Annotated in this window: 49 protein-coding genes and 13 pseudogenes (2 of these 62 running past the window's edge); 42 read left to right on the plus strand and 20 right to left on the minus strand. The window is 60.3% G+C overall.

From position 1 onward, the window contains the following. Window positions 1-871, minus strand: the 5' portion of a protein-coding gene (locus XH91_RS35325) for an MFS transporter (protein WP_232995657.1). Its footprint begins 698 nt before the window's first position; 871 of the gene's 1,569 nt are visible here — the first part of the coding sequence; it begins with the start codon at window positions 869-871; the stop codon falls past the left edge of the window. A gap of 1,119 nt (window positions 872-1,990) precedes the next feature. Here XH91_RS35325 and XH91_RS35335 point away from each other — a divergent pair. Further along, a complete protein-coding gene (locus tag XH91_RS35335) occupies window positions 1,991-2,311 on the plus strand; it encodes a DUF736 domain-containing protein (protein WP_128929802.1) in 321 nt (106 codons plus the stop codon). Between the two features lie 247 nt (window positions 2,312-2,558). Here the strand turns inward: XH91_RS35335 and XH91_RS35340 are convergent, their stop codons facing one another. Both XH91_RS35340 and XH91_RS35345 read right to left on the minus strand, forming a co-directional pair. Further along, entirely contained in the window at window positions 2,559-2,840 is a 282-nt protein-coding gene (locus XH91_RS35340) for a helix-turn-helix domain-containing protein (protein WP_128955107.1), read from the minus strand. Between the two features lie 267 nt (window positions 2,841-3,107). Beyond that, on the minus strand, window positions 3,108-3,356 hold the full coding sequence (locus XH91_RS35345; RefSeq protein WP_128929805.1) for a helix-turn-helix domain-containing protein: 249 nt from the start codon (window positions 3,354-3,356) through the stop codon (window positions 3,108-3,110). A 143-nt stretch (window positions 3,357-3,499) separates the two neighbouring features. Here XH91_RS35345 and XH91_RS35350 point away from each other — a divergent pair, with 143 nt between their 5' ends. The 22 genes from XH91_RS35350 (at window position 3,500) to XH91_RS35455 (ending at window position 23,084) form a co-directional block, all read left to right on the plus strand. Further along, window positions 3,500-3,772: a DUF2285 domain-containing protein gene (locus tag XH91_RS35350; RefSeq protein ID WP_128929806.1), complete on the plus strand. Its 273-nt coding sequence runs from the start codon at window positions 3,500-3,502 to the stop codon at window positions 3,770-3,772. A 165-nt stretch (window positions 3,773-3,937) separates the two neighbouring features. Beyond that, complete coding sequence (locus XH91_RS35355; RefSeq protein ID WP_128929807.1) at window positions 3,938-4,132, plus strand: transcriptional regulator domain-containing protein; 195 nt, start codon at window positions 3,938-3,940, stop codon at window positions 4,130-4,132. A gap of 169 nt (window positions 4,133-4,301) precedes the next feature. Beyond that, window positions 4,302-4,712 carry a DUF2285 domain-containing protein gene (locus XH91_RS35360; RefSeq protein ID WP_237867056.1) on the plus strand — a complete coding sequence of 137 codons (411 nt, stop codon included), beginning with the start codon at window positions 4,302-4,304 and terminating at the stop codon, window positions 4,710-4,712. 131 nt (window positions 4,713-4,843) lie between these two features. Continuing rightward, the gene (locus XH91_RS35365; protein WP_128929809.1) at window positions 4,844-5,125 is read left to right on the plus strand and encodes a helix-turn-helix transcriptional regulator; all 282 of its coding nucleotides are present in this window, start codon (window positions 4,844-4,846) and stop codon (window positions 5,123-5,125) included. A 23-nt stretch (window positions 5,126-5,148) separates the two neighbouring features. Then, window positions 5,149-6,030: a replication initiator protein A gene (locus XH91_RS35370; protein ID WP_128930181.1), complete on the plus strand. Its 882-nt coding sequence runs from the start codon at window positions 5,149-5,151 to the stop codon at window positions 6,028-6,030. Window positions 6,031-6,316: 286 nt separating this feature from the next. Next, window positions 6,317-6,781 carry a DUF2840 domain-containing protein gene (locus tag XH91_RS35375; protein WP_128929810.1) on the plus strand — a complete coding sequence of 155 codons (465 nt, stop codon included), beginning with the start codon at window positions 6,317-6,319 and terminating at the stop codon, window positions 6,779-6,781. Beyond that, a complete protein-coding gene (locus tag XH91_RS35380) occupies window positions 6,778-7,290 on the plus strand; it encodes a S26 family signal peptidase (protein WP_128929811.1) in 513 nt (170 codons plus the stop codon). The genes XH91_RS35375 and XH91_RS35380 overlap by 4 nt, the downstream gene beginning before the upstream one ends. Beyond that, window positions 7,290-8,189, plus strand: coding sequence for a lytic transglycosylase domain-containing protein (locus XH91_RS35385; RefSeq protein WP_232995621.1), 900 nt, complete (start codon window positions 7,290-7,292; stop codon window positions 8,187-8,189). The genes XH91_RS35380 and XH91_RS35385 overlap by 1 nt, the downstream gene beginning before the upstream one ends. Before the next feature lie 624 nt (window positions 8,190-8,813). Next, the gene (locus tag XH91_RS35390; RefSeq protein ID WP_128929812.1) at window positions 8,814-10,571 is read left to right on the plus strand and encodes a relaxase/mobilization nuclease domain-containing protein; all 1,758 of its coding nucleotides are present in this window, start codon (window positions 8,814-8,816) and stop codon (window positions 10,569-10,571) included. Between the two features lie 43 nt (window positions 10,572-10,614). Next, a complete protein-coding gene (locus XH91_RS35395) occupies window positions 10,615-12,597 on the plus strand; it encodes a conjugal transfer protein TraG (protein WP_128955108.1) in 1,983 nt (660 codons plus the stop codon). A 7-nt stretch (window positions 12,598-12,604) separates the two neighbouring features. Next, entirely contained in the window at window positions 12,605-13,033 is a 429-nt protein-coding gene (locus XH91_RS35400) for a ribbon-helix-helix domain-containing protein (protein WP_128929814.1), read from the plus strand. A gap of 201 nt (window positions 13,034-13,234) precedes the next feature. Then, window positions 13,235-14,155: a P-type conjugative transfer ATPase TrbB gene (trbB, locus tag XH91_RS35405; protein ID WP_128930183.1), complete on the plus strand. Its 921-nt coding sequence runs from the start codon at window positions 13,235-13,237 to the stop codon at window positions 14,153-14,155. A gap of 47 nt (window positions 14,156-14,202) precedes the next feature. Beyond that, a complete protein-coding gene (locus XH91_RS35410; protein ID WP_232995658.1) occupies window positions 14,203-14,472 on the plus strand; it encodes a TrbC/VirB2 family type IV secretion system protein in 270 nt (89 codons plus the stop codon). Then, the gene (locus XH91_RS35415) at window positions 14,472-14,735 is read left to right on the plus strand and encodes a VirB3 family type IV secretion system protein (RefSeq protein WP_128929816.1); all 264 of its coding nucleotides are present in this window, start codon (window positions 14,472-14,474) and stop codon (window positions 14,733-14,735) included. Before XH91_RS35410 ends, XH91_RS35415 begins: the two co-directional genes overlap by 1 nt. An 11-nt stretch (window positions 14,736-14,746) precedes the next feature. Further along, window positions 14,747-17,188: a conjugal transfer protein TrbE gene (gene trbE, locus XH91_RS35420; RefSeq protein WP_128929817.1), complete on the plus strand. Its 2,442-nt coding sequence runs from the start codon at window positions 14,747-14,749 to the stop codon at window positions 17,186-17,188. Then, window positions 17,185-17,916 (plus strand): P-type conjugative transfer protein TrbJ, encoded by a 732-nt coding sequence (trbJ, locus tag XH91_RS35425; protein ID WP_128929818.1) that lies wholly within the window; start codon window positions 17,185-17,187, stop codon window positions 17,914-17,916. Before trbE ends, trbJ begins: the two co-directional genes overlap by 4 nt. Beyond that, complete coding sequence (trbK-alt, locus tag XH91_RS40225) at window positions 17,916-18,290, plus strand: putative entry exclusion protein TrbK-alt (RefSeq protein WP_128955109.1); 375 nt, start codon at window positions 17,916-17,918, stop codon at window positions 18,288-18,290. The genes trbJ and trbK-alt overlap by 1 nt, the downstream gene beginning before the upstream one ends. Beyond that, on the plus strand, window positions 18,287-19,516 hold the full coding sequence (trbL, locus tag XH91_RS35435; protein ID WP_128929820.1) for a P-type conjugative transfer protein TrbL: 1,230 nt from the start codon (window positions 18,287-18,289) through the stop codon (window positions 19,514-19,516). The genes trbK-alt and trbL overlap by 4 nt, the downstream gene beginning before the upstream one ends. Window positions 19,517-19,974: 458 nt before the next feature. Beyond that, window positions 19,975-20,658, plus strand: a complete 684-nt coding sequence (gene trbF / locus XH91_RS35440; protein WP_128929821.1) for a conjugal transfer protein TrbF — start codon at window positions 19,975-19,977, stop codon at window positions 20,656-20,658. 32 nt (window positions 20,659-20,690) lie between these two features. Then, a complete protein-coding gene (trbG, locus tag XH91_RS35445; protein ID WP_128929822.1) occupies window positions 20,691-21,638 on the plus strand; it encodes a P-type conjugative transfer protein TrbG in 948 nt (315 codons plus the stop codon). Beyond that, a complete protein-coding gene (locus XH91_RS35450) occupies window positions 21,635-22,843 on the plus strand; it encodes a TraB/TrbI/VirB10 family type IV secretion system protein (RefSeq protein WP_128929823.1) in 1,209 nt (402 codons plus the stop codon). The genes trbG and XH91_RS35450 overlap by 4 nt, the downstream gene beginning before the upstream one ends. A 4-nt stretch (window positions 22,844-22,847) precedes the next feature. After that, the gene (locus XH91_RS35455; RefSeq protein WP_128929824.1) at window positions 22,848-23,084 is read left to right on the plus strand and encodes a DUF2274 domain-containing protein; all 237 of its coding nucleotides are present in this window, start codon (window positions 22,848-22,850) and stop codon (window positions 23,082-23,084) included. Here the strand turns inward: XH91_RS35455 and XH91_RS35460 are convergent. The 3 genes from XH91_RS35460 to XH91_RS35470 form a co-directional block, all read right to left on the minus strand. After that, window positions 23,054-24,019 carry a LysR family transcriptional regulator gene (locus XH91_RS35460; protein WP_128929825.1) on the minus strand — a complete coding sequence of 322 codons (966 nt, stop codon included), beginning with the start codon at window positions 24,017-24,019 and terminating at the stop codon, window positions 23,054-23,056. The genes XH91_RS35455 and XH91_RS35460 overlap by 31 nt on opposite strands. A 59-nt stretch (window positions 24,020-24,078) precedes the next feature. Next, the gene (locus XH91_RS35465) at window positions 24,079-24,711 is read right to left on the minus strand and encodes an acyl-homoserine-lactone synthase (protein ID WP_128929826.1); all 633 of its coding nucleotides are present in this window, start codon (window positions 24,709-24,711) and stop codon (window positions 24,079-24,081) included. 81 nt (window positions 24,712-24,792) lie between these two features. Then, a complete protein-coding gene (locus tag XH91_RS35470; RefSeq protein WP_128929827.1) occupies window positions 24,793-25,524 on the minus strand; it encodes a LuxR family transcriptional regulator in 732 nt (243 codons plus the stop codon). A 576-nt stretch (window positions 25,525-26,100) separates the two neighbouring features. On the opposite strand from XH91_RS35470, the gene XH91_RS35475 reads away from it, so the two are divergent. From XH91_RS35475 to XH91_RS35505, 7 genes and pseudogenes are all read left to right on the plus strand, one after another. Next, entirely contained in the window at window positions 26,101-27,516 is a 1,416-nt protein-coding gene (locus tag XH91_RS35475) for an amidase (RefSeq protein ID WP_128955110.1), read from the plus strand. Then, window positions 27,513-28,421 carry a 3-hydroxyacyl-CoA dehydrogenase NAD-binding domain-containing protein gene (locus XH91_RS35480; RefSeq protein WP_128929829.1) on the plus strand — a complete coding sequence of 303 codons (909 nt, stop codon included), beginning with the start codon at window positions 27,513-27,515 and terminating at the stop codon, window positions 28,419-28,421. Before XH91_RS35475 ends, XH91_RS35480 begins: the two co-directional genes overlap by 4 nt. Window positions 28,422-28,678: 257 nt before the next feature. Then, window positions 28,679-28,813: pseudogene (locus XH91_RS35485) on the plus strand (transposase); the annotation flags it as partial. Window positions 28,814-28,972: 159 nt separating this feature from the next. Then, a pseudogene (gene istA, locus XH91_RS35490) lies at window positions 28,973-30,434 on the plus strand (IS21 family transposase). 11 nt (window positions 30,435-30,445) lie between these two features. Beyond that, window positions 30,446-30,947, plus strand: a pseudogene (locus XH91_RS35495) (ATP-binding protein); the annotation flags it as partial. Window positions 30,948-31,029: 82 nt separating this feature from the next. After that, a pseudogene (locus tag XH91_RS35500) lies at window positions 31,030-32,053 on the plus strand (IS110 family RNA-guided transposase). A gap of 265 nt (window positions 32,054-32,318) precedes the next feature. After that, window positions 32,319-32,459: pseudogene (locus XH91_RS35505) on the plus strand (ATP-binding protein); the annotation flags it as partial. 6 nt (window positions 32,460-32,465) lie between these two features. On the opposite strand, the gene XH91_RS35510 reads toward XH91_RS35505, so the two are convergent. Together XH91_RS35510 and XH91_RS35515 are read right to left on the minus strand one after the other, a co-directional pair. Then, window positions 32,466-32,825, minus strand: coding sequence for a hypothetical protein (locus XH91_RS35510; protein ID WP_128929830.1), 360 nt, complete (start codon window positions 32,823-32,825; stop codon window positions 32,466-32,468). A 49-nt stretch (window positions 32,826-32,874) separates the two neighbouring features. Continuing rightward, a complete protein-coding gene (locus XH91_RS35515) occupies window positions 32,875-33,261 on the minus strand; it encodes a recombinase family protein (protein WP_128929831.1) in 387 nt (128 codons plus the stop codon). Window positions 33,262-33,771: 510 nt separating this feature from the next. Here XH91_RS35515 and XH91_RS35525 point away from each other — a divergent pair. Next, window positions 33,772-33,891, plus strand: a pseudogene (locus XH91_RS35525) (ATP-binding protein); the annotation flags it as partial. A gap of 328 nt (window positions 33,892-34,219) precedes the next feature. On the opposite strand, the gene XH91_RS35530 reads toward XH91_RS35525, so the two are convergent. From XH91_RS35530 to XH91_RS35540, 3 genes are read right to left on the minus strand one after another with little or no spacing between them, the layout of a single operon-like run. Next, window positions 34,220-34,459, minus strand: a complete 240-nt coding sequence (locus XH91_RS35530; protein ID WP_128929832.1) for a hypothetical protein — start codon at window positions 34,457-34,459, stop codon at window positions 34,220-34,222. Then, window positions 34,456-35,649: an IS91 family transposase gene (locus XH91_RS35535; RefSeq protein WP_128929833.1), complete on the minus strand. Its 1,194-nt coding sequence runs from the start codon at window positions 35,647-35,649 to the stop codon at window positions 34,456-34,458. The genes XH91_RS35530 and XH91_RS35535 overlap by 4 nt, the downstream gene beginning before the upstream one ends. Window positions 35,650-35,658: 9 nt before the next feature. After that, window positions 35,659-36,519, minus strand: a complete 861-nt coding sequence (locus XH91_RS35540) for a tyrosine-type recombinase/integrase (protein WP_164935788.1) — start codon at window positions 36,517-36,519, stop codon at window positions 35,659-35,661. 517 nt (window positions 36,520-37,036) lie between these two features. Here XH91_RS35540 and XH91_RS35545 point away from each other — a divergent pair. Next, a pseudogene (locus XH91_RS35545) lies at window positions 37,037-38,403 on the plus strand (IS110 family RNA-guided transposase). After that, a pseudogene (locus XH91_RS35550) lies at window positions 38,404-39,030 on the plus strand (IS3 family transposase); the annotation flags it as partial. A gap of 40 nt (window positions 39,031-39,070) precedes the next feature. Here XH91_RS35550 and XH91_RS35555 read toward each other — a convergent pair. Further along, window positions 39,071-40,430: pseudogene (locus XH91_RS35555) on the minus strand (IS30 family transposase). A 42-nt stretch (window positions 40,431-40,472) separates the two neighbouring features. Here XH91_RS35555 and XH91_RS35560 point away from each other — a divergent pair. Then, window positions 40,473-40,757, plus strand: a pseudogene (locus XH91_RS35560) (integrase core domain-containing protein); the annotation flags it as partial. Between the two features lie 302 nt (window positions 40,758-41,059). Here XH91_RS35560 and XH91_RS35565 read toward each other — a convergent pair. Continuing rightward, a pseudogene (locus tag XH91_RS35565) lies at window positions 41,060-42,159 on the minus strand (ISNCY family transposase); the annotation flags it as partial. Window positions 42,160-42,234: 75 nt separating this feature from the next. On the opposite strand from XH91_RS35565, the gene istA (XH91_RS35570) reads away from it, so the two are divergent. Then, a complete protein-coding gene (istA, locus tag XH91_RS35570) occupies window positions 42,235-43,533 on the plus strand; it encodes an IS21 family transposase (protein WP_164934316.1) in 1,299 nt (432 codons plus the stop codon). Further along, on the plus strand, window positions 43,533-44,330 hold the full coding sequence (gene istB / locus XH91_RS35575; RefSeq protein ID WP_128929835.1) for an IS21-like element helper ATPase IstB: 798 nt from the start codon (window positions 43,533-43,535) through the stop codon (window positions 44,328-44,330). Before istA (XH91_RS35570) ends, istB begins: the two co-directional genes overlap by 1 nt. 129 nt (window positions 44,331-44,459) lie before the next feature. Here istB and XH91_RS35580 read toward each other — a convergent pair. Both XH91_RS35580 and XH91_RS35585 read right to left on the minus strand, forming a co-directional pair. Continuing rightward, window positions 44,460-44,885, minus strand: a pseudogene (locus XH91_RS35580) (ISNCY family transposase); the annotation flags it as partial. 184 nt (window positions 44,886-45,069) lie between these two features. After that, window positions 45,070-45,891, minus strand: coding sequence for an enoyl-CoA hydratase/isomerase family protein (locus XH91_RS35585; protein ID WP_128929836.1), 822 nt, complete (start codon window positions 45,889-45,891; stop codon window positions 45,070-45,072). Between the two features lie 200 nt (window positions 45,892-46,091). Between XH91_RS35585 and XH91_RS35590 the strand changes: the two genes are divergently transcribed. From XH91_RS35590 to XH91_RS35610, 5 genes are all read left to right on the plus strand, one after another. Further along, window positions 46,092-47,630: an AMP-binding protein gene (locus tag XH91_RS35590; RefSeq protein WP_128955112.1), complete on the plus strand. Its 1,539-nt coding sequence runs from the start codon at window positions 46,092-46,094 to the stop codon at window positions 47,628-47,630. A 33-nt stretch (window positions 47,631-47,663) separates the two neighbouring features. Continuing rightward, window positions 47,664-49,052 carry an amidase gene (locus XH91_RS35595; protein ID WP_128955113.1) on the plus strand — a complete coding sequence of 463 codons (1,389 nt, stop codon included), beginning with the start codon at window positions 47,664-47,666 and terminating at the stop codon, window positions 49,050-49,052. Window positions 49,053-49,351: 299 nt separating this feature from the next. After that, entirely contained in the window at window positions 49,352-50,026 is a 675-nt protein-coding gene (locus XH91_RS35600) for a GntR family transcriptional regulator (protein WP_128929839.1), read from the plus strand. A gap of 877 nt (window positions 50,027-50,903) precedes the next feature. Continuing rightward, entirely contained in the window at window positions 50,904-51,521 is a 618-nt protein-coding gene (locus tag XH91_RS35605) for a cysteine hydrolase family protein (protein ID WP_128929840.1), read from the plus strand. A gap of 269 nt (window positions 51,522-51,790) precedes the next feature. After that, a complete protein-coding gene (locus tag XH91_RS35610) occupies window positions 51,791-53,104 on the plus strand; it encodes a CapA family protein (RefSeq protein ID WP_164934300.1) in 1,314 nt (437 codons plus the stop codon). Window positions 53,105-53,276: 172 nt separating this feature from the next. Here the strand turns inward: XH91_RS35610 and XH91_RS35615 are convergent. The 5 genes and pseudogenes from XH91_RS35615 to XH91_RS39965 form a co-directional block, all read right to left on the minus strand. Continuing rightward, a protein-coding gene (locus XH91_RS35615) for an IS3 family transposase (protein WP_128929842.1) occupies window positions 53,277-54,379 on the minus strand; the annotation gives its coding sequence in 2 pieces (ribosomal slippage) (window positions 53,277-54,118 and window positions 54,118-54,379; 1,104 coding nt in all). 246 nt (window positions 54,380-54,625) lie between these two features. Continuing rightward, window positions 54,626-54,817: pseudogene (locus tag XH91_RS35620) on the minus strand (transposase domain-containing protein); the annotation flags it as partial. 42 nt (window positions 54,818-54,859) lie between these two features. Further along, window positions 54,860-55,510 carry a UPF0149 family protein gene (locus XH91_RS35625; protein ID WP_237867281.1) on the minus strand — a complete coding sequence of 217 codons (651 nt, stop codon included), beginning with the start codon at window positions 55,508-55,510 and terminating at the stop codon, window positions 54,860-54,862. Next, window positions 55,507-56,052 (minus strand): IS66 family transposase, encoded by a 546-nt coding sequence (locus XH91_RS39960; protein ID WP_128955114.1) that lies wholly within the window; start codon window positions 56,050-56,052, stop codon window positions 55,507-55,509. The genes XH91_RS35625 and XH91_RS39960 overlap by 4 nt, the downstream gene beginning before the upstream one ends. A 2-nt stretch (window positions 56,053-56,054) precedes the next feature. Next, entirely contained in the window at window positions 56,055-56,555 is a 501-nt protein-coding gene (locus tag XH91_RS39965; protein ID WP_128955115.1) for an IS66 family transposase, read from the minus strand. A gap of 633 nt (window positions 56,556-57,188) precedes the next feature. Here XH91_RS39965 and XH91_RS35640 point away from each other — a divergent pair. Beyond that, on the plus strand, window positions 57,189-57,274 hold the start of the coding sequence (locus XH91_RS35640; protein ID WP_164934301.1) for an ABC transporter substrate-binding protein. It continues 1,531 nt past the right edge of the window; 86 of the gene's 1,617 nt are visible here — the first part of the coding sequence; it begins with the start codon at window positions 57,189-57,191; its stop codon lies off the right edge, out of view.

A 57,274-nucleotide genomic window follows, 5' to 3' on the forward strand; every position in this document is an offset into this window, starting at 1 on the left:
ACAGCGTGCAGCATCTCATGGCGGCTTCGCTACTTAAGCGCTCGCGCACCAGCGAGATATTGATCGCTCCCAAAATGGCTCCCAGGCCAAAGGCGCCCAGCATCACGCCGTAAGTTGGCGCGCCACCGAGAAGGCGATCACGTACGACCACTGGCAACAGCGCCAGGATAGCTCCGCTGACCAACCCGAATATGATCGTTCGGACCAACACGATCATAATAGGTGGCGAGTTCGTGATGTACCGGACGCCCAACAGGATGGCATGGCCGAGCCGTTCCGGTGGGAGACGCGACCGCTCACTTGCGCGCTTCCATAGATAGAGCGCGGCGATAAGTGGCACGAACGAGATCGTGTTGAATGTGAACGCGGCTACGGTCCCGGCGGAGGCCACAATGATACCCCCGACTGCCGGACCTACGCTCCGCGCGATGTTGTAGCTGATGCCATTCAACGCAACTGCGGCGGGCAGGGCTTGTGGAGGCACTTGCTCGCCCACTGCCGCCTGCCACGCGGGTCCCAACATCGCGGTGCCACAGCCTGCTGCAAAGCAGAGACCAAGCAAGAGGTCCGGCGTAAGCAATCCCAGCAAAGCGAGTACCGCCAGCGTAGCGCTGGCGGTCAGTGCAATACCGAGTGAAATCAATGCCACGATGCGCCGGTCATGCAGGTCAGCAATTGCGCCGGCCGGAATCGCAATGAGCATCACCGGCAATCCGAGAGCGGTTTGGACCAGCGCGACCTTGTCCGCTGACGATGACATTTCGGTCATAGCCCAGGCCACCCCGACTCCCTGTACCAAACTACCGAGATTTGACACCAGGCTGGCGGTCCAGATGCGGCGGAACGTGCGGTGCCGCAGAGGGGCGGTAATGCGATCGGCCTTGGCAGAGTGGAGGCGAGCTTCAAGGTCAGGCGAGGTTGGCTCAGCTTCCTCGGTCGTCGACCGCTCTTTCGGCTTGCCCGGAGCCAGGACAGGGCCGTTCAATGAGCGAAGCGAATTATCTGGACACACGAAGGTCTGCCTTTCGGCGGACCTTTTCGCGGTCCTACCGATCCCTTAGAATCACACATTATACCCATGCCCGCCGAAGAATTGCAGTGACGAAGTCCTACTTCGCGCCGGATTGCCGCACCGAGAACAAATGCCCGTGAGGCGGGATAAAACATATCTGACATGTGCAGTGGCTCGACGATGAGCTGAGGGCCGCGATATCTGGTTCTCGGCGTCCGGGGGCCGTACTGATCAGTTCTCGCAGATGTCCTGCGGTACGTGCACGCAGCACTGGCCTGGGTCATCACCTGAATGGCCTTAATCTGCAACGGTGAGGCAGCGTTCACATGGATGACGCTGCTAGGATAGACGTACTCGACTGGACGGCCGAGGCGGTGAACTACCGACTCACCCAGTTATTGCGGCCGCGATGCGCAAAGCCGGACCGTTAGGACGTTCCTCATCGTCATACAGATTTCTAAGATTGGTAGCCGACGAGGCATGATGTCGTGTGAGCAGCTTAACGGCTTGCCTATGAAGTGCTACGAACAAGCAGCACCGATTATCACGTCTCGCCCCACATAGCTCCGGCGCCGGGACGAAGCGCACCGCTTGACCGGCTTTGCGGGGACGATGCCGCCCATTCCCGCAGATTGTTTCTCTTCCTTCCCGAACCGTTCCGACCTCTTGTGCAGAGGAACCGAAATTCGCCAAGCTTCTCCCCGGGTTTGAGGTTCAGCACGCGGACGCACGAGGCCTCTTTGATGGCTCGATCTGGCCGAAGACCGGCTGCGCCTCGATCGGCTGAGCCGCAACGCCGTTGCTGCGACTTTCTTCCCCTGGGCTCACGCCCATTCCTCGCGAGACAAGAAAGTCTCTTCAACGGCGTCCTCCGCTGCGCTTCAGCCCGCGAGCGGGTGCGTCGCCGATCGTCCTCGCCCTTGAGATCGCCATCGAGGCCGCGGTGGTCGCGGGCTCGAAACACAACGGAGAAGCAAGATGGCTAATATCGGAACTTTCAAGAAGGTCGGCAATGATTTCCAGGGCGAGATCGTCACGCTGAGCTTGCAGGCTAGGGGCGTCCGCATCGTCGCCGAGACCAACCGCTCCAACGAGAACGCGCCCAGCCACCGCATCTATGTGGGTCGGGCCGAGATCGGCGCAGCCTGGTCGAAGCGCTCCGAAGAGGGCCGCGACTACCTCTCGATCAAGCTTGACGATCCCTCCTTCAACGCGCCGATCTACGCGAGCCTGTTCGACGACGAAGGTGGCGAGGGCTACAACCTGCTCTGGTCCCGGCCGCGCAAGAACGGCGAGTGAGATCCTCCGCCAAGCCCCGCCCGGTTCGCCGGGCGGGCTTTCCGCACATCGGCGCGAATTCCATGGGCTCGGAATGCGAATCTTAATTTTGCGATGGATTCAGCACTAGCCACAGGTCGGCGCCACTGAGATCGGCAAACCCCTTCGCACCGGCCTGTTACGATCAGGGCCATCTCGCTCCAAAGACGGCCCACGCGTTACACAAGCGACGTAGGCGTATATCCCGCGATTGTCGAAACAGAGGGTGTTATTTCTTCTTGCGGTCAAGTCGGGTCGATTTGCGCCCTTTAGGCAATGTTTTATGGATCGTAGCGCCCTTTGGTAATGGAAGGAATAACTCGTTGAGTTGGACACCGAGGGTGTCAGCCAACCGGTCAAGCAAATCAATCGTAGGATTTTCCAACTTCCGCTCAAGACCACTCATATACGAACGATCTATTCCCGCGTCATAAGCCAATTGCTCCTGCGGAATACCGCGATCGACGCGTATCCGGCGTATATTCCAGGCTACGAGTGCGCGAGCTTTCATTTGCGCAGGCAGCCATTTGGTGGCCCATTAAACCACTGGATATGGCCCGACTATTTAAGTAGGCTCTCGATAGAGAGACCGTTCAGCACGCCATCACCAGAACATCCCGTGTCTCCCAAGGAGGTTGCTGGCGCAGCTGAAACGGTAAGACTTTTGTAGGCCGTTGGAGCCGTCGACGTGCGAACAGTGCTGTCCGAACCATCGTCGCACCTGTGGGAAGCGTCCTACCCTCACTTGGGGCAGGTGCTTTGGCTTTTTCGGAAACAGTTACTTCCGCTTGGCCAGTTTTCCTTCGTTTCGCGCCTCCTCGTCCGGCGCGATGAGATCAACCGGAGTGACGCCCAACGCACTGGCGAGCTGGAACAGGCTTACGACGGTTGGATTGCGGCGGCCGCGTTCCAAGTCGCTGATGTATTGTTGAGTAAAGCCGGACAGGTCGGCGAACTTCTCCTGCGTAAAGCGCTTTTGCTTCCGCAGCTTTGCGAAATTCCGGCCGACCAACTTGCGCATGTCCATTCGCGCAAGTTGCGTCTTACATACTATGAGGTTTATCTCCTATAGTATGTATCTGCACCGACCCCGGAATACGACTAAAATGAGACCGCTCGTCAATCGCGCGTCCAGGAACCTTGCAATTATTCGATGTTTGTTGTCAGCCCATGACCAAGTTCAACTTAAATCCCGAAGTGGCCGATGCCCCTCCCGCTGGGGACGCCATGACCTCCTACGACGAACAGCATGTCGTAACCTACATGCGCCTTCTGCAGGCGGAGAGCGAGGGGGCCGATTGGTCCGAGGTCGCTCGGATCGTGTTGCACATCGACTCCGATCGCGAGCCGGAGCGTGCGCGTACTGCATACCAGACACATGTTCAGCGCGCGAAGTGGTTGACCGAACAGGGACGTCTGTTGCGCGGACCTAGATCAACCTAGAATAGTTTTCTAGACGGCTTTGGTTCTGACGACACCTTTTTCTCGGCACTCGGGCGTGGTGACTCACGTGCACCACGTGGTGACAAGCTGGCATCTTTTCCCAAAGGCCTGTTCGCAGCTATTGCGCCGTCATCGTTGTTAGCTCTTTGCAATGAGGCGGATGTTATGGCCCAAGTCGATTGGCGCTCCCCGGACTCCTACGACTACCTGAATAATGCTGACCCCACTGATATCGCTTGGGAGTTCGTGCGTCGCAATCCTGAATACCAACGTGACTACCAGGCTGTGATCGCCAAGAGCCCGACGGGTGAAGTCACCGAGGAATTCAGGAGGAAGTGGGGCATCTGCTTTCGCCCATGACCCGCAGCGGTCCTTTGATCAACAGACAATCTTTTGGGCGCCCGAGGCGCTGCCGGATGTCGTCCCGGTTGCGGTAACGACGTCAGGCGCTGACCCGAGTGCGCCAGATCTACCTCTATTCAACGTCTCGACGGCCGAAATGCGTCGCGCCGCTGATGGGTGGCACGCCGTGCTGCGCATCGGGACCGTGAACCACCGTGTCTGGTTGAAGGATGAACCTTCCATTGGTCATCGCTATGCCGCCAAACTTCCCTTCGATGAGAACTTGCCGCCGCGAGCGCATGCAGCTCGCAGATTGTGGCGCGCGCTCAACGGACGCGCGGCAGGCCCCGCTTTCCACGAACTTTCCAAACAGCGCCGGGATCGCCTAAGGCAAGTCGCGCGTGCGCTCGACGCACGTCATGCCGGTAGCAGCTATCGTGTGATCGCGTTGGCACTGCTTGGAAAGAAAAGCGTCCCAAAGCAAGCCTGGAAGACCCACGATTCCCGTAGCCTCATCATCCGTCTGGTACACGACGGCTTCTCCTTGATGCGGGGCGGCTATTGCAGGCTTCTGCGCTCCGGGCGCAGGAACAAATAGCCTCATCGCGGGGGTGTCGAAACATGCACCCCCGATCTTCGGCATCCCCCTCCGAAGCCCTGCTTCTCCAAGATGACCACACCCACGCCGGCGCCCTCATGGGTGGTGCGCCGCCATCTTGGAGCTCTCAAATGCCCGATCCGACCGCCGGACTTCCTCCGCGTTTCCTGCGCACTCCCGAGGCTGCACGCTACCTCGGCCTGTCTGGCCGCACGCTGGAAAAACATCGCACTTACGGTACCGGGCCGACCTACCGGAAGATCGGCGGCCGCGTCGTCTACGCCTTGGACGACCTGAAAGCGTGGGCCGATCTCGGCGCCAAAACGTCCACTTCTGACCCTGGCAAAGACACGGTGCTGCCGGCCAAAAAGCATTCGCAACTACGTCGTTATGCCGGCCAGGAACACCGCTGATGGTCGCTCTGAAGGCAATCATCATGCGACGCATTCAGCAAGCCGACCGCCATCAGCTTGAGCTTTTCCGCGCCCTGCCGGGAGATCTTGCTCCACGCGATGCGCAGGATCTGATGGCTTATCCATTCTTTTCGCTGGCTAAGACCAAAAGGATCGTGCCCATCGATTTCTGCGCCGGAACAACCTCAATCCGCGTCGAAGCTGTCCCGGAGCACGGCATGGCAACGATCTGGGACGCCGACGTCCTGATTTGGGCTGCCTCCCAGATCGTCGAAGCTCGCGATGCCGGTCTGAAAACATCACGCCTGATAGCCGCAACGCCATATGAGATTCTGACGTTCGTCGGCCGCGGCACCAGCGCACGCGACTACGACCGGCTGAAGGCAGGTCTTGACAGACTTCAGTCAACGACCGTGCTGACCTCGATCCGTCAACCCGCAGAACGGCGGCGGCACCGCTTCTCCTGGATTAACGAGTGGAAGGAAGCCGCTGATGCATATGGCAGACCATTTGGGATCGAACTGATCCTGCCAGATTGGTTCTATGCCGGCGTGATCGATGACGCTCTCGTTCTGACGATCGACCGCGCCTATTTCGACCTGACAGGTGGCCTTGAGCGCTGGCTTTACCGGCTGGTGCGCAAGCACGGCGGCCGGCAGCGCGGCGGCTGGAGCTTCGACCTTGCCCATCTTCATGCCAAGTCCGGCAGCCTCTCGCCGCTCAAGCATTTTGCCTACGACGTTCGACAGATTGTCCAGCGGCAGACATTGCCGGGCTATCGGCTCGTCCTCACGCGCGATCCAAACGGCCGCGAGCGGCTGAACTTCGCCTCGATCCCAAACCTTCCCGTTACGGCGCGCCTGTCGGCGCGTCGTTCGGGACCAATTTCAGGGGACAACCTGTGAATCAGCTCGTGCTATCGGGGACCGCAACCCTCGTGCCATCAGGGACCAGATCATCGTGCTATCGGGGACCGAAAGCGAACCTAAAGGCTTGTGAACGCGCGCTTTCCTGGCCCCCTAACTTTACTAACCAGAAATCCTTCGGATTTCTTCTAACGGAACTCGCTGTTGCCCACATTGTGGAAGAGCGGCAGTGGCACGGACGGTCGAGCTGCCTTCAGGTTCAAATCCCGCAATCGTCCGTCCTCATCACTAGCCGTTGGCTTTTCGAGCTTCCGGGAGAGACAGCATGAGCGATCTCACCGAGGTGGAAGTGCTGTGGCTGGAGAAGCGGATCGAGAACCGGGTTCGATTTGGCCGCAATGTCGAGGAACGGAAGCTCGATCGCCATCGTCGCGTCCTGGCATTTGCTCCAGGCAGCATCTTTGCGTTCGTTCGTTGGACGTCGAATGATTTCGGGACGGTGATTTCGCGCATTGATATCCTGCGTGCCGTCGCCGCGGGTCAGCGCTGCTCGACCGTGCCCTATGTGAAGCCAGGAGGCGACATTCTGCTTCGCCTTTCTGGCTGGCCGAAGGTCGAGCGCGTGCTGCAGATGATCGATGCCGTCGAGGCACTTGGTATCGATCCGGCTGATGTCGCCCCAGATCATTGGCAGCATGTCCACAACCGTCTTTCCGTCAATGAAAGCCCACGTCCCTACACGAAAGCTCGCCATCAGGCCTGGCTTCGCCGGCGGAGGATCATCCGATGAGAGGGCGGATGATGACGCTGCTTGCGATGTGCGGGGCTGCCGCAGCGATCGCCGTAACCATCGTGGAAGGGCGAACGCCGGCCTTCATCTGGAATGCATCGCCGAGCGTGCCCATCGGCCTTTACCGCCTGCGTTCCGCAGAGACTTTGTATGTCACGGAGCTGGTTGCGGTTCAGCCGCCTGAACCGCTGGCGAGCTTCCTCGACCTGAAGGGCTATTTGCCGCTCGGCCTTCCTATGCTCAAACGTATCCTCGCGCTCCCCGGGCAGACGGTTTGCAGAACAGGCCTCGCCATCTCGGTGGACAACATTGCTATGGGTGAGGCGCGTGAGCGTGACGGCCGCGGCCGTCCGCTGCCAGACTGGCAGGGCTGCCGCGTCGTCGGGCCGGCCGAGCTCTTTCTCATGAACTGGCAATCGGATGAGTCCTTCGACGGCCGGTATTTTGGCTTTCTTCCAGCCGCAGCCGTGATCGGCCGTGCGGACCCGGTGTGGACCTCGGAGGAGTGATGAGGTGTGTTCGTCATATTCATTTCACCATGCGCTTGTTCGATGGACCGCAAGGCCCTTTCTCCATTCCGGCTCCTCCATGCAAAGGCGATGTTAGGGAGGAACACCTCCCGCTGCTGAATGGCGCGCACAAAGGCTTTCTCCATCGGGAAGAGGCGCGCAGGAGGACGTACCTGGCACAGTTTGGCGCGCGCCTGTTCGCTGCACCCTTCCTGTTGCTCGTGCTCGCGCTTTGCAGTGCTTCGGTCGCCGAGGAGACAGCAACAGGGGCGGAGCACGAAGGGGCCCAGCCATTCGAAACCTTCATCATCGAAGCTTCACAGCGTTTTTCCATTCCAGTCTCCTGGATTGTCGAGGTGATGGCTGTCGAAAGCACTGGAGACGTTCGTGCCAGATCGCCCAAAGGCGCCATGGGGCTGATGCAGCTCATGCCCGACACCTGGGCCGAATTGCGCCGCCGGCACGCCCTCGGCAGCGATCCGTTCGACCCCCGTGACAACATCCTGGCAGGAACGGCGTATCTGCGTGAAATGCTCGACCGCTTCGGACCGAACGGCGTATTTGCTGCCTATCACGCAGGACCGCTGCGCTATCAGGAGCATCTTGCCGGGCGTCCATTGCCTGTCGAAACCCAAGCCTATGTGAAGAGGCTTGGGTCCGTGCTGGACGTCGATCAGCAACCGACCTGGAAGGCTGGCGTCACGTCATCAGCATCGTCGCTGCTCATTCCGCAGTCAACTCATAAGCCAACTGACATGCCGAGAACGGACGACCGGTCGATAAGGATTGTGCCTTCGGCAGACATCATGAACGCTATCTCCTCGCGAGATATTCTGCGGATCGTTCCAAGCTCGACTGGTCTATTCGTGGCGCGGACCGATTCTCGCACCATGCAATGATCAGAAGCGCGGTTGCGGAGCGGAACACATGTCAGCGAGCGATCGGCGAGAAGTGAGAGGGGCGGAGGTGAACGACCGTAAGCGTCCGGCATCTGCATACGGCATATGGGCGATGCCTTCGGCCCGCGCTCTACTCGTCGCTTCGCTCCTCACCGAGCCACCCTATGGGTGTCTCGGCCCTTCGGGTAACGATCGCTATCGCAAGCGCTCGCAAACAGTGTGCGCTTCGCAAACTAACTGCCACGTCGCGGCTGTTTTTTTCCCAATGAATCGGCCACCAGCCGACGTGTTTCTGCAGGCGCTGTTGGAGGATCCACCACAATGAATCCCAACTGCTCTTTGCCGTAAATCTCCCTCCTTTGCAGGCGAAAAGGCAGGAGATTTGTCTGCTGATCCGTGGACCAGCAGACGAAATGTTCGTCAACTAGAGGAAGGAAGAGCGAGTAACAAAGAACGACGGGCTAGGGCAAGATAAAAGCGGCTCGCCCGTCGAACGCCAAGCCATTGCCATGGCTTGGGTTCTGGCGTGCCGATCGGTCGTGGCGCGTGCCGCGCTTTGAACATTCACAAGCAAATTCAATGCATCTTTCGGTACTGACTAAGATTTACGAGGAAAGAACGACCGTGAATACCAAGGACAGCGAACTTCACATCCGGCCCGGCCGCATCCGCAGCACGCGCGCGCCCAAGGCCAAGAGCTTCTTCAATCAGGTACTGCAAGCGGCGCAGAAGGCGGGCCACACCTCCGCCTCCTCGATGAGCCGCGGAGGACGCGTCGGGCGCTCGACGTTCGGCCGCGGCCGGCTCCAGTTTGCCCGCAACCGTCTGTTTAGCGCTGCGCGCCGCGTGACCGTGAAGGCGCGGGTCGCGCGGCATAAGGGATTGGCATTCGGCTCGGCATCACTCGCGGCGCATATCTCGTACCTCCGGCGCGATGGCGTGACCCGCAGCGGCGAGAGAGCCTCGCTGTTTGACGCCGAACGCGAAGAGGTTGATGGCAGCGCCTTCGCCGAGCGTTGCAAGGGCGATCGGCATCATTTTCGATTCATCATCGCACCCGAGGACGGGGGCGAGATGAGCGATCTGAAAGCGTTCACGCGCGATCTCGCCAGGCAGATGAAGGCGGACCTCGGCACACGGCTCGACTGGGTCGCCGTCGATCACTGGAACACGGACAATCCACACATTCACCTGCTTGTTCGCGGGGTCAGCGACAACGTTGAGGACCTCGTGATCTCCCGCGACTATATCAGCCAGGGACTACGCTCTCGCGCGGAAGAGCTGGCATCCATCGAGCTCGGGCCCAAAGCCGAGCACGAGATCCGCAGGGCTCTCGAACGCGAAGTCTTCGCCGAAAGATGGACACGGCTCGACCGCGAGATCCGTCTGGCTGCCGACGAGACCGGCTATCTCGACCTGCGGCCCGATCGGGAAGGGATATCTGACCCCGAAATCCGCCGCCTTATGATCGGGCGCCTTCAGCATCTGCAAAAGATGGGCCTTGCCTCATCGGCGGTACCCGGTGAGTGGATGGTGGGTTTGGACGCAGAACCCCATCTCAGAGACCTTGCAATTCGGGGCGATATCATCAAGACCATGCATCAAGCGATGACAGAGCGGGGACAGGAACGAAGTCTCTCGGAATTCGCCGTTACGGGGGAAAGAACGACCGCACCGATTATCGGGCGATTATTGGCAACCGGGCTACACGACGAGCTCACCGGCGAAGCCTATGCGCTCATTGATGCGACCGACGGACGGCTCCATCACGTCCGCTTTCGTGGTCTTGAGGCATTCGAACAGGCGCCCCCCATTGGCGGCATTGTCGAAGTCAGGCAGTTCGGTGGGATGGACGAGCAGCGGCCGACGCGCGTGCTCGCCAATCGCTCGGATTTCGATCTTCCCGCGCAAATAGGTGCGCCGGGAGCAACCTGGCTCGACCACCGACTGGTCGAGCGCGATTCGATGCCGCTCGCCTTGGGCGGCTTCGGGCGGGAGGCTCGGCAAGCGATGCAGGCGCGAGCCGAACATCTTGCAGAAGCAGGGCTCGCACACCGAGCGGGAGGGCGCATCATCCTGCAACGCGATCTCCTCAATACGCTGCGGCGCCGGGAGCTAGAGGCGGCCGGTGCCGAAATCGCGGCCGAGACCGGCTTGCCTCACGCGCAAGCCGCAGTCGGTGAGCAGGTCGCAGGAACATACCGAAAGAGCCTGTCCCTCACGTCGGGCCGCTTTGCATTGATCGACAATGGGCTTGGCTTTCAACTCGTCCCCTGGACGCGCGAACTGGAAAAACGCCTCGGCCAGCATGTGACGGGAAGCGTTAGGGATGGCGGTGGGATCGAGTGGAGTTTCGGCCGCAAGCGCGACCTCGGTCTTTGATTTCCTTGGCCAGAGCGTCATTCAGCGAAGGAGAGCCTTGTCGATGTCCGGAACCAAGATCTTGTGGGGGCAGCTCGTGGCTGTCGGCGCGATCGTCCTGCTCACGATCTGGAGCGCGACGGAGTGGACGGCCTGGCGCTTGGCCTTCCAACCCGAGCTCGGTCTGCCCTGGTTCAAGATGTATGGATTTGCGGTCTATTACCCGCCCGAGTTCTTCTGGTGGTGGTTCGTGTTCGACGCCTATGCACCTGACGTATTCACCGAGGGCGCCTACATCGCCGCCTCTGGAAGCTTTCTCTCCATCGCCGTGGCCATCGCCATGTCTGTCTGGCGCGCCCGGGAGGCCAAGGACGTTGCCACCTATGGCTCGGCCCGATGGGCCAAGCTTGAGGAGGTGAGGGCGGGAGGTTTGCTGAGCGCGGACGGGGTTGTGCTTGGCCGACTGGAGAAGAACGACCTGCGTCACGATGGGCCCGAGCACGTCCTCTGCTTTGCTCCAACGAGGTCCGGCAAGGGCGTCGGGCTCGTCGTCCCCTCGCTGCTGACATGGCCGCACTCGGCCATCGTGCACGACATCAAGGGTGAGAACTGGCAGCTCACAGCCGGGTTTCGGTCGAAGCACGGCCGTGTGCTGCTGTTCGATCCGACCAATGCCAGATCATCAGCCTATAATCCGCTTCTGGAGGTCCGGCGCGGGGAGTGGGAGGTCAGGGACGTCCAGAACGTCGCAGATGTGCTCGTAGACCCCGAGGGCTCGCTCGACAAGCGGAACCATTGGGAGAAAACCAGTCATTCCCTGCTCGTCGGGGCAATCCTTCACGTCCTCTATGCCGAGCCCAATAAGACGCTCGCCGGCGTCGCCGCTTTTCTATCGGATCCCAAGCGGCCGATCGAAACGACGCTGAACGCGATGATGACGACAGCACACCTCAAGGACCAGGGGCCGCATCCGGTCGTCGCCTCTACGGCAAGAGAGCTGCTGAACAAATCCGAGAATGAACGCTCGGGTGTGCTTTCGACAGCGATGTCCTTCCTCGGACTTTATCGGGATCCCGTCGTCGCCGAAGTGACAAGCCGCTGCGATTGGCGGATCGCCGACCTTATCGCAGACAACTGCCCCACCACGCTCTACCTGGTCGTGCCGCCCTCGGATATTTCGCGAACCAAGCCACTAGTCCGCTTGATCCTCAACCAAATCGGGCGGCGGATCACCGAGGACCTTCAGGATAAGGATCGCCGTCACCGCGTGTTGCTGATGCTGGATGAATTTCCAGCTTTGGGACGACTTGATTTTTTCGAGTCGGCACTGGCTTTCATGGCCGGCTACGGCATCAAGGCGTTCCTCATTGCCCAGTCGCTCAACCAGATCGAGAAGGCCTACGGCCCGAATAACGCGATCCTAGACAACTGTCATGTCCGGGTAAGCTTTGCGACCAATGATGAGCGCACCGCAAGGCGCGTCTCCGATGCGCTAGGCACGGCAACCGAAATACGCTCCATGAAGAACTACGCCGGCCATCGGCTCAACCCATGGCTCGGCCATCTCATGGTCTCTCGCCAAGATACCGCGCGGCCGCTTCTGACCCCGGGAGAGGTCATGCAGCTGCCGCCGTCAGAGGAGATCGTGATGGTGGCAGGCACTCCTCCAATCCGTGCGAGAAAAGTGCGCTACTACGAGGATGAGCGATTTGCCGAGCGCGTACTTCCCCCGCCAGATCCCGTCAAGATCCGAAGGTCTTCTCGCGCCGACAGCTGGTCAGGGCTGAAGGCCGCTATTCCCGATAAGACGCCCGCGGACATTGGCGGTGGCGACGCTGACACGGCCAATGGCGGACTGCGGCGAGAGCCCGAGCTTCCGGATCACCTCGCCATCGTTAAGGAAACGACGGAGGTCGCGCCGGCCGAGGAATTCGCCGTGCTGGAAGACGACGAAGATGCCGCGCGCCAGTCGCGCCTGCTGCGGCAGAAGATGCGCGGCGTTGCGCGGCAAGCCGCACTCGACCCGAATGATGGCATTGAATTGTGAGAAGATCATGCGCAACCGCATGAACGTCTACTTCCCTCCAGAGCTGTTGGCACAGATCACGGAACTTGCCGATCGAAAAAACATCTCACGCTCTGCAATCGTCGAGGCGGCAGTCAGCTCGTTCCTGTCCCCAGATGGCTCGGACCGGCGGGAAGCCGCCTTTTCGCGTCGTCTCGACAGGATATCGCGCCAAATGCAACGCCTCGAACGCGACCTCGGACTTACCGCTGAAACTCTGGCTCTGTTCGTGCGGTTCTGGTTGACAGTCACGCCCCCGCTTCCCTCCGACGCCCAGGCTGCCGCCCAAGCCAAGGGGCGTGAGCGCTTCGAGGGTTTTGTCGAGACGCTCGGCCGTCGCCTGCAAAAGGGGCAGAGTTTTCTGCGCGAGATTCCCGAAGATATCGTTCGGCAGCCGGCGGACGGAGACAGCAACTGACATCGGTTGTTGAGGCTTTGCGCCAATGTTTCTCTTTCTACGCTAGCCTACGATCCGACGAGCCACGTTGTTGCGTCATCTTCCATCGTGGTTTTTCTAATCGTCCCCATCTGAGGCGCTCGTGGGGGGCGCTCTCAAGCGAATGGGGCTCTCGTGATAATCCAGTCGGCTCAAGCGGAGGCGATCTCGCGCGGCGCGCGCATGCTGCGCAGCGCGCTCGGGCCTGCGGTCGCGCGCTATCTCGAAGACGATGCCGTCATCGAAGTGATGCTCAATCCCGATGGGCGGCTCTGGATCGACCGCCTGTCCGGCGGTTTGGAGGATACCGGCCAGCAGCTGTCACCTGCGGACGGGGAGCGCATCATTCGGCTGGTCGCGCATCATGTCGGTGCAGAGGTCCATGGAGCTGCTCCCCGGATCTCGGCCGAGCTGCCGGAAACCGGAGAGCGGTTCGAGGGATTGTTGCCGCCGGTCGTGGCTCGGCCGACCTTTGCGATCCGAAAGCCAGCGGTCGCTGTCTTTACGCTCGACGATTACGTCGCCGCCGGGATCATGCGCGCCGGTCAAGCCGCGATGCTGCGGGACGCCGTTGCCGGGCGACAGAACATCCTCGTCGCGGGCGGCACGTCGACAGGCAAGACCACGCTGACCAATGCGCTGCTGGTGGAGGTTGCCAAGACCTCCGACCGGGTCGTTCTGATCGAAGATACCAGGGAGCTGCAATGCCTGGCAGCAAACCTCGTGTCTCTGCGAACCAAGGACGGCGTGGTCTCGCTGTCTGACCTCGTGCGCTCTTCACTTCGGCTGCGGCCGGATCGAATTCCAATCGGTGAGGTCCGAGGCGCGGAGGCGCTCGATCTCCTCAAGGCCTGGGGCACGGGGCATCCCGGCGGCATCGGCACGATCCACGCAGGTTCTGCGCTCGGGGCGCTACGTCGCCTGGAGCAGCTCATCCAGGAGGCGGTCGTCACCGTCCCGCGCGCGCTCATTGCCGAGACCATCAATGTCATCGCCGTCCTTTCGGGGCGCGGCGCCGATCGCCGCCTTGCCGAGCTCGCCCGCGTCGAGGGCATCAGTGCGGGCGGCGACTACAGTCTTTCACCAGCAGGAGATCTCAAGTGAACCATCGCCTCCAGACTTCGCAAGCTTTCACCCTGGCCTTGATTGCCATGACCACGACCGCTACCCCCGTCATGGCCGCCGGCTCCAACATGCCCTGGGAGCAGCCGCTCAACCAGATTCTGCAATCGGTCGAGGGGCCTGTCGCCAAGATCATCGCGGTCATCATCATCGTGGTCACAGGCTTGACGCTGGCCTTCGGCGATTCGTCCGGCGGCTTTCGCCGGCTGATCCAGATCGTCTTCGGCCTGTCGATTGCCTTTGCGGCTTCGAGTTTCTTCCTGTCGTTCTTCTCGTTTGGCGGCGGCGTGGTGATCTGATGCAGGAGGGCGTCGCAGGCTTCCTCGTGCCGGTGCATCGCGCATTGACCGAACCGATCCTGATGGGCGGAGCGCCGAGAGCTGTTGCGATCGTCAATGGCACGCTCGCAGCGGCACTTGGATTGGGATTGCGCCTGTGGATCGCGGGCCTGCTGCTCTGGGCGCTCGGCCACGCCGCAGCTGTATGGGCCGCAAAGCGCGATCCCGCTTTCGTCGAGGTCGTACACCGCCACCTGCGAATTCCCGCTCATTTCGATCTTTAGGAACCTTTCCCATGTTGAATCTTGCCGAATATCGCAAGTCGAACACCCGCCTTGCGGACTTCCTTCCCTGGGCCGCGTTGGTCGATGAGGGCATTGTCCTGAACAAGGATGGCTCGTTCCAACGCACGGCCAAATTTCGCGGGCCCGATCTCGACAGCGCGGTACCGGCGGAGCTCGTCGCAGTCGCCGGCCGGCTCAACAATGCGCTGCGCCGCCTTGGCTCGGGCTGGGCGGTCTTCGTCGAAGCCCAGCGTCACTCCGCGGGAGCATACCCGCCGAGCATGTTCCCGGACGTCGCCTCCGCGCTCGTTGACGCCGAGCGCAAGGCCCAGTTCGAGGAGGAGGGCGTCCACTACGAGTCGAGCTACTATCTTACGCTCCTTTATCTTCCGCCGCCGGAAGATGCCGCAAGGGCCGAGCGGCTTCTCTATGAGGGCTGCGCTCGCAACGAAGATGCCGATGCGCGGCAGGTGCTGGCTGGCTTCGTTGATCGGACGGCGCGCCTCCTGCAGTTGATCGAAGGCTTCATGCCCGAATGCCGCTGGCTCGATGACAGCGAAACACTGACCTATCTTCACGCGACGATCTCGACAAAGCGCCATCGTGTCCGCGTCCCGGAGATCCCGATGTACCTGGACGCTCTGCTGGCGGATCAGCCGCTCTCGGGAGGGCTGGAGCCGATGCTGGGAGCGGCGCATTTGCGGGTGCTCACGATCGTCGGCTTCCCGACCGCCACGACCCCTGGGATTCTTGATGACCTCAATCGGCTTGCCTTCTCCTATCGCTGGTCGAGCCGAGCCATCATGCTCGACAAGCTAGAAGCCACAAGGCTGCTAACCCGAATTCGCCGGCAGTGGTTCGCCAAGCGGAAGTCTATTGCCGCGATCCTGAAGGAGGTGATGACGAACGAAGCATCCTCGCTGCTGGATACCGATGCGCACAACAAGGCGATGGACGCGGACGCCGCGCTCCAGGAACTTGGATCCGACGAGATCGGAGAGGCCTTTGTCACCGCCACTGTCATCGTTTGGGATCTGAATGCAAGGGCGGCCGACGAAAAGCTACGCCAAGTGGAAAAGGTCATTCAGGGTCGCGATTTCACCTGCATGGTCGAGACGGTCAATGCCGTCGAGGCGTGGCTCGGCAGCCTCCCCGGCCATGTCTACGCCAATGTTCGGCAGCCTCCGATCTCCACCTTGAATCTCGCGCACATGATTCCTCTCTCTGCCGTCTGGGCAGGCGAGGCGAGGGACCAGCACTTCAACGCGCCGCCGCTGCTCTTTGGCAAGACGGAAGGCTCGACGCCATTCCGCTTCTCCCTTCACGTTGGCGACGTCGGGCATACTCTTGTTGTGGGACCGACCGGCGCCGGCAAATCGGTTCTGCTCGCGTTGATGGCCCTTCAGTTCCGCCGCTATCCCGGCTCGCAGGTGTTCGCGTTCGATTTTGGCGGCTCGATCCGGGCGGCCGCGATCGCCATGGGCGGCGATTGGCACGACCTTGGTGGCGCGTTGTCGGCCGATGATGGCGCACCGATCGCATTGCAGCCGCTGGCCTGGATCGACAATCCCGCCGAACGGGCCTGGGCGACTGACTGGGTGGCCGCTCTTCTTACACGAGAGAAGGTCGATCTTTCTCCAGAAGGCAAGGACCATCTGTGGTCGGCCCTGACCTCGCTTGCCTCGGCACCGGTACCCGAGCGGACGCTAACCGGGCTTTCTGTCCTTCTGCAGTCGAACGTCCTCAAGCGCGCTCTCCAGCCCTATTGTCTGGGTGGGCCCTATGGGCGGCTGCTGGATGCAGAATTCGAGCGGCTTGGGGAAGCCTCAGTCCAGGCATTTGAGACCGAAGGACTGATCGGAACGGGGGCTGCGCCGGCCGTACTCGCTTATCTTTTTCACCGGATCGGTGACCGGCTCGACGGCAGGCCTACATTGATCATCGTCGACGAGGGGTGGCTAGCGCTCGATGATGCCGATTTCGCAGGACAGTTGCGGGAGTGGCTGAAGACGCTCCGAAAAAAGAACGCCTCGGTGGTGTTTGCCACCCAGTCCCTTTCCGACATCGACGGCTCGGCAATCGCCCCCGCAATCATCGAGAGCTGCCCGACGCGGCTGCTCTTGCCAAACGAGCGCGCGATCGAGCCGCAGATCACAGCCATCTATCGCCGGTTCGGGCTCAATGATCGCCAAATCGAACTCCTGAGCAGGGCAACGCCGAAGCGCGACTATTATTGCCAGTCTCGCCGAGGCAACCGCATGTTCGAGCTTGGCCTCGGCGAGGTCGCACTCGCCTTTACAGCCGCATCAGCCAAGTCCGATCAACTCGCAATCGAGCACCTGGTCGCCGAGCACGGCGCCGAGGGGTTTCTAGCGGTCTGGCTTGAGCACCGCGGAGCAAGCTGGGCTATCGACCTCATCCCGAATCTGAAAAATCTGGAGTCATCACGATGAGCCTTCGACGCTTGCGTTTCGCCATCACGATCCTTGTTGCATCGGCTTTTTCTAGCGGCACAGCGCGTGCCCAGTGGATTGTGTTCGATCCCAACAATTACGTTCAGAACGTGTTGACCGCCGCTCGCGAGCTGCAGCAGATCAGCAACCAGATCACCTCGCTGCAAAACGAAGCGCAGATGCTGATCAACCAGGCAAAAAACCTGGCGAGCCTGCCCTATTCTTCGCTTCTGCAGCTTCAGACCTCCATCCAGCGCACCCAGCAGCTCCTTGGTCAGGCGCAGCACATCGCCTACGACGTCCAACAGATCGACCACGCCTTTGCCACAAGCTATGCGCCGGCAACAAGCAGCCAGTCCGATGCCGCGCTGTTTGCGGGAGCGCAGGCGCGCTGGCAGAACTCCGTCGGAGCGCTTCAGGACGCTCTTCGCCTCCAAGCCGGCGTTGTGGGCAACCTCGACACCAATCGCATTCAGCTGTCCGCCCTGGTGAGCTCGAGCCAGAGCGCCAGCGGCGCGCTCCAGGCAACCCAGGCCGGTAATCAGCTCCTCGCTCTTCAGGCCCAACAGCTCGCCGATCTCACCGCGACCGTCGCGGCCCACGGCCGGGCACAGGCTCTCGAAGCAGCCCAACGCGCAGCGGCCCAAGACCAGGGCCGCGAACAGCTGCAGCGCTTTCTGACTCCTGGGCCCGGCTATCAATCCTCCAACGTACAGATGTTTCACTGATGAGGGATCCGAAAACTATCAAGGCGGTGTCGATCGCAATCACCGTCTTTGGCGGCATAGTGGCGATCATCGCATGCACGCTCACGCTGCAGAATCATGCGGGTGAGCTCGAACACCAGCCGATGACCGCCCAAATACCGAGTGTGCACGAGGCTGACCTGATCCGTTGCCGTGCCGTGACATCCACGCAAACTGATGCCTATGAGACTTGCCGGAAGGTCTGGGCAGAAAGCCGCCGGAGCTTCCTTGGGCAGAAGACGGACTCGAAGGGTTCGTCAGTTGGCTCTTCGGCGGAAGAGGCTTTGGAAGCAAAGGATCAGAGCCGATTGCCTCAAGGCTATCTAGCCCGTCCTGCGGTAGGGGGCGACCAATGACCGGCACGGGCATCATCGACCAATTCCTGGAGACTTTTACACGCTACATCGACAGCGGCTTTGGTCTCGTGGGCGGGGAGGTCGGTTACCTCGCAACGACCCTCGCTGCGATCGACATCACGCTTGCAGCGTTGTTCTGGAGCTGGGGCGCGGACGACGACATCATCGCGCGGCTGGTCAAGAAGACGCTCTTCGTCGGGGTTTTTGCTTACCTGATCGGAAATTGGAACAGTCTCGCCCGTATCGTCTTCGAGAGCTTTGCGGGCCTTGGGCTGAAGGCCTCCGGCACCAGCTTGTCGGCCGGCGATTTCGTGCGGCCGGGCAAGATCGCGCAGGTGGGCCTCGATGCAGGCCGTCCGCTCCTGGACTCGATCTCCAGCCTGATTGGCTACATCAGCTTTTTCGAGAACTTCGTCCAGATCGTGGTTCTGTTGTTTGCCTGGGCAATCGTGCTTCTTGCCTTCTTCATTCTGGCCGTTCAGCTTTTCGTGACACTGATCGAGTTCAAACTCACTACATTGGCCGGATTTGTGCTGATTCCCTTCGGCCTGTTCGGCAAGACCGCCTTTGCGGCAGAGCGCGTCCTCGGCAACGTGGTCTCATCAGGCATCAAGGTGCTGGTGCTGGCTGTGATTGTCGGCATCGGCTCAACACTGTTTTCGCAATTTACGTCGGGCTTCAACGGCGCCCAACCGACCATCGAAGATGCCATGACATTGGTTCTTGCGGCGCTCTCGCTGTTGGCGTTGGGGATCTTCGGACCGAGCATCGCAAGCGGGCTGGTCTCCGGTGGGCCGCAACTCGGCGCAGGATCTGCGGTCGGTACAGCACTTGCCGCAGGCGGCGCCGCGGTGGCGACAGCCGGGCTTGCTGCAGGTGCGGCAGGTCTCGCCGGCGGAGCGCTCGTGGGCGCCGGCAGGATGGGCGCAAGCGCTGTCACGGGCACCGCAGCGGCATATCGCAGTGGCGGCCTCACGGGCGTCGCAAATGCGGCCGCCTCTGCAGCAGCAAGTCCACTTCGCAGGATGGCCTCGACGGTTGGCGGAGGCGGTCAATCGACGAGCACTTCAGCTCAGACCGCGAGCGGTAGCCCCACTTGGGCTCAGCGCATCAAGCAAGGTCAGGGCCTTGATCGGGGGGTATCGGCGGCAGTTCATGCAGTCAAATCCGGCGATCCCGGTGGCAGCGGCAGCTCGGTCGATCTCTCCCAGGAAGAGCGCCGATGAGAGGGATTTCCGAGAACGGCGCATGGCCGTCGAACTCCGCTCGGCCTGTTCCGATGATCAGCTGTTCTCGTGGGTCCTCTGCAGTGCGTCGGCTGGGTCGTCAATGCGTCATTCAAGCCTCTCGCATTCTGTCCTTGACGCTGACGCCAGCTCTGATCTGGCAAGCGATCCATGGCCAGATCCCGTCCGACACGTCGCTGCGCCAACGGCCCCTTCTTCTCGGTGTCGCGGGTGCGAAGGCAGGATTGGGCTCGGTTCTTTTGCCGCGCAATCCGGCGCAGCTCCCGGAAGTAAGGGGACTCAGTCGCAGCATTCGCCGCCGGCGGTGCAGAAGCTGCCACATCGTACGGTGCTTGTGCGTGTTCGCGCGCGTGATCCGCATCGAGCAGCCGACATGAGCAAAACGCCGTCTGCTGCCGGCTCGCTACGATGGATCAGGGATACTCAGGGGAAGTTCAATGTTTAAGAGATCAGCAACGCATTATGGCCGCGCGCCGGCGGCACTCACCCCTTATCAGAAGGCAGGTCAAGTCTGGGACGAGCGCATCGGCTCGGCCCGCCTGCAGGCGAAGAACTGGCGCTTGATGGCGTTCGGCTGCCTTGCTCTGTCTTGCAGCCTTGCCGGCGGGCTGATCTGGCAATCGACACAAGGAACGATAACGCCGTGGATCGTCGAGGTCGACCGGCTCGGTCAAGCTCAGCGGGTCTCGCCTGCAAGTTCCGACTACGACCCGACGGATCCACAAATTGCCTGGCACCTGGCGCGGTTCATCGAAGATGTGCGCGCCCTGCCATCCGATGCCATCGTGCTGCGGCAGAATTGGCTCCGGGCCTACGACTTCACGACCGATCGCGGGGCCGTCGCACTCAATGAATATGCCAGGGCAAACGACCCATTCGCCGGGCTCGGCAAGGCGCAGATCTCGGTGGAAGTCTCCAGCGTCATACGGGCCTCGCCCGACAGCTTTCGTGTCGCATGGATTCAGCGCGCTTACGAGAACGGCTCGCTCGCCTCGACCGAGCGATGGACAGCCATCCTGAGCATCGTCATCCGAACGCCGCGTGATGCCGATCGGCTGCGCAAAAATCCTCTCGGAATCTATGTGAATTCGATCAATTGGTCCAAGGAGTTGGGGCAGTGAAAGTATATCCTTGCGAGTTCAGGACAGCGCCAATGAAGAGGGGCATCACTTCCGCAGCCGTCATGCTTGGCTGCATGCTCAGCGGCTGCTCGACCTTCATTCCACCCGAAATCAGCTATGACACAGATGTGCCGCCGCTGCCTGTGGCGGCAGCGCCGGCGGATGATCGTCCGCGTCCCCTGCATGTGCCTCCATCCTGGAAGCCGTCGCTTGGCGGCAAGCCGGGCACCAAGGAGGATGTCGAGCCGGTCAACCGGATCGAAATCGCCAACAGTGCGGCGCGCGTCGAGCCGAGGCGGAGAGGCTATTTCAACGCCGCACAGATCTACAGCTATAGCCCGGGCGCGCTCTATCAGGTCTATGCCGCGCCGGGACAGATCACCGACATTGCTCTTGAGGAGGGGGAGCAGTTGACCGGCTCCGGCCCGCTCGCAGCCGGCGACACCGTGCGATGGGTCATCGGCGACACCGAAAGCGGCAGCGGCGAGGAGCGCAGGGTGCACGTGCTGGTCAAGCCGACGCGCGCCTCCATCGAAACCAACCTCGTGATCAATACTGATCGGCGCACCTATCTCCTCGAGCTCCGCTCGCGCGAGAAGCCCTACATGCCATCGGTCGCGTGGTACTATCCGCAAGATCGGATCAAGCGGCAGCAATTGACTCCTGTTCCGCTGCTCCCAGAGCTTGCACAACGGCGCTTTCGGTATGCGATCGAGGGGGACAATCCGCCGTGGCGCCCCCTTGCAGCCTACGACGACGGCCGAAAAGTCTACATCGAGTTCTCGCAAGGTATCGTCCAAGGCGAAATGCCGCCGCTGTTTGTGCTCGGGCCTGACGGTAAGAGCGAAATCGTCAATTATCGCACCTTTGGCAGCGTCCTGATCGTCGACCGCCTGTTTGCGGCTGCCGAACTGCGGCTTGGTGGAGAACATCAACAAAAGGTTAGGATCGTCCGCACCGACGGGAGGTTTTCGTCATGACGGAAGAACACCGCGAAGATGAGACCTCCCCGGACGGCGAACAGGAGACAGGTGAGCTCGAGGATGGGTTTCGGCTCCGGCCCGAATACCCGAGCGTCACCCGCTTGTCTCGCAAGGTGCTGCTGACCGGATCCGCGCTCTGCCTGGCGCTGGTCGCCGCGGCGGCGACGTGGGCGCTCCAGAAACAACGGCCGCGTGAGGCCGCTTCCGAGGAGCTCTATCTGGCTGAGCGTCACAATGTTGCTGAGAGCGTCACAGCGTTGCCGCCGGACTACTCGAAGGTCACCCCTCCTGTCCCCCAGCTTGGTCCACCTCTTCCCGGCGATCTCGGCAGACCAATCCTGGCCGCCAAAGGCCAGATCGCCGCGCCAGGCGCTGCGGCCGACCAGGAACAGCAACGCCGTGACCAGGAACAAGAGGCGGCTCGTGTAAGCCGACTGTTCGCCTCTACCAATGTGAGGGACACGGCAGCGTCGAGCGGAGCCCAAGCAGGTGGCGCCAATGCTCCCTCCCTGATCCCCAGCAGCGAGGATGGGTCACTGCAAAACGCTCAGGACCGGAAGCTCGCCTTCGTAAATGCGGCCACCGATCGACGAACGACCAGTCCAGACCGCCTCGTGAAGGCGCCATCACCTTACGTGGTGCAGGCCGGATCGGTTATCGCCGGGGCCCTGATCACCGGCATTCGCTCCGATCTGCCTGGAATGATCACAGCTCAGGTAAGCGAGAATGTTTATGATACGCCCACCGGGCGCTTTCTCCTCATCCCCCAGGGCGCCAGACTGACTGGCATCTATGACAGTCAGGTGAGCTTCGGCCAGAGCCGCGTGCTGCTCGTTTGGACCCGGTTGATCATGCCGAACGGCCGCTCGGTCGTCTTGGAGCGCCAACCGGGGACAGACACGCAAGGCTATGCCGGCCTTGAAGATCAGGTTGACAACCATTGGGGTGAGCTGTTCAAGGCGGCGGCGCTGTCGACCTTCCTGGCTGTTGGCTCGGAAGCGGGTGCAGGTTCCGATGCGAGCAATAGCAACAGCGCAATCATTGGTGCCCTCAGGCGCGGTGCATCAGATTCGCTGAACCAGGCCGGCCAACAAGTGGTCCGCCGTAGCCTCAATATCCAGCCGACCTTGACGATACGCCCGGGTTACCCGGTCCGCGTCCTGGTCAACCGTGATCTCATTCTTGAACCTTATAGAGGCTAGCCGCATGCCTAAATTGAAGATTGCAGCGCTTGTGGACGATCGGCCTGTCAAAATGACGGTCGAACTCGCGGCCCATGTTCACCGGGATTTGCACGTCTATGCCGATGTGCTGGCGAAGCAAACCGGACAGGCCGTCGAACCTGCCAAGCTCATTGGCCCGATGTTGGCGCGCTTCATGGCGACAGACCGGGCTTTTGCGAAATCAAAACGTCAAGCCCGCTCTTCCCCTCCTGAAGAATAACATTCTCTCAGAAGGGCTAGGAAGTGGGCGACAACAGATCTTTCATCGCCGGTTCTGACATGAGCTGACATTGTGATCCGACTGGGTCCCCTTGCGTCGTGCAGTTCGCGATACACCACCCCTGGGAATCCGGCGTGAGCTTCGGATGCCAATAACGGCGTGACGCCGCGGCCAATGCTGACGAGACTGGTCAGCTTGCTGCGGCTCACGTCGCAGGCTTCGATTAAGGCCCCGTTTCCATGAGCCGCCAGTTTGCAGACCAGAAGGTCTTCGACTTCTCTTGCGGGATCATCGCGGCTGACGAGAACGGTTCGACTGTGCAGATCGGCGCAGGAGACCGACTCGTTCTGAGCTAACTCATCATTCTTGGCGAGTGCGATGAGAATACCTTCACGCCATAGGGGAAAGGCCGCCGTGAGCAGCATGGAAGATAGACCGTCTGGCGCGATGGCGATATCGAGCGAGCCCGTCTGAAGCGCGATCAGGAGTTCCGGCATGACGCGTTCAAGGACGGCGACCTTGATTTCCGGATAACGGCTTTGAAACTCGGCGATCGCAGGTGTTATTCGTCCTGCGGAGACGAATGGGCAGAAGCCGATAGCCAGGTGATCCGCCCGCTTGGACAGGGTCAAGACTGTCGCCTTCGATAATGAATCGACCTGCTCGATGATAAGCTTTGCCGTCCTCAGGAATGTCGTACCAGAGGCTGTTGGATTCATCCCGTATCTCGATCGCTCGAACAAGCGGGTACCAACCAGGCATTCCAATCGTCCGATCGCCCGACTGATGGCCGAGTGTTCGACACCCAGCACCCTGGCTGCGCTCCGAATGCTGCCCGCTTCATTGACTGTCACAGCAACGCGCAGATGTTGTAAACTTATTGGATTGGATATTGGTCGCTGTGTCTGACAGGCAAGGTGGTCGATTGGAGGCATTTACAAATCAAGGTGCGGCGATTTAAGTCGGATGAGTTCTGCGGGCAGCGAGCCGGCAGTCAGGCGGCGTGCGACAGGACTGGAGTCCAGAGAACTGGGCCGGCGAGTCCACCGGCCGCACGTATCCTGTCCAAAGCATTGAGCGTGATTTCCAGGTGGCCGGCGACAGCAAGCGTGTTTCCAATTTCACAAGGCGATGCAATCCGGCGAAGCGGCCATCCTGCGCGCCTCAGAATTCGCTCCATCCGGACGTCGGTGACTGTGACGATGCTCGTGAGCTGTCGAGACAGACCAAACTCAATCATGCCCGCGAAGAGTTCGTAAGTTGCCCTCGCAAGCCCGTGTGCCGCCTTCGGAGCATCTGAAGGAAGATCAACTGCAAAGCGGCTGCTCTCCCACACATGAGGATCCGATGGGGCAGGGCACTTTCCCAGGAGCACAGAAAAGGTGTCGCGGATCATCGTCGGGCCGGTTGTCGGCAAAAGGCGAACCGACCCCTGCACCAGTCCCTCGACCGACGTTTGGACGAGATATACCGGACCTAGCGCGTCAAACTCGTCGGTCTCCATCTCGCCGGAACTGTGAACGCTCCAATCTAATCTTTGCTTGAAGACGCGATGCCGCAGCCTGTGCATGGCCGCTAGCGTTTGGGAGAACGCGCCGTGAAATGGTTCGGCAATCAGTTGAATCATGACCCCTCCTGTCCGGATTTCGACTATATGGGAGAGCCGGGTGCAAATGGCACCACGTACAACTAGAGGGGCGGCGCGGCCCTAATCTTGCCTAACTGCCTTAGCAGCGCCAAGTCGTGAAGTCGCTTCGGCCAATGTCCTCACGCCCAGCTTGTTCTTTGCATTATTCAAATAGGACTTCACGGTATTTGGCGATATCTGCAGGATCTGCCCAATCTCCCATGTGGTCTTGCCCTTTGCGACCCAGTCGAGGCACTCCATTTCGCGACGTGAGAGTTCAACGTTAGCGATCATCAGTTCATGAGAAAGCTTTTGCCGCACGCGCCGGTCGAAAGAAATGGCCATGAACTGGAGGACCTCCGAGCGGCGCTCTATGCTCAATTGAAATGCTCGGTCATTCTGGTCGGTGGCAAACGTCAAGGCGGCCATGGAGGCGCCGTTGTGGATTGGAACGGTGAATCCCAATCGGATCCCACACTGAGCAGCTTCGTCGAGCAAGCTTCGCTGCGCCCGAGAAATCAATCTATGAGGTTCCCTGTGGTCCCAGCTAAAGGGCTCCGTGGTCTCCAGCGCACGCTCGATAATGGGGTCGAGGCGCTCATAGTGACTGCGCACATAATGCGCAACCCAATTGGCGGGATACGTGGAAATCACGAGGGCGTTCTCACCCCGTCTCTTCGGCCAGGCCAGATAAGCCAAACATGGCAGCTCAAGTGCGCGTCCGGTGACCGCCAAGGCGTCGCTAAAGCCATCAGCGTGGTTCGCGTTGATCAGCAGATTGAGAAAATTTTGGAAGATACGGTGCGTGCTCATTCGCATACGATTCGGTAGAGAAGATGAGCGACGTTACGAGTCCCTTTGCTGCGTAAAGGCAAGTTGTTCGAAAGTCTCGCGACGTCACACTGTTAACCGACCAGCGATCGAGCTGCACCTATTCAGCTCACGTCCACTTTCGACACGGCGCAACCGACATCACTGTTCTGGGCGGTTCTGTAGGCGAGAACCGCCAAAGAGCGCAAGGACGACAAGCCCTGATAGTTTGGCGGTCATCTTCCACACACGCAACTACACTTAGAGGCCGCAGTCCTGCGCTCATCGCAGAATTTGGCAGGATAAATGCGCGTACGCCGGGATTCTTCGCGGATTTACTCCCAAAGTGGTCCTACGTTCTCTACGGCAGGCGAGGCGGGGCTGAGGAAAAGCTAAGAGATAATTTTTCGTAGGCAGACGGGGCCGTGCGCGTCAAGCGCCGCCCAGCGTTCTGCTCGCCGTCCAGTTGGAGACTTTTCTATGCGTCGTCGAAGCGGCCTTTCGAAAATGCCTACACTTTTGCGATCATTGCTCTCGATCGCCAACTAAGGGGACGACGGCAAGAGACGGGGTTCTGAAGTGCATGAATTGATCAGGCAGACCGCCTGCAGTGTTGTCGAAAAATTGCGGAATGGCGAAGTAAGCCCCCTGGAGCTGCTGGACGCGCTGGAGCAGCGGATCGGGCAAGTCGACGGCAAGCTTAACGCGCTGCCCATCCTTTGTTTTGATCGCGCGCGCACACATGCTCGTACGCTGATGGAGCGACCTACCGGCGCACGTGGGCTGCTGGCCGGTCTTCCCGTTCCCATCAAAGATCTGATTGACGTTGCCGGCACTCGCAACACACAGGGCTCCCCGATCTTCAGGAACAAAATAGCTGAGACGTCGGACATCTTGGTCGAGCGCATCGAGCAGAATGGTGGTGTTGTTTATGCAAGATCGAACACCCCCGAGTTCGGAGCGGGGGCCAACACGGTCAATGAACTCTTCGGAGCAACGCTCAATCCGTGGAATCCAGCTCGCTCTGCTGCTGGCTCGTCCGGAGGTGCCGCGGTTGCGATCGCCGCCGGCATGGCTTGGGTTGCGCATGGCTCTGACATGGGGGGCTCACTCCGAAATCCGGCGAGCTTTTGCGGTGTAGTGGGTCTTCGGCCGAGCTTGGGCCGAGTGGCCCGAACTCCCAAATCTAAAATCGACCGCAACCTCGGCATACACGGACCAATGGCGCGCAATGTCGAGGACGTTGCGCTCCTGTTGGACGCAATGAGTGGTGAGCATCCTGCCGATCCACTGTCCTTGCCGGCACCCGCAGAATCGTTCCTGACGACCACGCGCACGGCAAAGAGACCAAGACGGGTTGCCTATTCGGCCGATCTGGGCATTACACCCGTGGATCCTCAAATTGTGGAAATTACCCGCGGCGCTGCAGCGCGCTTCGTCGAACTTGGTGTAATCGTCGAAGAAGCTCACCCCGATCTTCGAGAAGCTCAAGAGTGCTTCCACGTTCTCCGCGCATTCGATTTCGCTATTAGCAAAGCTGCTCTACTTCGAAGCCATCGCGATCTGCTCAAGCCGGACGTCGTTTGGAACATCGAAGAAGGGCTGAAGCTTTCTATCGAGCAACTCGAACGCGCCGAGGAGCAGCGAGTTGCCATGGTGGTGCGCGTACTTAAGTTTTTCGAGAAGTACGATCTTCTCTTGACGCCGGCAACAATCGTAGAGCCTTTCCCCGTGGCCAACAGCCACGTCATGGAGTGCGACGGCAGACAATTTGAGAATTACGTGGATTGGGTTGCCATCGCTTTTGCAATCACCCTCGTCTGTTGCCCCGCGATGTCTCTGCCCTGCGGTTTCACGAGTTCCGGCCTTCCGGTAGGCTTGCAAATGGTCGCTCCCCCTCGAGCCGACGGGCAGTTATTGGCCGGTGCTAAACTGCTTGAAGATAGTTTGGGGCTACTCGGCAGTACGCCGATCGATCTGGGGCTCGCAACATGAATGGCACAATCGCGGTTCTCGGCTGCGGGCTTATAGGCCAAAGCTGGTCGGCGCTATTCACTGCCTATGGTTATGACGTCGTCGGCTGGGATCCAGCGCCAAAATCGCAGTCCCTGTTGCAAGAAGCGATTTCTCGATGTCAGAAGCAGGTTTTTCGTCCCTCGGAACTTGAATCAGGCCTTGGTTCCTTTCGCCTTGTCGAGACACCGGAACAGGCGGTTTCCGACGCCTTTTGGGTTCAGGAAAACGCACCCGAAGTGCTCGAGTTAAAAGGAGAGCTCTACGGCCGCGTTGAGGCGGCAGCCCATCCCGATACGGTACTCGCAAGCAGTACATCCTCTCTAACTTGGTCACAGCTTGCCACCAGCCTAAAACGAACCTCGCGATTCATTACTGCTCATCCCTTCAATCCTCCACACATCATGCCGCTAGTGGAGATTTATGGGGCCGATGCTGATCTTCGGACGACGGCTGTGTCGTTCTTTCGCGGGCTCGGCCGCGAGCCAGTTCTTTTAGCCCGCGACGTAGTAGGGCACATCGCCAACCGGCTTGCTTCAGCACTCTGGCGTGAAGCGGTCAACTTAGTCGCCGAGAATATTGCTGATGTCGCCGCTGTCGACGCGGCGCTCGTGCATGGACCTGGGCTGCGCTGGTCAGTGGTCGGTGCACATATGGCCTACCACCTTGGTGGGGGTCCTGGGGGAATTGAGCATTACCTGCGACATCTCGGGCCTAGCCAGGAACGCCGATGGGCCACGCTAGGTCAGCCACAGCTTACTCCCGATGTCTGTACCCGTCTGGTCGCTGGCGTCCATGCAGAGGCGGATGGCAGATCGATTTCCGAATTAGAAGGTGAACGTGATCGCGCACTCTTGAGACTCCTTGCCGCGCGGAGTTCAATTTAAGCATATGGACAAGCTCAGCGTGGGTTGACTTCAGCGACAATTGGAAGACAACCTGTACATCCGAGCCGGCGCTCGCAGGACTGACGCGCCGTTGACATTGGCCAAAGCTGTTGCCTGACGGCGCTATCAAGCGTGAATTGCACCAAACAATCATCATTGCCAAGCCGCCGACGGCGCGTGGCACGCTCCCTCAGTCTGAGCTGCTGCCGGTTTGATGGACACCGAGATTAGGTGTTTCATGAAGCCGGAGGTGGGCGATGAAGAGACGGAAGTTTAGTCGCAAGTTCAAGATCTAGGCGGTCAAGCTGGTCCGGAAACGCGGGGTGTCGGTGGCACAAGCCGGCCGCGACCTGGACGTTCATGAGAACGTTCTGCGCAAATGGGTCAAGGAGTTCGGCTGCTGATTCCGCTTGATGTCGCCCACCATTCCGGGATGATGTCGCCCGGGGTATCGCAAGAGCGAACCCGGGGTGACGAGGCCTCTTCTGGCTCCGATACGGTCCCGCCTTTCGTTGCGAAGGGGGACCTGGATGCCGACGGAGAGGCTTGCGATGCGCCATGTGCGCGATGTGATCAGATTGAAGTCGGCTGGGATGCCGACCCGCGAGATTGCGCGGCGGTTGGGGACGGTGCCTTCGACGGTGCGGTTGACGATCCGCCGGTTTGAAGCGGCGGGGCTGACCTGGCCATTGCCCGACGGCATCACCGACGCTGTGCTGGAAGCCCGGTTGTTCGCCAGCGCGGGAGCCGGTCTCGGCACCCGGCGTGGCCATCGCCGGCAGGCGGAGCCGGACTGGGCGGCGGTGCACCGCGAGCTCCGGCGCACGCACGTGACGCTGTCGATCCTGTGGGAGGAGTACATCGCGGGCGAACCCGGCGGGTATCGCTATTCGCGGTTCTGCGAGCTCTACCGGGCCTGGGAAGGCCGGCTGTCGGCGACGATGCGCCAGTCGCATGCAGCCGGCGACAAGCTGTTCGTCGATTATGCGGGCGACGGCGTGCCGGTGGTGATCGACCGGTTTACCGGCGAGCGGCGCACCGCGCAGATCTTCGTCGCGGTGCTCGGCGCATCGAGCTTCACCTGCGCGCAGGCGACCTGGACGCAGGGGCTCGCCGACTGGATCGATGGCCACGTCGGCGCCTTCGAGGCGATCGGCGGCGTGCCGGCACTGCTGGTGCCGGACAACACCAAGGTCGCCGTGATCAAGGCCTGCCTGTACGATCCGCAGATCAACCGCAGCTACGCCGACATGGCGGCGCAATACGGCACCGCCATTCTGCCGGCCAGGCCCACGGCGGCCACGGGACAAGGCCAAGGTCGAGCAGGCGGTCCTCATGGTCGAGCGCTGGCTGCTCGGACGGCTGCGCCATCGGACCTTCCACAGCCTCGCCGAGGTCAACGCGGCGATCGCCGAGTTAATGACCCGGCTCAACGAGGAGCGACCGATCCGGCGGCTCGGCGTGACCCGCCGCAAGCTGCTGGAGGAGATCGACCGGCCGGCACTCAGGGTCTTGCCGGAGAGCCCTTACGTGTTCGCCGAGTGGCGGATCTGCCGGGCCAGCATCGACTACCACGTCGAGGTCGAGGCGCATTACTACAGCGTCCCGCATCGCTTCGTCCGCGCCGAGGTCGAGGTGCGCTTCACCGCCCGCACCGTGGAGATATTCCACAAGGGCGAGCGGATCGCCGCGCATCAGCGCATGAGCGGCAACCACAAGCACACCACCGTGCCGGAACACATGGCGTCCAGTCATCGGCGCTACGCCGGCTGGACCATCGAGCGCATCCGCAAGGAGGCCGCCGCGATCGGGCCGGCCACCGCCGCGCTGTGCGACCTGATCCTCGATGAACGCACGCACCCCGAGCAGGGCTTTCGCACATCGGCGCGCACCTACGGCTCAGTCAAATCGATCCTCGCCAACAATCTCGATCGGCGGCCTTCACCCAAGCGGCCCGCGGACGACGCGCCGATCCTCCATCCCAACAACCGCGGGCCGCGCTACTACAACTAGGAGATCACGCCTTGCTCACGCATCCGCCCCTCGATCAACTCTACACGCTCGGCCTGCATGGCATGGCGAAGGCGCCTTCGCCGACATCGAAGCCGGCGGCGAGGCCGCAAGCCTCGGCCACGCCGAATGGCTCGCGCTCCTGCTCGAACGCGAAGCGTCGCTGCGACGCGACAAGCGGCTGTCGAAGCGGCTGCAATACGCCAAGCTGCGCCAGGAGGCCTGCGTCGAGGACATCGACTATCGCACCCCGCGCGGCCTCGACCGCAGCCTGCTGACGATGCTGGTCGAAGGGCAATGGATCGACGACCACGCCACCTTTTGATCTGCGGGCCCTCCGGCGTCGGTAAGAGCTGGCTCGCCTCAGCGCTCGGCAACAAGGCCTGCCGCGACAATCGCTCCGTGCTTTATCAGCGCGTCCCACGGCTGTTTAGCGATCTCGCTTTGGCGCGCGGCGACGGCCGCCACTCCCGCCTGCTGCGCGCGCTTGGCCGCGTCGATCTCCTCATCTTTGATGGTGTGGACGGCCTCACCTCAACGGCATCATAGTGCCAAGGCGTGGTCGCCAGAGCGCCACAAAGAAGGGGGACCGTCCGAGATGAAGTTTATTAGAATAGGCGTTGATCTCGCCAAGAACTATTTTCAGATTAATGCGCTGTCTAGTGAGGATGCACCAGCCGTAAAGCGCAAGCTGACGCGCCGGACGATGCGCGAGTTCTTCTCGAGGATCGAGCCGTGCCGCGTTGGCATGGAGGCTTGCGGCTCAGCCCACTATAGGGCGCGCGAACTGAAGGCCATGGGACACGATGTGTCTCTGATGCCGCCGGCCTACACAAAACCCTATGTCAAGCGAGGTAAGAACGATGCCGTCGATGCGGAAGCCATCTGTGAAGCGGTCTCGCGCCCTGCCATGCGTTTTGTGCCGATCAAGAGCGCTGATCAGCAAGCGACCCTGATGTGGCACAAGACGCGCGAGCTGCTGGTCAAACAGCGAACGATGAGCGTGAACGCTCTACGCGGCCATTTGGCCGAATTCGGTCTTGTCGTCGCCAAGGGCACCGGCCGCGTCGACGAGCCTTTAGGCCTCGCAGAAGGCGATGCGACTCTTCCCGACGCCGCTGTCCTGGCCGCGAGGGTTCTCGGTCAGCAAATTGATGCGCTCGGAGGCGCACTCGATGATTTGGAGAGGGAGATCGCCAAGGCTCACGCGCTCAGCGAGACGAGCCGTTCGCTCGGAGAAATTTCCGGCGTTGGCAAGCTTGTTGCCTCGGTAATTACAGCCAGTGTACCAGACCCAAGCGTATTCAATTCGGGACGGGATTTTGCTGCCTGGCTGGGTCTGACGCCCAGGCAAATTTCAAGCGGGGGTAAACCAACTCTCGGAACCATCACCAAGGCGGGTAATCGATATATAAGGAAGTTACTCGTTCTCGGAGCAACATCGCTTCTAAACGTTGTGGAAAAACGCCGCGGCGGCTTGCGCGACTGGATTGTCGGGCTTTTGGCTAAAAAAGCCGGCGCGGCTTGTGACCGTCGCCCTCGCCAACAAGCTTGCTCGGATCATCTGGGCAATGATGAAAACCGGAGAATGCTTCCGCACCGAGATGTTCGCCAAACTTTGAGTGTCGGACAGCCGCATCGAAGAGTTATAAGCTTGGTAAGTGCAAGAAAGGCATGATGAAAGACAACGGTCGCCACCGAAAACCAGGAAAACCCGACCAGTCGTGTGAGCCTCAAAGCTCGCATCCTTGATGTGACCCCTTGGTTGTCGGACTTCATCAGGGCCAGCGGAGATATGATCCGCGCTAAACGCCGGACATACGATCGCAGCCGTCCAAGTCGTTCGAAGTGCCAAATTGTGCTTGCCATCAGAGGCCGTCCACATACGACGACTGGGGCCTCGAGCCGCTTGACGCCGCGGCCCGCCACGACCTCCTGGAGATCCTCGAGGACCGCTACGGCCGCGGCTCCACCATCGTCACCAGCCAGCTCCCGATCGATCAATGGCACGCGCTGATCGGCGAGCCGATGACTTCATGATGCCTCCTCCTTCGAACGCTTGGTGTGTTGTACTCGATTGCGAAGCTGACTGATTTGTTCGTCTGAGAGCTCGATCTGCCATGGCTGGCCTTTGGTTAACTGACGACCTGCCAGCATTCCGCGCGCGAGATAGTCGAATACCGTCTGCGGGGTTACTCCAAGCTCAGCCGCTGCGCCCTGAATCGAGAAGCTGCCGTCGGGCCAGCGCATCGGATTCTTGTCTACGCCGTTGATTTTGACCGTGGGAATGCCCCAGCGGGTGCGCAACAGCCGGACGTTCTCGCCTTTGAAAGCGCAGCCTCGGGCCGCGACAAAGCCTTCCTGATTGAGGATTGCCGCGATCTCGGCATCCATTTTATGTTCAGCATTCAACTCGACGATCCGTCGCCGCAACCGATCAATGTCAATGTAGTTGCGGTAGGTATGAACGCGCCGTTGTACGTGATGCTCGCTGGTTGTGGCGGTCTGCCAGACGACGGGCCAAGCGAGAAGCGTCGAGGCTCACCACAAGGCCGGCGTTGCCAAGGCCGATCTCGGCAATGAGCTTCTGGAAACCATGACGATCCACAGCGCCAGCTCCGGACTTGCCCAGATCCTCGTCAATGACCTGGACGCGCTCCGGCGGCCAGCCCAGACCGATGGCCCGATCGACGAGGCGGTACTGCAGCTCGGTGCTCTCCTGGTGCTGGCGCACCTGGTTCACGGATGACTGCCGCACGTAGACGTAGGCCAACTTGGCTCGGTGTGCGGTCGTGAGCCGCTCGTCAGCGACGGTCGAGCTGATCAGCACGACCCAGTCTCCTTCCGGCCGTGCCGGGAACCGCTTGCATTCGCCGCAGCAGCGTGGCGAGGATTTGAGCGATCTGGGTTTGCGTCGCGGTCGACAGATTCGGCCACAGGCGCGGAATGTCGGCCGTCGGACGGCGGGGTGGATTTGCCAATATCGGCAGGGGTCGATACGCAACGCGACCTGGAAGCGGTCGGTGGGTCATCGCGAATCACCTTCTCGTCGAGAAGGCTCAGACTCGCGCTCAAATGTTGCATCAATGGGATCAGCGTACGGGCACTGATGCGCGGCAGATCGGCGGCGTTCGGGCGAGGCGTGATCGGCGTCTCGACAAGATCCGTCGACGCGATCCGAACTGCCCGCGGCCGGCCGTCCGGCAGCGCGACAACGACGTAGGCGGGACCGCCCCCGACCGCTCCTTCAGCACCTCAAGCCGGTGCCCAAAAAGAAAATGATGCGGGTCAGTGATCGTGACGTGAGACACGACCCGTTCCAAAATAGGGGCACTCTGTTGTGTTTGGTGATCCCACCTACGCCGACGCCGTCCTCGACCGCCTGGTCCATAACGCCCACCGGATCGATCTGAACGGCGAAAGCATGCGGCGAACCCGCAAACCTGACCGAAAGGCCTGAGCCTGTGGCGCTGTGGACATGCCGCTACGCTTGGACAACGCAAGAGCGTTGCCCACATGCCCACAGCAGGAACAACAGAAAAACCCGCCCGTCGAGCCGCGATTCAAGATTGACCACGCGGCTTCGCCGATGCCAGAAACCAGACAGCCAGAACGCCTCGCGCCCCGGGCGACATCAAATCGGAATGGTGGGCGAGATCATCTCGGAATACTGGAGGGTTCAAATAGGTCCCGCGTCGCAGATCTCGCCGCAAGTCCAGCGCGGGACCTATTTGAAGCTGGATTGAACGAAGCCGCGTCTTGTGAGCGAGGACCTATGGGGGCTCGATCTAGGCGCCGGTAGGCGCGATTGACCCGATGTCGGGCCCGCGAGCGAGTGTGGCCGCAGATTGCCGTTGATATTGGCAGCAGAGGATGCCGGCGTCGATAGCGTCGAACGGCGCGTCAAGCCCAAGCGGCTGACTATCGCCCGTTCGCCGCGCGTTGTGAGCGTGCTTGATCGTTCCGACGGAGAACGTCGGCATGGCGATGCCTGCAGTGGGAGCGAACAAGTCGAGGTAGTCGGTCATGATGTATCGCAGCGAGGTGCTGCGCGTCGCGGCGTTTGCGCACGCGGCACAGGCCCAATCTCGACCATGCGGCCTCCGCAGATGGGGCACAAGTCGAGGCGGTGACCAATGAGGATGGCGCAGCGCTCACGATAGTCGACAGCTTCGGCAGGCGGAGGCGGCTCTGGCGCCTTTAGCGCCGCTCGGATGCGCGCGAGTTTGGCGACGCGGCAGGCGTTCGCCAGGAAGCCAAAATGACGGATGCGGCGAAACCCCTTCGGCAATACGTGGAGCAGAAAGCGACGAAGGAACTCCTCAGTGTCGAGCGTCATCACTTTGGATCTGTTGCCAGCGCGATAATCCTTCCACCGGAAGCGGACGTGGCCCTGGTCACAGGTAAGGAGCCGGCCGTTGGCGATTGCAACGCGATGGGTGTAGCGCCCGAGATAGGCCAGAACCTGTTCTGGTCCGCCGAAGGGACGCTTGGCGTAGACGACCCACTCGACCTTGCGGAGGGCGGTTAGATGGCGGGCGAATGCCGCTGGCTCGACGAGGTGCGCGAGATGGCCGAAGAACTGGAGCTTGGTGCCATTGAACGCCGCCTGCAGGCGCTCCAGGAACAGCCGACGATACAATCGTGACAGGACGCGAACGGGAAGGAAGAAGCCGGGGCGACAATGAACCCAGCTTCCATCAGGGGCGATCCCGCCGCCTGGCACGAGGCAATGGGCATGCGGATGATGCGTCAGGGTCTGGCCCCAGGTATGGAGAATGGCGATCATCCCGGTCTCGGCACCGAGATGCTTCGGGTCGGCGCTGATGAGACGGATCGTCTCGGCTGCTGCCTTGAGCAGGATGTCGTAGACCGCCGTCTTGTTCTGCAGCGCGATGGCGGCCACCGGCGCCGGCACGGTGAAGACGACATGGAAATAGGGGACCGGCAGCAGGTCGGCCTGGCGCTCGGCGAGCCATTGGGCGCGCGCGAGCGCTTGGCACTTTGGACAGTGCCGATCGCGACAGCTGTTATAGGCGACGCGGACCAGGCCGCAGTCGTCGCACCGCTCGACGTGGCCGCCGAGCGTCGCTGTGCGACACGCCTCGATGGCCGCCATCACACGGCGCTGATCGGAGGACAGCCGAGGACCCTGCGCGGCACGGAAGGCGCCGCCGTGGCGGCGGAGGATGTCCGCCACCTCGAGCACGGGGCGCATATGCGCAGCTCAGTCGGGTGGGATCACCCTGACGGAGAGTCCATCGAATGGGCTGGTCGTGCGGGCGAGCAGGTTGGTCGCAACCTGAGCGTAGCGCGCGGTCGATCCCAGGTCGGCATGTCCGAGCAGAACTTGAATGATGCGAATGTCGATCCCGCTTTCCAGGAGATGGGTCGCAAACGAGTGCCGGAGCGTATGGACAGTAATCGGCTTGGCAAGCCGAGCGCGGCGGCGGGCGGCGCGGCAGGCCGCCTGGACGCAGCGGACGCTGACATGTTCACTTGGGTCTTGGCCTGGAAATAGCCACAGCCCCGGTCGGGCTCGCATCCAGTACGTACGCAGAATCTCCAGCAGTCGCGGAGAAAGCATCGCGTAACGATCCCTGCCGCCCTTACCGTTCTCGATGTGGATCAACATTCGCTTGCTGTCGATCGAGCTCACCTTCAGGCGGACGACTTCACTAACCCGTAAGCCAGCCGCATAAGCCGTCGCCAGCACGACGCGATTGCGCACCCCTGTAACCGCGTCCAGGAAGCGCTCGATCTCTTCGGCACTAAGCACGAGCGGGAGCTTGTCGGGCTTCTGGCCACCAATGATCCGCTCGAATGCCTCCGTCTGCCCGAGTGTGACGCCGTAGAAGAACCGCAGCGCGCAGGCCACCTGATTGATGTGGGACCACGAGCGCTTTTGGCCGATGAGATGTAGTTGGTAGGCGCGGACCTGCTCGAAACTCAACCGGTCCGGGGCATAGCCGAAATGGCGGCTAAACTTTGCGATCGCATAGATATAGGATTGTTGAGTCGACGGCGACAGATTGCGGACCGTCATGTCCTCGATCATGCGCTGCCGAAGAGGGCTCATCGTAGCCATCTGGGTCTCCTGTCTTGAGAGGGGTGGTGCGAAGACCAACATCCTCTCAGACAGGACACCTCAGTTCAGCAGGTTTGCCCCCTACTGCCGCGTAGCGGGTTCGTTCAATCCTGGGCGAGATCAAATCGGTACACCCCGGCGAGATCATTGGAATCAGCAAGTTCGGCTCCGACCCGGTGCAGGCCTTTCCCGGTCACGGGCAGATGAAGCCGGAGCAGCAGGAGATCGAGCGGCTGCGCCGTGAGGTCGCCAAGCTGAAGGCCGAGCGGGATATCCTAAATAACTGTCCAGCGTCGTGGCGCGCCTGCGCGGGATAGAAACAGCCTTGTGCTATCCTTTAGCTCGGAGGGTAGCGGCCGTCAGCTTATTGGAGGCACTGTCCCCGTTAAAAAACGTGGTCCATGGGCGCATGCGGACTTGAGAGTGGTGACGCCGTTTCGACGGCGATCCCGATTAGGAAGATGACAAATTGGCATAGCCCTGACCCTCCAGCCCATCATCGGACGGAGGAGTTGCGATGCCTAACAGGACAACCGACCGCGGCCCGGACCTAAAGCTGGTCAACCTCAGCCCGGCCGCTATCGATATCGGATCAAAGATGCACATGGCCGCGGTAAACCCGGCCTGCACCGACAAGCCAGTGCGTGCATTCGGCACATTCACGCAAGACCTGCATGAACTGGCGGACTGGTTCAAGATGTGCGGCGTGACCAGTGTCGCGATGGAATCCACTGGGGTCTATTGGATCCCAGTCTACGAGATCCTAGAACAGCGCGGGTTTGAGGTCATTCTGGTCAACGCGCGGTACGCCAAGAATGTACCTGGCCGTAAAACCGATCTCAGCGATGCCGCTTGGTTACGCCAGCTCCACTCCTATGGCCTGTTACGGGGCAGCTTCCGACCGATGCCGAGATCGCAACGTTGCGAGCCTATCTACGCCAGCGCGAGCGGCTCGTGGAATATGCTGCCGCCCATATCCAACATATGCAAAAGGCTCTGATGGAGATGAACCTGCAGCTCCATCATGTTGTGTCGGATATCACCGGCGCGACCGGCATGCGGATTATCCGAGCCATTGTTGCAGGCGAACGCAATCCCGACGTCCCGGCAACCTATCGGGACGTGCGCTGCCACTCATCGATCGAGACGATCCGCGCAGCGCTCGTAGGCAATGACCGCCACGAACATGTTTTCGCGTTAGCTCAATCACTGGAGCTCTACGACGTTTATCAGGCAAAGATGCTCGACTGTGATCGCAAGCTCGAAGTCCTGATCAGTGCATTGAACACCAAAGGAGCAAGACCGGTCGGAAACCTAGCCAAGCCGCGCGTAAAGACCAAGCAGGTCAACACCCCCACCTTCGATGTCAGGACCGCACTGTACAGAGTGCGGGGCGTCGATTTGACTGAGATCCACGGGTTGGGTCCGTCGCTCGCATTGAAGCTCATTGGCGAGTGCGGTATCGATCTAACGGCATGGCCGAGCGCCAAACACTTCACTTCCTGGCTCTGCCTCGCACCCGGCAACAAGATCTCCGGCGGCAAGGTGCTGTCTTCGCGCACACGGAGATCTTCAAGTCGCGCAGCTGCGTTGTTGCGTTTGGCAGCCACAACCGTGGGGCGGAGCGAGACAGCGCTGGGAGCATTCTATCGCCGGTTGTCAGCACGTGCGGGTAAATCGAAGGCGGTGACGGCGACGGCTCGCAAGATTGCGGTTTTATTCTACAACACACTCCGGCACGGCATGAGCTACAAGGATCCTGGCGCCGACCAATATGAGCAGCAATATCGTAGCCGCGTCCTCGCCAACCTACAGCGCCGGGCGAAATCGCTAGGCTTCGTGTTGCAGGCCATCCCGGGCGACGCCAATCCGGCTGTTTCTTAGGAAGGCCGCAGCCTACTTCGCGAAGGAAGCGACATGAAGTTCCCCTTCGTTGCGAAGCACCGGACGATCTGGCCGGTGGCATGGCTATGCGATGCGCTGGGGGTGTCGCGGTCGGGCTTCCATGCTTGGCTGAATCGTTCGCCCAGCGCCAGATCCCGCAGCGACGAGGAGCTCGGCGGCAAGGTCAAGGCCAGCTTCGCCGCCAGCGACCGCACCTATGGCGCACGCCGAGTGTGGCGCGACCTGCTCGCCGAAGGGGCGGATTGTGGCCTGCACCGGATTGAGCGGCTGATGCGGCTGCAAGGCTTGCGGGCGCGGCCGCGACGTCGGCGCTTGCCGAAGGACAGCGGCGATCGACAGCTCGAGACCGTACCGGCGAACCTCCTTGACCGGCAGTTCGCCGCCGAGCGTCCCAACCAGAAATGGATCGCCGACTTCATCTATCTCTGGACGGCCGAAGGCTGGCTCTATGTCGCAGCGGTGATCGACCTGTTCTCGCGCCGCGTGGTGGGCTGGTCGATGAGTGCCGCCATGACCGCACAGCTCGTGACGGACGCATTGTTGATGGTCGTCTGGCGACGCGGCAAGCCGGATGCGCTGTTGCATCACTCCGACCGGGGCAGCCAAGGCGGATTCAAGCGGTCGTCGCAATACCAATTGTGTTCACTCACGATAGCAACTCGTCAAGGGCCTCTGCCGGCGTTTTCCAACCCAGGGTTTTTCTCGGTCGAGCATTGAGGGCCGCGGCCACAGCGGCGATCTCGTCGGCGCCGTGGACGATAAGGTCGGTGCCTTTCGGGAAGTACTGACGCAGCAGCCCATTTGTGTTCTCGTTGGTGCCACGCTGCCATGGGCTGTGCGGATCGCAGAAGTAGATTTGGACACCCGCGTCGATCTTAAGACGATCGTGCTGAGCCATTTCAGCTCCCTGATCCCAGGTCAGCGAACGACGCAGCTCTTCGGGCAAGCTGATGATGGTGCGCGTAATCGCGTCGCGCACCGCTTCAGCTCCGTGCCCTGCGAGAGTAGGCCCATTCTTCATGCGCGGAGCTTCGCCATGCCCCGCAAGCCGGGGAAGATGCAGCAACATCGTGAAGCGCGTCGTACGCTCAACCAGCGTGCCGATCGCCGAGCTGCCAAGACCAAGGATGAGGTCTCCCTCCCAGTGACCCGGCACCGCGCGATCGGCCGCTTCGGCGGGGCGTTGACTGATCATGATCTCCGGCGAGACAGAGCTCCTGTCTCGCCTGCGTACGCGCGCCCTGGGTACCCGCAACACGCGCCCCGTTCGCAAGCAGGCCGACAGTTCGCGGCGTAGCGCTCCCCGCCCCTGAACGAAGAGGGCTTGATAGATGGCTTCGTGGCTGATGCGCATCGTCTTGTCGTCCGGGAAGTCGATCGGCAAGCGTCGGGCAATCTGCTCTGGGCTCCAAGCCCTGGCCCATCGCCGATCCTTGCGCGGGCGGGCGGCCCTTCCACGGAACGGCGGGACCAGGAACGGCAGCGCCACTCAGGGTCGTGACGACGCCAGCCAGCGCTGCTCCCCATAAGTGCGCAAGGTTGTGTTGAGCGCAAGCTTGCTCGGTTTGGGTCGACGGGCCGATCGCTCGGCGTGCCATTGGGCTGTCGACGCACGATACTCCAGGCCGCCGCTGCTCGTCGCGGCATTGCGTCGTAGCTCACGGGAGATAGTCGAGACGGATCGGCTAAGTCGGCGCCCGATCTCGCGGCTCGAAAGGCCCTGAACGCGAAGAAGTGCAATCTCCTCACGTTCCGCAAACGAGAGGTACCGCCCGGACGGCGGCTTGGTCGAAGTACTGAACATCGCTGGTGCCATGCCGCCCGCGTCGGAACAATCTGGTTCCGACAGGCTGCGACATACCAGCCGCCAATGCAGCATCCTCGCTGGTCATCCCCTGCGCGATCCCCAACCAAAATCGCTGGAGTGCAGATCGCCCCGCTACCGGCGGTCGTCCCCGTGACGGCAACGGCGCCCGTCCAGAACGGTGTGATCGTCGCTTTCGAATCCCATCGCAACCTCCTTCGTTCAGGTGTTGCGACGACCGCTTGAATCCGCCCAGTACACAAGCGAGCAGTTCCAGCGCCTGATGGCCGACAACGGCATCGTTTGCAGCATGAGCCGCTCCGGCAACGTCTGGGACAACGCGGCGATGGAAAGCTTCTTCTCCTCGCGCAAGACCGAGCGTACGGCCAACAAGATTTATCGAACCAGAGACGAGGCACGCGCCGATGTGTTCGACTACATCGAACGATTTTACAACACGACGCGCAGGCACTCGACCATCGGCTATCTCAGCCCGGTTGAGTTCGGGCGTAAGGTGGGATTAGCTTGACCGGGTGTCCATCAAACCGGCAGCAGCTCAGTCACGTGTTTCTGTTTAGAATGCACGAGCCGCTCAACAGACACGCCAGATTGTTCATCCATGCGACGCCTTCGGAGCCACTTGATCTAGGACTGACAAAGCCTATAGCGCGCCAATCAGGATGAGAGCGCGTATTGCCTCATGTACTGATGCTCCCGGGTGCGATCGGTTGCCTCATTTATTTTGCTCCTGGCTTGAGTTGAGGAGGAGACCGGGTGCGGAGATGGCCGGGGTTTCGGAGCGCCCGGCCTCCTCCGCTGGTACCTCGCACGTCATTGGAGTGTTGTGACCTCGTACCCTGGCGGCATTTTCTCGCTAGGAGCGAACAGCAGCGCGTTCGCTTGCTCGCTGCGCCAGGATTTCAGCCGACGTTGAAGCGTTCGAAGAAGCTTGTTCGGATAGGCTCCAGGATATTCCTCCTGCAAGCGCGAGAGCAGTTCGCTGCCAGTCCGCCAAGGCTCGGTTTCAAACCATTTTCGCAACTCTGGCGTTGCTCGGATGTGCGGGTCGGGACGACGTCGGCCTCTCTCCGCCTTCACGAGTGGCCGATCCGTCGGTCGCATAGCTCCGTCCTTCCAGGCCGTGCGCAGGCTTGCCAGGAAGCGATCGATCGATTGCGATGCCGCAGCAGGATGGCCGATTGGTTGGGTGTCCCCGAGGACCGCGAGGCGCTCCTGCACGTCGCGGATGTCGCGCAACAACGCGACTGGATCGAGGGCGGCATAGATTTCTTGGAGATGATGGCGGACAGCGTCAGGCGTGCGGGCGTCCGCTGCCAGGCGCTGGTGTGGTGTAGCCGGCGCGCTGTATGTCTTGCGTACACGGGCACCGTCGCGCTGCTTGGCTATCAATTTGAACGAGGGTTGGAAGAAGTTCACGAACAGCCGCGCCGATCGATAGAGTTCAGCCAGCAGCTTGGCCGCTTCCAGGCGCCCTCGAACCGACGATAGCCGACTATCCTGCGCACGACGGCGCCGTTCTTCTGCTCGACGAACGCCTGGTCATTTTTTCGGTAGGGCCGGCAACGCGTGAAGACGATGTTGGCCGCCTCGCAGTAGGCTTTCAGCGTCTCGTTCATGAACACGGTATCATTGTCAGTATCGAAGCCGAGCAGCGCAAAAGGCAATTGTTTGCGCAATTCCGTCAGCACCGTGCTCAACAGCGTTTGTTCGCGCACGATCAGAGGAGCGCACTCCGTCCAGCCGGTAGCAATGCCGGTGAGCACGAGGGTCTGGATGAAGCTGCCGCGCGCAGATGGACCGCTATGCGCGACAAGGTCGGCCTCGACGAATCCGGGCGCCGGATCATTCCAATCTGCCGACGTCCTTATTGGAGCCCTGCGACGCAGGGAATGCGTCGCGTGCCGCTGTCGGGCGACATGGAAAATTGACCCCCTGACGACACGAGGAATTGCCCCCCTCGCGACACGGTCAGAACGGGGGTTTTTATGCAGCGACTCAGTTCAGGTCCTCTGCGGTTCAAAGATCCGCGGAGGGAGGCCATGCTGGAGCCGGACGAGGTTTCGGCGATACTCCGGCTCAACGAGCTGGGGTGGGGTAGCAAACGGATTGCCCGGGAGCTCGGGATTAGTCGCAACACGGTGAAGGACTACGTGGCGGCCGGCGGCTGGACACCCTATCGGCAGCCGCAGCGCAAAAAGGCGCTCGATGGCCAGGAGACCTGGCTCAAGGAGCGCCTGCGGCAGCACCACGGCAATGCCGATGTGATTCGCCAGGAGCTGGCAGCCGAGAAAGGCATCATCGTCAGCCTGCGCACGGTCGAGCGGGCGGTACAGCGCTATCGCCAGGAGCTTGCGGCCGAGGCGCGCGCGACGGTGCGGTTCGAGACACCGCCCGGCAAACAGCTGCAGATCGATTTTGGCGAGCGGCTGGTCGAGATCGGTGGCAGCAAGGTTCGCGCCTACCTGTTCGTCGCCACGTTGGGCTACTCGCGCCGGCACCATGTCAGAGCATTCCGCAACGAACGGCAAGAGAGCTGGTTCGATGGCCTGGAAAGCTCCTTCGTGAAGTTCGGTGGCGTGCCCGAGGAGGTACTGTTCGATAATGCGCGTGCGTTGGTCGTGGAGCACGATGCCGCGATGCGCACCGTCGTGTTCAATGACAAGCTGACCGCGTTTGCCAAGCACTGGGGGTTCCGGCCACGGGCCTGCGCGCCATATCGAGCCCGCACCAAGGGTAAGACCGAGAATGGCGTCGGCTACGTCAAACGGAACGCGGTCGCCGGCCGCACCTTCCCGAGCTGGGAAGCCTTTGAGGCGCATCTTGAAGCTTGGACGCGGGAGATCGCCGACCTACGCCAGCATGGCACGACTGGCGAAGCACCAATTGAGCGCTTCAGGCGCGCTGAGGCGCACGCGCTGAAGCCCATCGCTGGGAGGCCGCCCTTCCAGGCCGCACGTGAACTGATCCGGCGCGTGCAGGCCGACTGCGCGGTCGAGATCGATGGCAACGCCTACTCTGTGCCATGGCGGCTGATCGGCGAGACGGTGAGAGCGACGATCGCCGATGGCGTGGTGCGCATCCACCACGGGATCCATGAGGTGGCCGCTCATCCGATCTGTGTCGGTCGGCGCCGTCGCGTCGTTGACCCTAAACACTTTGAGGGCCTGACTGGCTTTAAACCGAGCCGTGCTGGCGAGCTCGCGTTATCGCCTGTCGCGCCGCCGTCGCCGACGCTGCTGCGGCCACTCGGCGAGTACGAAGCGATTGTGGGAGGGGGCTTCTGATGCGAGCCATTGTCCCCGACCGCCTGAGCGATATGCTGACGCGCCTGAAGCTGACGGCTGTCCGCGACCAACTGGATGGGTTGTTGGATGAGGCCGGTCGACAAGAGCTGAGCCTACGCGAGACTCTGGTGCTGCTGTGCGAGCGCGAGATCGCCCGCAAGGATGAGCGGCGCATCGAGATGACGCTCAAACTTGCTCGCTTCCCGTTCGTTCGCGATCTGTCGGGCTTCGACTTCTCGGCCCAGCCCTCGCTGGATCCGAAGCAGATACGCGAGCTTGCGAGCGCCCGCTGGATCGCCAATGGCGAGAACGTGCTGCTCCTTGGGCCACCTGGCGTTGGCAAGACGCACCTTGCGGTCGCGCTTGGGCGCGAAGCGATCCTGGCTGGGCATTCCGTTCAGTTCGTCGCAGCCACGACTGTCGTTGCGCAGCTTGCCAAAGGTCACAGCGAAGGCCGGCTCGAGGAGCGACTCGCGCAATTTGCCAAGCCAAAGCTCCTGATCATCGACGAGCTCGGGTATCTGCCCTTTGAACCCGATGCCGCGCATCTGTTCTTCCAGCTCGTTAGCCGTCGTTACGAGAGAGGCGCGATCCTGCTGACCAGCAACCGCAGCGTCGGCGAGTGGGGCTCGGTCTTCAGCGACCCCGTGGTCGCCACCGCGATCCTTGATCGTCTGCTGCACCACAGTCACGTAATCACGATCCGCGGCGACAGCTATCGCTTGAAGGAGAAGCGCCGCAGCGGACTTCTGCAGAAGCCCGCTGTACCAGAAGCCAAATCGGAGAAGAAGTCGTGACGCAAGCCGCTCGCTCGCTACAGCGCTATGAAGGGCGCGCTTCGCGAGCGGCTTGCTTCAGTCCTGCAAACAACAAGGGGGTCGCTTCCTCATGTCGTTGCGGGGTCAAATCCGGACGTCGCTTGACAGCCGCCGACGCTTGCGACCTAATCCTTCTCGGACCCCCACCAATGCGCGGTCGATCGTCGCAGCGCTCATTGCCAAAAGTTTGTCGCGGATCTCGGGGGTAAGGTCGAGGTGGCCATGCCGTTCCATCGCCTCAATCAACGCAGGCATTAACGCCTTCAGCCGCTTCCCGCAGATCCGGTCTGACGCCTCCCAAAGGAGCACGAGCGCGTTGTGTTCTACCTCATTATACATTCGACGTCGCGCCCTTCGGCTTGGGCGCGCGTCTTCCTCACCTCGAAGTAGTCGCATCGCCTGCTTGCGATGGAATCCGGTGATGTCGACGAACTCGTCCAATATCCGCGTCTTCTTCGCGCGATCCGAACGCCGATAGCGCGCGCCTGCTGCCGCCGTCAGTTCCTTCCGCGTTGCCATGCTTAGCCACCCCATCTTCGCCCCCGCTCGCTCCCGATCCAAGGGAGCAATTTACGTGAGGCAACGGCTCAGCATTTGGTAACAATTAGGGCGAGACAATGCGGAGTCTCACCCTGATCGCCGCCGCGCAAAAGCCAACCGATCGGAGGACGAGGCAAGGCTTAGGCAGTTTATTTTTGCTGTGCGAAGAGCCTTGGCCTCACACGTCTGCAAATGAAGGAGGCCGGCGCTCACACCACGCTTTTAGGCCCTCTCGGGCATCAGGTGATGTTAGGCTTTCGAAAAACTTCGCATTGATCTCGACCGGGTCAGCAGTGCCTCGACGAATTGAATTGAGCGACGTCTTCAGGCCCCGGAGAGAAGCCGGCGAACGCTGGGCGAGCATCCCGGCAAAATGCTCTAATCGCGCTTCAAGCGCATCCGAAGTACACACCTCGGTAAGATAACCCATCTGTAACAACGTGATGCTGTCAACTTGCTCGCCTGTTAGAAAAAGGCGTTTCGTTTGCGACAGGCCAAGCCGCTCCACGTAACGTCGTAAACCAGAATAGTAGTACTGAATACCGAGGCGAGAAGGAGACATTTGCAAGAGACATCCCCGCGTTCCGATACGAAAATCACATGCAAGCGCGAGGTCAGTAGCGCCTCCGTAAATGTTTCCATTCAGGCCGCATATAGTAGGAAAGGGGCATTCTTCGACAAGATCGCACATCGCGGCGAACAGGGCTGTACATGCCGCCGCACGATCACTCGACAATGTATCCAGGTCAAATCCTGAACTAAAACTTGGACCTTGAGCCGTTATCATTAGTACTCGCACGCTCGACTGCCGAGCCAAAGTCGCGACGATTTCAGAGAAAGTCTCGATGTCTGTTGGCTCGAACCGATTGTGCTGCCGAGACCGGTTCAATTGAATTCTCGCGATCCCTTTTGACACATGCAAGGTCGGCAAGTTCCCGAGCTCAGATGCTTCTTCATTCCTTTGTTTCCCTGCTGCGACCTCACTTCCAAATTTATTCATTCGATTCCCTCGACTGGCGAAACCTGCGCTGCAGGGACGGGTAGGTGAGGCGCGGTTGTCAACGATGAAGCACAGAAGCTTCGGCCCTATGCCCTCAGCCCCTCCGTATTCTTTTTACGTTGACAGATATTTTTTTTACATTCAATAGAATATCTCGGAAACTGGCCCTGCCGGCAGCGCGGCGAGGAGAGGCGTAAGTCATGTCCAACCGCAATTTCTATGTCCTGGTTGAGGGGAGGGCCGAGGCAAACCCGACAGACGTGCTCCTAGAGCTTGAGAGCGGCGAAACGCTATCCGCTCAGTGGCTGCACAAGCTCTGTGGTAGCTATGCCAGCGTCTTCCGGCGGCTCGGATGTGCGGTCGGTGATCGCGTGGCCGTCCAGGTCGAGAAGTCCGCACATGCTTTCGCGCTCTATCTTGCCTGCCTCCGTGCTGGGCTCTGCTATTTGCCCATCAACACAGCTTATCGCTCAGCTGAGTTGGCCTACCTTCTAAAGGACGCGCAGCCTTCCTTCCTTCTCAGAGGACCAAATACGGAAGCTCTTCCCGACATGACGGTGCCTCGGTCAACCAAGGTCTTAACGTTTGGCATCCGGGGTGAAGGAACATTCGCATCACTTGTCAAAGCAGGAGAGACCTCGTTTAGCACCGTCGAACTCAATGGTGCGGCTCCCGCAGCTCTCCTCTACACCTCAGGCACAACCGGCCGGCCCAAGGGTGCTCTGATCAGCCATGCTGCGCTCTCGTACACCGCTCAAACGCTGAGTCGATTGTGGGGCTTCTCGTCTTCGGATGTTCTGCTACATGCGCTGCCGATCTTCCACAGCCATGGTCTATTCATCTCATTCAACGTCGCGCTGGCAGGCGGAGCGCGAATTCTCCTGCAAAATAAATTCGATGTAAGTCCAGTGCTCGACGCAATTCCTCGCTCAACCGTTTTTATGGGAGTGCCAACTTACTATCATCGTCTATTGACCTGCCCTTCGCTGGCCAGCTCTCTTTGCCGAAACATGCGACTGTTCATATCCGGTTCGGCACCACTATCGGCTCCGATGCATCGCGATTTTGAAACTCGGACAGGGCACCGTATCCTGGAGCGTTATGGTTTGACCGAGGCAATGATTCTCTGCTCGAACCCCCTGGAAGGTGATCGTCGACCAGGTTCGGTAGGGCTACCGATTCCCGGTGTTGATTTGCGTATTGCAGGCGAGCGAGATGAAGCTCTGCCTGTCGGACAAGTAGGTATCATTCAAGCGCGAGGACCGGGGCTTTTCTCCGGTTACTGGAACAATGCTGAGCAAACCAAAGCCGAGCTCACAGCAGACGGGTTCTTCCGTACCGGCGACATGGGTCTCGTCGACGAGAAGGGATACGTCTCGATTACAGGCCGCGCCAAGGATCTCATCATCAGCGGCGGATACAACGTCTATCCCGCAGAAGTTGAGGCTGTAATCGATGAACTGACTTCCGTTAAGGAGTCAGCCGTTGTCGGAGCAACTCACGCGGATTTCGGAGAGTGCGTCGTTGCCTTCGTAATTGCTAGCGATAAGAGCGACCCACCGAGCGAAAGCGAGGTGATTCAGCAGGTCAAGCGAAACATGGCAAGTTACAAAACCCCCAAGAAGGTCATCGTAGTCGATGATTTTCCACGGAATGCTATGGGAAAAGTCTTGAAGAAGGAGCTCCGGACGACACTAGCGGACTTTCCCACGCTTGGCTCGGATAACGCCAATAGATAATCGGCCTCCCTAGGCTAACTGGAGATTGCACACTTGTGCGCATACCATCCCGCTGAATTTCAAGCGCTGACATTTCATGATGCGGTACCCGCCTTCAGAGAAGGACGAGATAGCCCGCGCAAATACCTTGAGCGCTGTCTCGAAACGATCGACGCTCGCGAGCCCACCGTGCGAGCTTGGGTCGAAATGAACGTGCGAGAGGCGAGGTCCGTGGCTGATCGATCCACAGCGCGTTACCTCGCGGGACGAGAGCTTTCGACCATCGATGGCATGCCGGTCGGGATCAAAGACCTCTTTATGACAAAGGATATGCCCACGCGTATGGGATCTCCCTTGTTCAGAGACAATCACACTCATCAAGATACGGCTTGCGTCCAGGCATTGAGAGCCGCGGGCGCCATCGTGCTCGGTAAGACAGTGACGACGGAACTCGGCATGTCCTACCCTGGACCGACTACCAACCCGTTCAGCCATCGCCATACCCCCGGCGGATCGTCGAGCGGATCGGCAGCGGCCGTCGGCGCGCGGATGATACCTGCGGCAATCGGAACGCAAGTGGCTGGCTCGGTGATTCGACCAGCGAGCTTTTGCGCGAACTATGCGATCAAGCCGACAATGGGCGCCATCCATCGTGGGGAGCGTCTGGCACTTAGCCAAAGCCACGTGGGGATCCATGCTGGCGACCTTCGTGACATGTGGCATGTGTCGATTGAAGTCGCAAAGAGATCAGGCGGCGATCCCGGCTATCCCGGCCTTTACGGTGAGACAACTCTTCATCCGGCAACCCGGCCACTACGAGTGATTGTGATGGAGGCCCAAGGTGCGGCAGAATTGGACGACGATTCCAGAGACGCATTTGAACGGTTCCTCACTCAGCTTCGCCACGCCGGCGTCCACACCATCGACAGAACCAACCACTCGCTGGTCGACTCGTTCGAACGTGCCATCGACGAAAGTCTTGAAATTACTCGTGACGTTTGTGCCTACGAGATGCGCTGGTCACTGGAGAACCTTGTAGAAAGGTTTGGCGGAGGGCTGAGTGACAGCTTGACCTCTCGTCTGGAACTCGCGAGAAAGATGAGCATAGATGACTATCGTCAACTACTCGCCCAGCGCGATAAGGCAAGAGCAGCCCACGCCGCAATTGCTCATATCGCCGACGCTATCGTTGCTCCGTCCTCCGTTGGACCAGCTCCAAAATTAGACAATCAAGGACTTGACTCGGGCATCTCACATACAACAGGCCTGCCGAGTTACAATGCTGTTACCTCCGTCTTAGGGGCGCCAACTATCACGCTTCCGCTTCTTGCGGTGAGGGGAATGCCTCTCGGAATTCAGGTTATTGGCCAGCAGCATACCGATCAGCACCTTGTAGGTTTAGGGCGTTGGATCAGCGAGACTATTCCGGCGCGATCGGTCTAATCTCTGCTGGCTCATTCTGAGTTCGACCGGCATGGGCCCTTGGCGAGGTAAATTCGGCAGCATCTGATCTCGGGCCCGTATGTTCGTCGATCGTCTCACCATAGGTAGGGGAAGTAGCGCCTAGGTTGAGCGCCGGGCCGGCAAATCGCGTGCTCCTTCGAGTATTGTTGGGCTAAAGGTTCGAGCCTTTGAGCTACCGGTTGACGAACCGGTCCGCCTCTCGTCGCGATACAATTGCGAAACTTTTCGCTATCTACTCGCGGATCGTGGTATGAACTCCCATACCCGCGGGCAGGACCGTGCTCAAATTCAACCGAACTAGCGAAATCGCCAACTGGATCAAGACCGAAATTGATTCCGGTGCTTTGCAGCCAGGATCCAAGCTTGATGAAAAGCAACTCTCCGACAGGTTTAACGTTTCGAAGACCCCTGTCCGGGAAGCCCTGATACAGCTGGCATCGCGTGGCTTGGTAGATCTGAAGCAGCGGAGGGGTGCGACCGTCTCGGTTCTGAGTGCGGAGCAAATTGTCGCTATGTTCGAAGTTATGACGGAGCTTGAGGGAATGTCTGCAAGGCTGGCCGCGGCGCGAATGCCGACGGACCTACAGGCGCGCCTCCGCGACATACACTCTCGCAGCGAAAGCGCGCTTCACAATGCGCAGCTGTACGATGCAATTAATAAAGAGCTCCATGAAACTATCTACGAGGGTGCGCAAAACTCATATTTGGAACAGTCGATAAAAGAGACCCGCGCTCGCCTGCGTCTCTATCGTCGGTACCCATTCCAAAAACCAGGTCGCATTCAACAGTCCTATCAAGATCATTGCTCAATTGTGGCAGCGATCACCCGAGGAGATGCCATGGCGGCTGCTCAGGCTATGCACGATCATCTCACGACTGGCGGACGCGTTTTCGCAGATCTCGTGGCGGAAGCCGCTCGTTTTGCGAATACACCTGATAAGGCGGCGGGATAACCCCGCCCAATTGCCTCCACCTACTCGGCAACTCTTCTCGTCTTCTAACCCGCGTGGCGCGATATGGCGCGAGCAGCAATGTGGAGCACGAACTATCACCGGTCACATAAAACCTACTGATCAACTCAACCGACGAATTGATGATTTTCTCGCTTGCCGATGACACATCGATCGGATCGTATTACATCATCTGCTTCACCTTCCAGGCGCCATCCCTCGCAAATCCCACAAGGGCTGCAGGAATTCTTCAAGTCGGCAAGAAAATGCGACGCAAATCTCTGTACGATACTAGTATCCTAAGCGCATGGAATATATCGGAGACGACCTCGCGGGGACCGACAAATGACGCTCCAATCGAACAGTCACAACAGCCCGCAAGCGATTGGCGCTACTCCAGTACACGAGCATCTCTACCATTTCCATCGCCGCGATTTTCGTGCCGGGCGGCTCTTCTTGTTGGCCCGTAGGAAGCGGGCACGCACAGAGACGGGCCAACCGCCGATGTTGCTCGCCGTAGCGCCGGCGACACAAAGGCGGCAATCACCGCGGCTGAGCGCTCATTTCCGGTCCGCCGAATTCTTGCCTGCAAAAGCGCAGCAATTCTGAGGTCGTGGGCCGGACTAATGCGGAAGAGCTGGCGCTTCTGGTCGCGAGCGAACAGGGCCAGTTATGGATGAACCCGCGATAAGAAAACACTCTTGTGAACGAGCAACAGGCAGCCCGCTCTTGATCAAGGCTTTCCAACGAAACTTGGCTCATAGGCCGACCGAAGGTCGGTCTCAAGAAGCGCGAGTCGCCGTCACATGATAGGCCCAGGCCCGATGGAACGATCCTTGCTAGATTGATCGGAAGGGTAGATCAAACCCAGGAGCGATACATGAAGAATTATGACGGCCCCATTGACCCTCAAAAAACAGCATTGCTAGTTGTCGACCTGCAGAACCACGAGATTTCTGAGGAAGAACAGCGCAAATATCCGGAGTACGTGGACCGCGTGAAACATCAGATCGTGCCGAACGTCCAGCGGCTACTGCAAGCCGCGAGGTCGTGCGGCGTGGAAGTGATGTACACGGTAATCGAAAGCCTCACCAAGGATGGGCGCGATCGTTCGCTTTGCCACCGTAAGCTAGTCATCCCAAAGGGGTCATGGGGAGCTCAGGTAATTCCCGAGATAGCGCCTGGCGAAGACGACATCGTCTTACCAAAGACAGCTTCTGGGGTATTCAGTTCGACCATCCTGGAGCGGGTTCTTCGTAACATGGGCATTGAGGAGGTAATTGTTGTTGGCGTTTTAACGGATCAATGCATCGATATGGCGCTGCGCGACGGTGTAGATCGCAGCTTCCATATGATTTGCGTCACCGACTGCTGCGCCGCCTATACTGAAGAGAGACACAATTACTCTCTTCGTATGCAATATGGCGCTGTCCGGAAAGTGACGACGGAGGAGATTGTATCGGAACTCTCAGGCAAGTTATTCGCCCGAAACAGCTGAGATTTCCCTTCTTGAGATTCCCTCAGTAAGCCGAGCGGTTTGTTTTCTGTCTCTTTTCCGCTGAGCAAGAGATGCAAAACGAGATCCTAACGTCTTACCCCTGAGAGGGAATCTCGAAGAGCTGCGTTGAAGCGTATGACACGCGCGTCAACGTTAACACCTGTGGCGCTTGTGCATTGCGGAGACTTCGGATGCGAAAGAGCCTGGTTTGCGTGCTGCGCAGACTATAAACCGTAGATCAAAAGCCATGCGACGAGGAGATGCAAGCCGTGCCGCGTAAACTTCCCAACACGCCTGTTGATGTCTGGCGCACAACTCCGGAAACGTTGGACCTGGCGGAAAACGCCAAGCGATTTGGCTGGTGGGATTTTCCGCTCGAAAGCGCTGCAACAGATTCGGCAGAAATGGATGGAATTGACCGCGCGTACTGGTTCTATAAAAGCGCGCGCCCAATTACGAGAACATCACGGGATGTTTCTGATGCGTTGTTCTTGAACGACAAGTCTATTGTGGAATTACCGACTGCATTTCGAAAGCAGCAGACTGCGACTCTGAGTGCACTGGGGGATCTGATCCAGGCGCGCGGGCTAGAACACTCTAAGGATCTTTTGTTCGAGAGCATCGAAGCCGCTGTCTTCAATGCCGATATCTCTTTCGCGAATTATGAATCTGTGGTGGCAGACGATCATGTCGTGAGCGAGGCTATAGGCGACGGCCGCTCTTCGATGATGTGTTGCTCATCGGCCCAATATTCCGCATTAACAGAACACCAGGGTAGACGTTTCACGATTCTTAACCTCGCGAACAATCACTCATTGGACTTGGGCGTTCAGGGTCTTCGAACCACTCAAGAGCTCTGCAGAGCGAATGGGATCATTGAAATCGGCGCCCCTCGATGCGCCGAGGAGTACGGCCGGGGCACGGTTTTCACGAAGAGGGGCATCAGGTTCGGGTTCGTGTCGGTCACATTCGGTCTCAATGGGCGACCCCTACCCGACGGTGAACATTATTGTGTGCACGCGTCACCGCTCATGTCCAAACGTGTCGTGGCCGATCTTGAGCTACTCAAATCGCAAATAAGGAGCTGTAAACATCAGAATGCCGATGTCATCATCGCCTCAATCCATTGGGGCTTCGAATTCGAGTTTTTTCCAAGACGAAAGCAAATTGAGCTCGCTCATGCGCTTGTGGAGGAAGGCGCCGACATAATTTTGGGCCATCATCCTCACGTAGTTCAGCCGATCGAGTACTACCGCACTACACGTGATCCCAACCGAGTTGCGGTCATCGCTTACTCCTTGGGTAGCCTAACTTGGGACTGGTATACGGCTCCACATTTAATTTTGAGCTTGATGCTGAACTTTCAGTTCGCAAAAGGTGATACAAGTGCAGGAAGCCGTACTTACATCGAAAGTGTCACCGCTACTCCTTTGTTTAGAAATATCTTCTACAGGGGCGATAACAAAGTGATGCGCATTGAACAACTTAGAGACCACCTGGATGCGAAAAATGCCGACTTCGGTCACTTAGAACAAATGCAACAATACGTAGACTTGATTTCGGGCCGCGGAGCCCCGGTTTGACGAGCTCGCGACAGCCTCTCATCCAAATGCTCTCCGCCATCAGGTGCGACCGTGAATGTGTAAGCGGAGTGACCTGCCACTGAATGTTCATCCAGCGGCAGTTAGAGTCTCGGAGTTTTGTGCAGCGAGACCGAACTTTGGACCACCCGGAACTAGAGTTTTGCGCCTCTGATCACGTTGGCGGGCTGGTGTCGCCGACGTGATTTTGCAGCAAAATCGGCGGCCGATTGCCGATCGCCCCGTGGGGCCGTTCTTCGTTATAGTATCTTCGCCAAGTCTCCACCTTTTGCCGGGCATCCGCAAGGGACAGGAACCAATGGGTGTTGAGGCATTCGGCCCGGAAGCGGCCGTTGAAGGCTTCGATGAAGGCGTTGTCGGTCGGCTTGCCGGGTCGTGAGAAGTCCAGCGTGACGCCGCGCTGGTAGGCCCAGAGGTCAAGATCGCGCGACACGAACTCGCTGCCTTGATCGACCCGGATCGTCGCCGGGAGTCCCACTTCATTGCAAACCCTTTCCAGTACCTCCACGACATCGGTGCCGCGGAAGGTGAGCCGCGGCTCCAGTGCGGGCGAGAAGCGGGAGAAGATATCGACGATCGTGAGCACCCGGAGATTGCCGCCGGTGGCCAGCTGGTCATGAACGAAGTCCATCGCCCAGATCTCGTTGACCCGCGTCGCGGGCCGTCGGTCGTCGCGCAACTTGGCCTTGACCCGGCGCTTGGGCGATTTGTTGCGCAATTGCAGGCCCAATTCGCGATAGATGCGACGGGTCTTGTTCTGGCCGTGACGCCATCCCTCGCGGCGCAACAGCACATGGACGCGGCGATAGCCGTAGCGGATGCGAACATGGCAGATCTCCTTGATCCGAGCTTCGAGGGCCGCCTGGCCGGAGCGACGAGATTTGTAGTGATAGGTCGATCGATCGAACTCGAGGGCCTTACAAGCCTTGCGGATCGAGACCTGCCACTCCCCGCAAACCTCATCGACGAGCTTGCGCTTCCGACCAGGCTTCACAGCTTTCGGCGGATCACGTCCTGCAGCATCTCCTTGTCGAGCGATAGGTCCGCCACCAGCTTCTTCAGCTTGGCGTTCTCGTCCTCGAGCTGCTTCAACCGGCGCATCTCGGTCGGCAGCAGTCCGTCGTACTTTTTCTTCCAGTTGAAATAGGTCGCCTGGCTGATCCCGGATTTGCGGCAGATCTCCGCAACCGGGACCCCGTCGTTGCCCTGCTTCAGGATAAACGCCTTCTGGGCGTCCGAAAACTTCGAGGCCTTCATCGTCGTCCGCTCCTCCCAGCCGAGGGGATTCGGCAGCGCAAGACTCTAGCCAAAATTGGTCCAGTTTGCCGGCCTCAGGTCAGCGGTAGCTGAAGCGCCGCCGCTCGTTGGCGAAATCGCGCAATCGGCCACGCAGAATTGCGTCCGGCGGGCGGCTGGAGCGATAGCGGATCATCTGTAAGCGCGATTTTCTCCGCACGCCGGCGGTTTTGATGGACTGCCTTGAATCGGGCGATGCGGGGCCGTTCAGGCGGTGGCGGCTTTGTGGAAGTTGAAGGGCAGCAGGTCTGCAATATCGGCGTCGCCGGCGCGCTGAGGCGATTCGGTGAGGACGTGGCGCAACCACGCTAACGGCACGACACGTGAGGCGCGGCAGGTCAGCATCAGGCTATAGACGACGGCGCTGGCCTCGGCTCCGTCCACGGTATCACTGAACAACCGTAAGCGGTACGAGCAGACCACGGACCTGGCGTGGACGGCCTACGCGCGCCGCTGGAAGCGCATAGGCATCCAGAACTGCCGCAGGGCCTCAACGGCTATTGGAATGTCGCGCCAGGCGTTTTGAGCGACGGGCAGCGTTGCCAGCGTATGGCGGGCCGGGGGTAGCAAGGGTCGACCGGCGTCATCGATGCAATGGACCAGGATCGGCCGCAGCATAAGGTGTTCGGTTCCGTTCGGGGAGAGAAGCCGCGACCAGACGAGAAGCCGAAGCTTCATGACGGCGTGGAAGCCCATGCACCAGGGCTGCGGGTCGACGTCGCCGTCCGGCGATCGCAGGAACAGCGGCTCGAAGCTCTCCGGTCTCGTCGACAGCGTCTCGCTGATCGCGTTGTGGCGCATCAGCGTGGCAGCGATCGCCGAGAACTCCTCGGTGTCGTGATTGAAGGCGTCGGGATCTACGCCAAGGAGCGGGCACACCCATTCCTCGGAGGCCATCGAGACCGGCCCGGCGACGACAGCGGCCACTGCGCCGTCGAGCATGGAGAGCGACGTCGCCCGCGGATGCCGAAGCGTCGGCGACCTGGCGCGCTCGCTCATCCATTGCCCGAGCCGCTCGAATGACATGGCATAGTTCGCCATCGTCGTCTTGCGTGCTTTTCGCGTTCCCCGCCGTTGCTTCGGCTTCGTCATGCCACGGCTCGCTTTTCGGCTTCGCGTGCGGCCTTCCAGTTCCAGGCCAGAAGTTCGTGCAGCTGGTTGGCCTTCGCGGCGCCGCTCACCATGCGCTCGAGAACGTCGACGAGATAGGCCTCGGGGTCGAGGCCATTCAATTTGGCCGTGTTAAGAAGCGAAGAAAGTATCGACCAAGTCTCGCCTCCGCCTTCGTCACCACTGAACAACGAGTTCTTTTTTCCGATCGCAATCGGCCTGATTGATCGTTCGACCGTGTTGGTGTCCGCCTCGAGCCGCCCGTCGTCCAGGAATGCCGTCAGGCCCTGCCAGCGTTCGAGCATATAATCGATCGCCTTGATGAGCGTCGAGCGGCGGGAGATCCCGTCCTTCACCGCGATCAGTCGAGCCTTCAACGCCTCCATGAGCGGCTTCGTCTCGGCCTGTCGCGCCGCGCGGCGTTCCCCGGCGCCGAGACCGCGGATCCTCTCCTCGATCGCGTAGACGGCTGCGATGCGCTCGATGACCTCCGCGGCGAAGGGTGAGTTCGTCGTCTTGTGCACCCTCACGAAGTTGCGGCGCGCGTGAACGAGACAATACGCCAGCTGGATCTGCCCGGCACCTTCGCATCGCCCACCAGCGAGGCGTAGGCGGCATAGCCGTCGACTTGCAGCACGCCTTCGAAGCCGGCCAACTGCGCCACGATCTCCTTCTTGCCGCGACCGTCTGCGAACACGTAGGCGACCGCCGGCGGCGCCGGACCCTTCCACGCCCGATCGTCCGTCGCATGCGCCCAGAACTGGCAGATCCTCGTGCGGCCGCGTACCGGGTCGAGCACCGGCATCGGCGTCTCATCGCAGAACAACCGCTCAAAGCCGTGCATGGTCTTCAGTTGCAGGTCGTAGAGGCCCCTGACCAGCCACGCCGCGCTGCCCATCCAGCGCGCCAGCGTCTGACGATCGACGACAACACCTTGGCCCGCCAGGATCTGCGTCTGGCGGTAGAGCGTCGATTGCCAGGCATATTTGGCCGCGGCGATATGCGCGATCAGCGCCGTCGTCGCCATGCCGCCCTCGACGAGCCGCGCTGGTGCCGAGGCCTGGACGATCGGGCCCTCACAGGCGCGGCAGGCATATTTGGGAGGGATCGTGCGGAGTACACGCAACCACCCGGGAAACCGAACCGCAGAGTCGGAGATCGCCCCTTCATCCGGTAGGTGGCCGCTGAACAGCGCCTACGATTCACGTGACTAGTGCGCCAAACAGCTTGCTAAGACGTTCCCGTTCAGAAGCGGAAGCCGGCCGCGGACGGTATCCCCAAAGGGCCGGCCATCAGACACTCGCTTGCTCAAAGCTCGATCCCAAACCGGAAACTCACGCCAGACGTAAACCGGCTGTCGGCACATGATGAGATAATGTGATAAAAGGCCCGCAGTTCAGTGGGATCGGACGTTCCTAACCCAACGGTCACAGGACCTATAACGAGACCTAGACCAGGAGCAGGGAATATTCAGCCGACTGTCGCAATCCTGCGCAATCGCTGGGAATACGCGTAATTGCTGCAGAGGACGCCCTGAATTCGCAGCCCACGGCAGCCCTCGGCCGGCAAACTGCAGCAAAAAACGGCCGAAGCCTGTCCGATGTGATAGCCCACATCTAGCGGCGCAGTTTACCCTGCGATCAAGAGAGGAATGTCCCAAATGCCGAAATCCACTGCGCGCTGTTTCATTCACAGACCAGCCCGTCTCAAGCGGCGTTTTGCCGCCATAGCAAGCGTGGCGGCACT

Origin of the sequence: Bradyrhizobium guangzhouense (assembly GCF_004114955.1) — a bacterium.
Taxonomy (GTDB): Bacteria; Pseudomonadota; Alphaproteobacteria; order Rhizobiales; family Xanthobacteraceae; genus Bradyrhizobium; species Bradyrhizobium guangzhouense.

Excerpts from the sequence above, each read along its gene's own strand:
- XH91_RS35335 (WP_128929802.1), top strand. The coding sequence starts at position 1,991 with ATGGCTAATATCGGAACTTTCAAGAAGGTCGGCAATGATTTCCAGGGC.
- XH91_RS35340 (WP_128955107.1), bottom strand. The coding sequence starts at position 2,840 with ATGAAAGCTCGCGCACTCGTAGCCTGGAATATACGCCGGATACGCGTC.
- XH91_RS35345 (WP_128929805.1), bottom strand. The coding sequence starts at position 3,356 with ATGGACATGCGCAAGTTGGTCGGCCGGAATTTCGCAAAGCTGCGGAAG.
- XH91_RS35350 (WP_128929806.1), top strand. The coding sequence starts at position 3,500 with ATGACCAAGTTCAACTTAAATCCCGAAGTGGCCGATGCCCCTCCCGCT.
- XH91_RS35355 (WP_128929807.1), top strand. The coding sequence starts at position 3,938 with ATGGCCCAAGTCGATTGGCGCTCCCCGGACTCCTACGACTACCTGAAT.
- XH91_RS35365 (WP_128929809.1), top strand. The coding sequence starts at position 4,844 with ATGCCCGATCCGACCGCCGGACTTCCTCCGCGTTTCCTGCGCACTCCC.
- XH91_RS35370 (WP_128930181.1), top strand. The coding sequence starts at position 5,149 with ATGCGACGCATTCAGCAAGCCGACCGCCATCAGCTTGAGCTTTTCCGC.
- XH91_RS35375 (WP_128929810.1), top strand. The coding sequence starts at position 6,317 with ATGAGCGATCTCACCGAGGTGGAAGTGCTGTGGCTGGAGAAGCGGATC.
- XH91_RS35380 (WP_128929811.1), top strand. The coding sequence starts at position 6,778 with ATGAGAGGGCGGATGATGACGCTGCTTGCGATGTGCGGGGCTGCCGCA.
- XH91_RS35385 (WP_232995621.1), top strand. The coding sequence starts at position 7,290 with ATGAGGTGTGTTCGTCATATTCATTTCACCATGCGCTTGTTCGATGGA.
- XH91_RS35395 (WP_128955108.1), top strand. The coding sequence starts at position 10,615 with ATGTCCGGAACCAAGATCTTGTGGGGGCAGCTCGTGGCTGTCGGCGCG.
- XH91_RS35400 (WP_128929814.1), top strand. The coding sequence starts at position 12,605 with ATGCGCAACCGCATGAACGTCTACTTCCCTCCAGAGCTGTTGGCACAG.
- trbB (WP_128930183.1), top strand. The coding sequence starts at position 13,235 with ATGCTGCGCAGCGCGCTCGGGCCTGCGGTCGCGCGCTATCTCGAAGAC.
- XH91_RS35410 (WP_232995658.1), top strand. The coding sequence starts at position 14,203 with ATGACCACGACCGCTACCCCCGTCATGGCCGCCGGCTCCAACATGCCC.
- XH91_RS35415 (WP_128929816.1), top strand. The coding sequence starts at position 14,472 with ATGCAGGAGGGCGTCGCAGGCTTCCTCGTGCCGGTGCATCGCGCATTG.
- trbE (WP_128929817.1), top strand. The coding sequence starts at position 14,747 with ATGTTGAATCTTGCCGAATATCGCAAGTCGAACACCCGCCTTGCGGAC.
- trbJ (WP_128929818.1), top strand. The coding sequence starts at position 17,185 with ATGAGCCTTCGACGCTTGCGTTTCGCCATCACGATCCTTGTTGCATCG.
- trbK-alt (WP_128955109.1), top strand. The coding sequence starts at position 17,916 with ATGAGGGATCCGAAAACTATCAAGGCGGTGTCGATCGCAATCACCGTC.
- trbL (WP_128929820.1), top strand. The coding sequence starts at position 18,287 with ATGACCGGCACGGGCATCATCGACCAATTCCTGGAGACTTTTACACGC.
- trbF (WP_128929821.1), top strand. The coding sequence starts at position 19,975 with ATGTTTAAGAGATCAGCAACGCATTATGGCCGCGCGCCGGCGGCACTC.
- trbG (WP_128929822.1), top strand. The coding sequence starts at position 20,691 with ATGAAGAGGGGCATCACTTCCGCAGCCGTCATGCTTGGCTGCATGCTC.
- XH91_RS35450 (WP_128929823.1), top strand. The coding sequence starts at position 21,635 with ATGACGGAAGAACACCGCGAAGATGAGACCTCCCCGGACGGCGAACAG.
- XH91_RS35455 (WP_128929824.1), top strand. The coding sequence starts at position 22,848 with ATGCCTAAATTGAAGATTGCAGCGCTTGTGGACGATCGGCCTGTCAAA.
- XH91_RS35460 (WP_128929825.1), bottom strand. The coding sequence starts at position 24,019 with ATGCCTCCAATCGACCACCTTGCCTGTCAGACACAGCGACCAATATCC.
- XH91_RS35465 (WP_128929826.1), bottom strand. The coding sequence starts at position 24,711 with ATGATTCAACTGATTGCCGAACCATTTCACGGCGCGTTCTCCCAAACG.
- XH91_RS35470 (WP_128929827.1), bottom strand. The coding sequence starts at position 25,524 with ATGAGCACGCACCGTATCTTCCAAAATTTTCTCAATCTGCTGATCAAC.
- XH91_RS35480 (WP_128929829.1), top strand. The coding sequence starts at position 27,513 with ATGAATGGCACAATCGCGGTTCTCGGCTGCGGGCTTATAGGCCAAAGC.
- XH91_RS35510 (WP_128929830.1), bottom strand. The coding sequence starts at position 32,825 with ATGGATGCCGAGATCGCGGCAATCCTCAATCAGGAAGGCTTTGTCGCG.
- XH91_RS35530 (WP_128929832.1), bottom strand. The coding sequence starts at position 34,459 with ATGACCGACTACCTCGACTTGTTCGCTCCCACTGCAGGCATCGCCATG.
- XH91_RS35535 (WP_128929833.1), bottom strand. The coding sequence starts at position 35,649 with ATGCGCCCCGTGCTCGAGGTGGCGGACATCCTCCGCCGCCACGGCGGC.
- XH91_RS35540 (WP_164935788.1), bottom strand. The coding sequence starts at position 36,519 with ATGGCTACGATGAGCCCTCTTCGGCAGCGCATGATCGAGGACATGACG.
- istA (WP_164934316.1), top strand. The coding sequence starts at position 42,235 with ATGCAGCGACTCAGTTCAGGTCCTCTGCGGTTCAAAGATCCGCGGAGG.
- istB (WP_128929835.1), top strand. The coding sequence starts at position 43,533 with ATGCGAGCCATTGTCCCCGACCGCCTGAGCGATATGCTGACGCGCCTG.
- XH91_RS35585 (WP_128929836.1), bottom strand. The coding sequence starts at position 45,891 with ATGAATAAATTTGGAAGTGAGGTCGCAGCAGGGAAACAAAGGAATGAA.
- XH91_RS35590 (WP_128955112.1), top strand. The coding sequence starts at position 46,092 with ATGTCCAACCGCAATTTCTATGTCCTGGTTGAGGGGAGGGCCGAGGCA.
- XH91_RS35605 (WP_128929840.1), top strand. The coding sequence starts at position 50,904 with ATGAAGAATTATGACGGCCCCATTGACCCTCAAAAAACAGCATTGCTA.
- XH91_RS35625 (WP_237867281.1), bottom strand. The coding sequence starts at position 55,510 with ATGACGAAGCCGAAGCAACGGCGGGGAACGCGAAAAGCACGCAAGACG.
- XH91_RS39965 (WP_128955115.1), bottom strand. The coding sequence starts at position 56,555 with ATGGCGACGACGGCGCTGATCGCGCATATCGCCGCGGCCAAATATGCC.